The following is a 57671-nucleotide window of genomic DNA, read 5'->3' as shown; positions in this document are numbered from 1 at the left end:
GCTAGCTCTTTAATCAAAGATGCAAGTGGTAGCATAACTTTTTCTTTGTTTTGGAGTAAATGTATAACTAACCTGCGTGATGATGATGGCCCTAAACTTGGCAATTTAGAGAAAGCATGAACTAGATTTTTTATGTTAACGTTCATTCAATAAATTCAGAATAGGCAGTCAAATGGTAACATCAAACCCTTTGTAAAGAAAGTGGTAAGTTTCTCTTGATCCCACTTTGATCAGCTATAGAAAAAATTTTTTACTTTAACGAAAAAAATTACTTCCGCACATTTAAAGCCTGATTATAATAGACTTCTTGCATAACCCAAACTAAGTAGAAAAAAGGTATCATCCAAGTAGCTGACACTGGTTCCTTTATGACGGCAGTACCTTCTCCTGTCATCCGAGTAGCCGACTACTTGGATCCAGGAAATTTAACTCTACCAAGTAAATGTACAATAAGAACTAGATTCCAGACTGGAATGACAGCAGTCCTACGTCATACCGCGATTCATTCTCGGTATCTCTAGATCCCGCTAACAAGTAGCGGGATGACGGTTGTCAGGCTAGCTGTCATCCCAGTGCCCAGACACTGGGATCCAGAAATTTTAATTGTAAGTAAGCATACTGGGTTGATAAGTATAAAAGTAGCTAGAAAATAAACATTTTTGATGAGATTATATGGAAAACTGGATGCCAGTGTCAAGCACTGGCATGACACCCTTCACGGACTTTTAAATTACTTTAGCTATAAATATTAAGAAATTTACCAAATGAAAAAAAAGGCAAAAGAAGCCCTGGGGTTATTATCCGCTTTAAAATATTGGCGTTTTTTATGTTTTAAACGCTTGACAAGCAAGATTAAGCTGCTTTTAATTGCAACTAACTTACGCTGCAAATGTTTAAGAAATTTACTAAGCAGAAAAAAAGACAAAGAATCCCCGAGTTAGCTAGTCTTTTACTATCTCTGTCGAGTATTGGCATTTTTTGATGTCTTGTAACGCTTTATAAGCGCGTTCAGCTTATTTAGATAAAAATCTAGATGTAGATGAAGTTTTGTAAAGACATACAGTATCTATATACTGCAAAAAATTGAACATAAGACGCCGATACATTAAGTAATCCTTACCTTTTAATCTGCAGATTGGCGAAAGCAAATACAATAGCTTCACTATCATGATAAGGGCGCTGGCGGAGGGTGTCAAGCAAGTTTTTTCGTTTCTATGTTGTCAGCTACTTGGATGACGCCAATCTGAGTTAACTACACCAACTCACATTCAGCAAAAAAGAAAGCTATCTCCTTACGAGCATTTTCTAGACTATCCGAGCCGTGGACTCTATTTTCACTAATATCATCAGCAAAATCACCCCTGATTGTGCCTTTATCTGCCTGCTTTGGATTGGTAGCTCCCATGATTTGTCTGTATTTACTTACTGCATTTTCACCAACTAAAACTTGAACTACCACAGAACCAGAGGTCATAAACTCTACTAATTCCCCAAAAAAAGGCCTATCTTTATGAATTTCATAAAACAGCTCTGCTTGTTTTTTTGTTAGTAACATCATTTTTTGTGCTGTGATTTTCAGCCCAGATTGTTCGATGTAGGAATTTATATTGCCTGTAATATTATTTTTTACTGCATCAGGTTTTAATATTGAAAGTGTCTTCTCAATTGCCATATTATTCCCTCATATTAAGTAAAATAGTATATTTATAGATTTATCTTATTATAAATTTTAATTTCATAAAAGTGATTTTTTATTTATAGTTAAGAATAAACCATCAAGGAGGTATTGTATGGGTGAATGTTGTAAAAATAACACTACTAAACAAGCTGAGCCTACCACTAAAAAACAAGCTAAATCTACTACTAAAAAATTAGTAAGTAACTTTAAGTCATCACTTTTTTGTGGAACAAAAGGATTTTTAACTTTTAATTTGGCCTTTTTAAGCTTTTTGGAATATAGCTTACATCATAATACAGAATTAAAAAAAGGTGCTGCTTTTGCAATGAAAAGAAACACTATTCCATTTCTTGAAATGACAATCATAGCACCGCTTGTTTGTTTTGCACTGCCAGCTATGCTAGGCAGTATGAGCCTCATGCAATGCGCACTTTTATGTGCTTCCTTAATGATTGCCACATGTTTTATTGTCAGAACTTTTCATCTGCGTGAGAAGTTAATGGAAAAAATCACTAACCATAGTAGAAAAGAAATAGACGCGGAATTTAAGAAAGATACTATAAAATTTCCTATCTTTGATCAAAATAGAAAACACACCGAGTATAATTCGCCTAACTCAGGGCGACTACTGGATGAAACAAGTAGCACCTCTCTTTTCGTTAAAGTTTTACTTTTTCCCCTCAAGGTTCTTCTGAATGTCCTGCAAAGTTGTATAATGCTATCTTTAGCTGCTGTTGAACTTCTTGAAACGGTACCAAGTCTTTTTGTCGATACATTTTTCGATTGGAACTTCACATCCACCAAGAGTAACCTGAAGAGATCAGGCCACTTATTGTATGCCAGTGTAAGAAATTTAGTGCCTATAACTAAATTTGATGAGTGTGTAGCTAATTTTATAGGCACCCCAGAAGTAACTTGTTGTAGTAGTGCGTAGGTGAAAAAGGCAGTTATCTTATTTAATCTTGGCGGGCCTGATTCACTAAATGCGGTCCGTCCTTTTTTATTCAACCTTTTTTATGACAGGAGAATAATCAATCTACCGAATCCCTTTCGGTTTCTTTTAGCAAAGTTTATATCTGCGAAACGAGAAAATACTGCACGAAAAATATACGAGGAAATTGGAGGTAAATCGCCAATTCTAGAGAATACAAAAATGCAAGCTAATGCTTTAGAACTAAAATTAAACGAAAATAGAAACCATGTACACAAGGTATTCATCTGCATGCGCTATTGGCGTCCATTTGCTGACGAAGTTATTGAAAGTGTAAAACAGTTTGATCCTGACGAAGTAATTCTGCTGCCACTGTATCCACAATATTCAACTACCACAACTCTGTCATCCATCGAGAATTGGCAAAAAAATGCTAAACGGTATGGCCTAAAATGCAATACAAAAATGATTCACCGTTATTATGATAACCAAGATTTTATTGAAGCTCACACTAATCTGATAGCTAAGTACTATAAATTGGCTAGAAAAATCGGTAAACCAAGAGTCCTATTTTCAGCCCATAGCTTACCTCTTAGTATCATTAAAAAGGGCGACCCTTACGCTTCACAGGTAGAAAGAAGCGTAGAGTTAATAGTAGAAAAGTTAGCTATCAATAACTTAGATTGGTCAATATGTTATCAGAGTAAGATTGGTCCTGTAAAATGGCTAGAGCCAAGCACTGAAAGTGAGCTATTACGCGCAAAAGCTGATGGTGTACCTGTAGTTCTATCACCTATATCTTTTGTTTCTGAGCATTCAGAAACTCTAGTTGAACTTGATATAGAATATAAAGCAATTATCAAGGATGGATATTACTTTCGTGTGCCAACTCTCAGTACCGATCCCTTGTTTATAAAATGCTTGGCCGATTTGTGCATAAATCTCCCTTAAAGTCCTGATTCATAGGGCTTTTCTTTTAGGATTTTATGTGATAGAATAACAGGAAGTTATTAACTATTTCATGCCAAACAAGCTAAAAAAGAAATCTAACATACTCGCACAAAGGGTGCATGATATTTATGATCATGATTTCAGGAAGGTAATCTGCATCACAACAGGTTTAACAGCCCTATTGTGTAAGATTTCACTGCAATTTTGCTGCGAGTTCATTGACAGTAATAGATCCAATATCTTTCTTATACGGAATGTTGCTCGACTAGTAAAGTTTCCGACATCTATTCTATACATTGCCCATTCTGCATTTACTCTACAGGATCTAATTAAGGATTACAGAAACCCTGAGAGTAAAAAAGAGCTGGCAAAAATTGTGGGTAAATCGGCTAATCTTGCAAGCAGCACCATAGAAGCGCTAATGATGTTGAAAATCATCCATTTTTGCACTGGAAGCAATACAGACATAATAAGTTATATTAACTTAACCTCAACGATCCTATTTTTGTTCATTTCAGAACCTATAAGCTATTATTATACATGCAAGGAATATCTGGATAATAAGGATCCTGAAAAGTCTGCTGAGTGTAAGAAGGACCTTATTATTAGCACATTAACTTTGTCGTTAGGTTTATTAAACTTCATATTAAGAAGGATAGAGACTCCAACTATACCAATAAACTTAGGTAATGGTATAATCTATAATTTCAACTTAAGCGTAACAGTCAGCATAATATATAGTGCAGTATTTCTTGCAGTTCAGCTTGACAAATTGTTTCAACAACCTGTCAATGATGATCCTTCCACTGAACTTGATGATGTTCATAATATAAACGGTCATTCTAATGACAGCACTGTAGAGGTATAAGAATTAGGGATGAAAAGATTTTATTTCTACTGCCAACGCTAGTACTGCTAATTTGCTAACAATACTCCAAAGTGATAGAATTTTACCTTCTACAACCTGGCTAACATCATGAAACTCACAGTCAGTGGCATTCAAGCTAGAATATACATCTTTTCTGCTATTACATCGGTATAAGTAACATGTTGGAGTATCTCCTATATAGTATATTAGCGGTTCTGCAGAACTGCTTTTAAACATGTCAATGGTTGGTACACCTTCTTGTATAATAACGCTATTGATTGCTATTCCTTCTTTTATCTTTTTCATTTTATGACGCTTTTTTTTATTGAGGTTTAATATTTCCTCTCCACTTGTTGCTGTTATAATGCCCATCCCATATGTGCCATTGCTTGCTTTGATAAAAACGTAAGGTTGTGTTTTTATTTCATATTCCTCATATTTTTTTTGCACTAGAGATAATATTTGGTCAACTTTAGTTGCTACTGCTCCTAGTGACAAATCATCATCAAAATCAACTCCATCACAGCTCTCTGTAAGAACAGAAATTAGCCATGGGTCTATTTTAAATTTGCCACAAAACTCAGATGCTAATTCTTGATAGATTTCAAAATACTTAAATTTCTGCCTGCTATGCCAACCGTATAGTGGGCTTGGTACTATATCTTGCTTTACGTCTTTCAGCGTGTCTGGAATGTGGCTCGTCATATCACGGTTCAGTATAATAACATCAGGCACAAATCCTGAAGTTGTCTTTAGCAGAGAGTTTTCTTTCACAACAGTTTCATACTGTTCTATTAAATTGTATACTTCATTATATAAAAGGCCAATTCTAGTCTCAAAACCTGCGAGTTGTAGTATTTTCTCTATAACAAATACGTTTTCTATATACATTTTATTGCGTGTATAATTTTCCGGTATTATAAGAACCTTTTTGTATTGATGTCTTTTAAAATAGCTTTTTATCAATCTTGCTGCCATCGTTCTTGATTCTTCACTTAAGTTATTGAACCCCGCAGGAAATAAATTAGCGTCTACTGGAACGATTTTATAGCCAGAGTTTCTAAGATCTATAGAGCTATAAAATGGCGATGTAAGGCCATTAAATTTTGCTTCGAACCAATTATTTATACTTTTTTCCAAATCTGGGTGAATTATGTTTTGCATCTGCACTTTAAATGTTATAAGGAAGGTATTATATTATAAGCTATAGTTGAACATATTTAGTAAATTTGACTAAAGATTAAAGTATAATGAGATTCTTATTTAAAGTGATAGAAAAATGATTCAACACAATAACAATAAAATGTATGGCACTACTATATTATCAATTAGAAAAGATAAAAGTGTAGTAGTAATAGGTGACGGACAAGTTTCACTGGGCCACACTGTTATAAAATCTGGAGCAAAAAAAGTTAGGCGTCTTTCTGGTGATTCCGTAATTGCTGGATTTGCCGGGGCAACAGCCGACGCATTTACTCTTTTTGAAAGATTAGAATCTAAACTTGACAAGCACCCAGGGCAATTAATGAGAGCATGTGTTGAACTTGCAAAAGACTGGAGAATGGATAAATATCTGAGGAAATTAGAAGCTATGATGATCGTTGCAGATAAATCTATTTCATTAGTAATTACGGGAACAGGTGATGTTCTTGAACCTGAAGATGGAGTCGCAGCTATTGGCTCTGGGGGAAATTTTGCTCTATCTGCAGCAAGAGCTTTAATTGACATTAAAGGAATATCAATAGAGGAAATTGCGAAAAAGGCTATGAAGATAGCTGGCGATATATGTGTTTATACAAATCATAATGTAGTTATTGAAAAGATAGAGGAGTGATATGTCTTCCAAGCAAAAAACTTTATGCACCAATTTTTCCAATCAGCCCATAACCCTTTCAGAAGGGCGGTCTTGTAGTAGTGACACCTACGATGAAAAAGATAACCTCTATAAAGATACTAAGAGTGGTTTTGATTCAAATGACAGCGATGTTCAAGTTAATGACAGCACTCAAGTTTTGTTAGATGACCTGCCACCACAGAAGATAGTTAAAGAATTGGACAGATTCATAATCGGACAGGATGATGCAAAGCGTGCTGTTGCTATTGCGCTCAGAAATCGTTGGCGTCGCAATCAGGTTCCATTTCCATTGCGTGATGAAATCATACCTAAGAATATATTGATGATCGGTCATACAGGGGTTGGTAAAACTGAAATAGCTCGTCGCTTAGCAAAACTTGCCGGTGCACCGTTCATAAAAATTGAGGCAACGAAGTTTACTGAAATAGGGTACGTTGGACGTGACGTTGATTCGATAATACGGGATTTAGTTGATGCAGCAATAGTTTTAGTTAAAGAGAAAGCCCGTAAAGCCTTAGCTAAAAAGGCTTTAATTTTAGCTGAGAAAACAATAGTAAACTCTATGGTAGGCGAAAATGCAACCGAAGAGAGTAAAAAAATTTTTAGAGAAAGGTTGAGGAATAAAGAGTTTGAGGACGGAGAAGTTTCTATTAACGTCAGAGAGAGCAAGAGTATGTTACCTACTTTCGATATACCAGGCATGCCAGGTGGGCAAGTTGGTGTGATGAATGTAACAGAAATAATGGGCAAGATGTTTAACGGGAGCAAAAAAACAAAAACTATTACAGTGAAGGTAAAAGAAGCGCGTGAAATATTAATTAATGAAGAAAGTGAAAGGCTAATGGATGAAGATAAGATAATCAAAGAAGCCTTTGATCTTGTTAGTAATGACGGTATAGTATTTTTGGATGAAATAGACAAAATTGCAGCGCGTACAGAAGTAAAAGGTGAAGTAAACAGAGAAGGAGTGCAACGCGATCTGTTACCATTACTTGAAGGAACAACTGTTACAACTAAGTATGGCCATGTAAAAACAGACTATATATTATTTATTGCATCTGGTGCTTTTCATCAGTCTAAACCATCTGACCTCTTACCGGAATTGCAGGGCAGATTACCGATCAGGGTAGAACTTAAGGCACTTACTCAAGAGGATTTAATAAGAATATTAAAGGAACCAGAATCTAGTTTGTTAAAGCAGTACATAGCTTTAATGAAAACAGAAAATGTGACACTTGAGTTCACTGATGATGGTATAAAAACCATAGCTGAAATAGCGTTTACAGTTAATAGGCAAGTGGAAAATATAGGCGCAAGAAGGCTTCACACTGTCATGGAGAAGCTTTTAGATGAAATAAGTTTCATTGCTTCTGAGAAAAATAGCGAAAAATTCATTATAGACAGCAAGTATGTAAAAGATAAACTTGAGTCAATTTCGAAGCAGCTTGATTTATCTAAGTTTATACTTTAGGAAAAACGAAAAGCCTACTTTAAGTAGTATAGAGAGTGTTCAGAAGATTAGCCAGTAGACCTAAAATTTCAGCTATATTCTTTAGGCTGTTTTTCAACAGTAGAATGGTGTGCTGCGACCTCTTGCTTAACATCTAAGCTTAAGTCAATTATTGAGATATTTTCTTCATCATAATCTATGTCTTTTATTAACATATCGTCAGTAATAGTCAAAAGGTCAGGCGGAGAAAGAATAGTTCTTTTATTACCAGCTCTCATTCCCACAACTCCAAGCTCTATAGCAAGTGGTATTTTTTTATCGCCAACCCTAAATTGCACTGTTTGATCTTTGACTATATATTCCCCATTATGCTCCTTTACGCTATATTTAACCGATATCTCATCACCGCACCTTACTTGTTTTCCAGTCTTGTTAATTAAGTCATTAAAAACCATCAGATTATTTACTGAGTCGGGATATTTATCCTTTACTTCGATCAGTTTGACGTAATAAGAATTAAAATTCATTTTGTTCTCATTGGCAATAGTAACTACACGCTCTCCGCCTTCTTTCATACCTATTACCCCTAAACTCACTTCTTTTAGGTCATCTTGACCTATTTTCAAAGTAACATCAGAAACTTTGCTAGGGAGTGTTGCTGAGTTATTATTAGAAATTTTATATATTTGCAATAGGACTTCCAGGCCACAAAAAGCCTTGCTGCCACTGCCTTCAGTAATTTCATAAAAATTTATTGAATCTTCTTCCTTTTGCTGCGTTATTTCTTCTAAATATTCTGTCAGCCCATGCTTTTCAATATAGCGGTCAAGTGCTGATTCAAGTATTGGCTTCACTAGGTAATGTGCTATCGTCTGTATCAAACCACCATGCGTGGCATTTATCTCATAAAGCTTGTCCTTTTTTTCCGGTTTACCTTTGTTTATATAGACAATAGTAAACACAAAAGCAGAAGTTAAAGTGAGAATCATTACTACGGAAATAAGCATTTGTAATATAATTTTTCTAACCATCTTTCTTTACTTGATTCAATAAATCATATAAATAATTAGTATCCCCTGAAAGCGCACTCAAATTATCCAAGCCTTGTTTAAAGAGGCCGTCTATATAGTCCTCTACTTCACTTTTACCAAGCACAGACATAAGATTATTTGTTTTATCTTGTTCGTAGTCTTCAATATCATCCTTAGCTTGAAAGATAAGCCCTAGATTTATTCCATAGTTATATAACGCTTTACGTTGCTTGTCTGTAGCACCCCCTATTATAGCACCTATTTCACATGAAGCTGCAAATAGTTTTGCGGTTTTCATCAAATGAATTTCTTTTATTTTATCAGCTTGGCCCGACGTCATTCCAGCGTCATACATACAGCCGTACGAATGTTGTAGTTTTAAGGTAGAAAGGGTGTCATGCAAGTAGCTGACACTGGAATCCATTTCATGTTCAGCTCCACTATCGCATGGCTTTTTGCACGAAATGCTTGTAGGCAAAGCCTTCTGGATCCCAGTGTCCGCTACTTGAATGACAGAGGGTTGGGGGCTAAAATCTATATGCTCACTGTTAATATCTAAAGCCTGTCCTCCCACCATTCCCCTAATTCCTATTGCCTGAGAAAGAACTTTTATGATTTCACAGCGTTTCTCATTTAACGAAGATAATACCTCAAAAGCCAGAGTAAGTAGTGCATCTCCGGCAAGCACTGCTGTTGCTTCATCAAATTTTTTATGGCAGCTTAGCTGGCTTCTGCGAGTATCACTGTTGTCCATGCACGGTAAATCATCGTGAATTAGAGAGTAAGCATGAACAAATTCAATTGCTGCAGCAACTGATATTACTTTTTTAGCTTCCGCGTTAAACACTCGCGATGAAGCTACGACTAAAAAGGAGCGTATATGTTTTGCAGGAGCAAGGAGTATATAACGCATAGCTGATATAAGCTTATTCTCGCTATTTTCGGGTAAGAGTTTATTTACTTCTACAATAAGCAAATTTTTTGTTGTTTCGTCTAGCATTTTTGAATTGTTAATTGTTTAGCACGTAACGCTAGCCAGCTAGGGCAGTAGAAAACTTTACTGTAGTTTACCAGTTATAAAAGATATTGCAAACATAAAAATTTTTTATAACATCAAAGAATAGGTTATTTTTTTGGTAAGAAATGTGAATAGCGAACTAGCAAAGAGCACTAGAGAAGACATAGAAGAAAAAGTGAAAAAGATTATACTAGAGCATATTAGTAAGGATGTAGAGAAATTCAACAGCTCTTCAAAGCTTTCGGAGCATGGTACAGACAGCTTAGATGCAGTTGAAATCATCATGGCAGCAGAAGAAGAGTTTGGAATAGAAATTCCAGATGAAGACGCACAAAAAATGGAAACTATGGAGCAAATAGTTGAGTACATTAATAATAAAAAAGGCTAATAGTTAGTGTTAAATGAGCAGAAGAGTAGTAGTCACTGGTGTTGGTTTAATCACTCCACTAGCGGCAGATGTTGACAATACTTGGTCAAGGCTAATAAAAAGTGAGTCTGGCATAAAAGCAATCAATACGGATAGATTTGACTCTTCTGATCTTGCTTGCAAAATTGCAGGGCAGGTGCCGTTGCAATCAGACAACATTGAGCACCATTTCAATCCACTAGATTATATTTCTGAGAAAGACTCAAAAAGGACAGATCGTTTTATCCATTACGGTATTGCAGCAGCTATTCAGGCAGTAGATGATTCATTAATTTTGGAAAGCCAAAATATCAATCGGGAACGTGTTGGTGTGACTATTGGCTCTGGTATAGGTGGTCTTCCGTCAATTCAGGAAAATGTTATTACCATGCAGGAAAAAGGGCCCAGACGTGTCAGTCCATTTTTTGTCCCTGCAAGTCTAATAAATTTGATATCTGGCCATATTTCTATTAAATACGAATTTACAGGTCCAAACGATTCAGCAGTAACCGCATGTGCAACAGGTGCGCATGCAATCATAAACTCAGCAAGAACTATAAAACTTGGTGAAGCGGATGTTATGATTGCAGGTGGAGCAGAAAGTGCACTGTGTAGAGTTGGAATTGCAGGTTTTGCATCTATGAAGGCGTTATCAACTAAATTTAACGATAAACCGGAAGAAGCTTCAAGGCCATGGGATGAAGAACGCGATGGTTTTGTTATGGGTGAAGGAGCAGGTATATTGGTGCTGGAGGAATACGAACATGCGAAAAAAAGGGAGGCAAAAATACATGCTGAACTGGTTGGGTACGGACTCACAGGAGATGCGCACCACATTACAGCACCACATCCAGAAGGAAGAGGCGCATTTAAGGCAATGCAGCTTGCTTTAAAGAACGCACAAATTAATCCCAATCAAGTAGGGTATATCAATGCACATGGAACTTCAACGCCACTTGGAGATAAAATTGAAGTAATAGCAATGAAACAGTTATTCGGTGACTACGTTTATAAAATACCTGTTTCTTCAACTAAATCTTCTATAGGACATTTACTTGGTGCTGCAGGGAGCGTTGAAGCAATATTCAGTATTCTTGCGTTAAATAATGGAATTATTCCGCCAACCTTAAATTTACACAAGCCTTCAGAAGGATGTGATTTAAATTTTGTACCGTTTAAAGCTCAGGAGCATAAAATTCAATATGCACTTTCTAATTCGTTTGGTTTTGGTGGCACTAATGCATCGCTCATATTTGGAAAAGTTTAGTTGATGTCACCCCAGTGTCTTCCTCTTGTCATTCCAGTACCCTCCTCTTGTCATCCCAGCACGTGACACTGGGATGACAAACGGTTGTGAAAGGGAATACATATAAAAATTAAACTATCAATAGCAATTCAAAAAGAAAAAATATTCTATTCATCCCTGAAGAAGTATTTTATTGACAATTTATGAATAAAGATCAATAATGCAGAAAAGGAATTGATGGGCGTATGCATGAATTTAACCACTATTAATTGTACATTATTTGTTGTAATTACATATTTTTTGACGTGCATTATAGCTTGGTGCTTACCTTTCAAAGACATAACATTATTAACAACATTTGTTCCGGCTTCAGTTGCAATTTTGCTAACCATTTATAATAAACAGAAGGTAAGGGATCTTTTTAAACTTAGTTCGCCAAAAAACTGTCTATTAGGGTTTATACTTATTCTGGTAAGTATGCTAATTTCCAATGGTCTTTTGTCAATTTACTGCGGTTTTTCATTTTTCCGAGAGTCTTTTACGTTAGACCGTGTAAAGGATTTGAGTGCAGTTTTGAGTCCATTAGTGATGTTATTTGTTTTATTATCAACCTTTGTGATGTGGATCATTATGTCTCTTGGTGAAGAGATCGGTTGGCGTGGCTATCTTTTGAAAAATCTTAAAAGCAAAATATCAAATTTTTATATCAGAGCAATTATTGTCGGTATTATTTGGTCAGTATGGCACATACCAACTTATGTGGTTGCTGGCTCAGCTTTGTGGAAGGATGGCTTTACATTCCCGACTATTTGTGCTTATACCCTTTATATTTGTGCAATGTCTATAATGTTTACCTGGTTGTTTGAAAAAGACAACTCGATTTGGCCAGTAACTATTGCTCATGCAACAAATAATCTTGTGTATAGTGTTTTGAGCATTCTAATGCCGTCTCCTCCTCTGTCAACTTTCGATGCAGTAATTCGCCTTACATTAGGAGCAGCTGGTTATTTCATTGTTGCAATTGGTGTTATTTGGTTTGATAAAGCTCGAGAGCGTCATTTGAGTAATTCATAGTATAAAATTTCGGGGGCAATTCGCATCAGGTGTCATGCAGGTAGCATTACACTGGGATGATGAGGAAGAAAAAGCAAATTTTGCCTTTTACGGTCAATCTATTATACTTAGTAAGACTTCAATAAACTAATGAATTATACTTTATATCTAATTAAATGCACAAGATATTAATAAGAAATAACTACAAACCTTTGGTCGGAAAAATCAAGATTAATGGCTCAAAAAATGCTGTTTTACCAATAATGGCAGCAAGTCTATTAAGTAGCTCCCCGGTAATTTTGCATAATGTACCTGATTTAATTGATGTGCATCTAATGTCTAAGTTGCTTGAAAGTCTTGGAGCAGAAGTGAACTTTATGCACAATAAAAATTATAAAGCGAACCATACTTTGAAAATTGACTGCAGCAATATCAACAATCACGTGATGCCATATAAAACCGCAAGTAAGCTAAGAACTTCTTTTCTAATATTGGGTCCAATGCTTAGCAGATTTTGCAAAGCGAGAACAGCATTTCCTGGTGGATGCAACATTGGAAAGCGTCCCGTTGATATGCATATTAAAGCATTAGAAGAAATGGGAGCTAAAATTGAAATTGACGGCTATAATATAATTGCAACAGTGAAAGGAAAGCTACAAGGAAAAGAAATCACATTTGAGAAAATAAGTGTTGGCGCAACAGAAAATGTAATAATGGCAGCAACATTTGCAGAAGGAGTGACAACAATAAACAATGCTGCAACTGAGCCGGAAGTTCTTGATTTAATAGATTTTCTGAAGAAAATGGGTGCTGATATTGAAATTGATAATACAAAGGTCATAATAACAGGAGTTGAAGCACTAAATGGATGTGTTCATAAAATAATACCAGATCGCATAGAAGCAGGCACCTATGCACTAGCTGCTATAATAACCGGTGGTAAGTTGGAGTTGGAAGGAATAAATCTATCTGATATAAGGTGTATTACAAATGAGTTGGAGACTATAGGAGCTATGGTTGAACTGTATGATGGAGGCATTGTTATTTCCAGAAAAAATGGCTCTATTAAGTCTGCTAACGTTGCGACAGATCCATATCCCAATTTTCCCAGTGATATGCAACCACAACTGATGTCTGCAATGTGCATTGCTGATGGGATATCAGTAATTGAAGAGAACATTTTTGAAAACAGATTTACACATGCAGATGAATTGAGAAAGTTAGGTGCTAATATCAGCATCGAGAAAAGCAAAGCTACTATAAGTGGAATAAAAAGCTTATCTGGAGCTAATCTATATGCTACTGACTTAAGATCAACAGCAGCTTTGGTGCTTGCTTCTTTGGTAGCCGGTGGAGAAACTATAATAAACAATTCACATCATTTATGGAGAGGATATGAAGCAATGCATGAAAAACTCAATTCATGTGGAGCTGATATCTCCATTTCGTCTTGAGGATATTTTATGAATGAAGCAACCAAACGAACTATAGTAAAAGAAATAGATGCAATCTTATATGAAGAACATAAGGTATTAGACCATGGATTTATTCGAGTAGTGGATTATATGGGCTCTGATAGCGCTATAGTTCAAGCTGCTCGTGTTTCTTATGGCAAGGGAACAAAACAGATAAGTCAGGATGAAGCACTTATAAAGTATTTAATGAGACATCATCATACAACTCCATTTGAAATGTGTGAAATTAAGTTTCACGTGAAACTTCCAATTTTTGTTGCAAGGCAATGGATAAGGCATAGAACTGCAAATGTGAATGAATATTCAGCAAGGTATTCAATACTTGATAATGAATTTTATACACCTAAACCAGAACAAGTTGCAAAACAATCTGACAATAATAAACAAGGTAGCGGGGAAGCTTTTGATCCAGATACCTCAAAGGAAATAATAGATTCTCTAACAAATGACTCTAATTTAGTATATTCTCATTATGAAAAATTTATTGAGCAGGGGCTTGCAAGAGAAATTGCCAGAACTAACCTAATGCTTAATTACTACACGCAATTTTATTGGAAAATAGATCTGCATAATCTCCTTCATTTTTTGAAGCTTAGAGCTGATAAGCATGCCCAATATGAAATCAGAGTTTATGCAGAAGTTATGCTGGATATAATAAAAAAATGGGTTCCACTGGCCTACAATGCCTTTGTTGAATATTGCCTAGAATCAGCCTGTATTTCAAGAACTGGTCTAGAAATAATTCGCAAATTAATTAAAGGGGAAAACGTTACTAGAGAAGAAAGTAATATTGGTAAAAGAGAATGGGGCGAGCTGATGTCTATACTTGATAAACAATCTTAAAGATAAAGGCATACGTGTCAATCTCCTCTGTCAGTTAACTCTCGTTCACCAGATTGAATCTTGCTTTTTACATCACATTAACTCATCACTTTTATAGAACATCTCATTAAAATCATTTAGAGTTCCAAAATCCTGACCCTTGATAAACAGGTGATCATTAGCAACATGTGCTTCATCAAGAGTAAACAGCTCGTAATGATGATTGTGAGCGGGCCTAACAATTTCATTATATAAAACCATTACTTGTTCGTAGTTATATCCATCGCCAGCATGATATTTACCACGTACGGTATCATAAAAATTCTTTACATCATCATATGTCACTTGCAGCTCCACCTTATACTTTCCCACTTCAAGAGGACTTCCTGTCTTTATTTTTAAGGGATGTTGTGAATTTGCAACACTGTTAGAAGTTTCTGCTTCAATATCAGAATTTTTATCCATATTTTCTATCACACTTGCCATAACAGTTTCTTGTTCATCTTCTGTTGGTTTTGTTTGTTTTTCAGTCTTATTACTGCTACTGTCAGTTTCCACAGTTACTTTTTTTACTTCTATATCTTTTTGAGCTTTCTCATTACTTTGCTTGTGTATTTCATCTCCATGCAATTTTTCCTGCAGAGCTTTTTTCGTATCAGCATAATCATCACGATTGCTTTGCAAAGCTGGTTTATAACTGCTGCTATCATCCGCTTGCATTTGATCTATATAGTTAGATTCTTCTTCCTGTATAGTATTTTTTGCGTTATCCTCACCAACCGTTCCTTTCTCCCCAGACTTGGCTTCACTCTCTACCACAACTTCTTCGTCTACTTGCTCATCATCAATTGTAAATTCAGTACCTATCTGATTGCTATCTTCCTCCAATTCATTAGATAATTTTTCAGATAGCTGGTCACCACTCAAATATGGTTCCTTTGAATATTTAGCATAATTATGGGGATCGGTTCTGTTTTCTGAATAAAACCCACTTTCAAAGTCTGAGTAGGAGCTTTGATTGAGCACAAAAAATAAGTTTTCATAATTAACCAGCATATCACTATCAGGGCTAACAAAATTTAAATATTCATCGCCTTCCCATTCTGGGTGGTGTCTATACTCTGCTATGTAGTATTTACTAGAGTCGAGAGGTATCTTGTCACCTTCTTCCCCATCAAGTTGTAAAACTACTGCTGAATGCCCATTACCTAAATCATTACCTTTTACCACTTTGAATATTTTAATCTCATCCTTTTCTACAAGTTCTTTTAACTCCTCGTTCTTTTCATTTAACTCTTCCTCCCTTTGTCTTTCTGCTTCTCTCTCTCTTGCCAATCTTTCTGCTTCTTCATCAGCTTTCTTCTGCAGTTGTGAGAATACATTTTGTAATATATCTTGTGTGGTTAAGCTATTTGTGTTGCTTAAAAAATTATCTAACACATTTGATGCAATTGGTGACAATTCACCGTGATCATCAAATACTTTTTCCTTTGCTTTATCATAGTGATTTGGGTTATAGATTGCATACAGAGGATAAAAACCATAATCTGCAATTGACGCTCCGTCAGGTGATAGTTCCATTGAGAATCCATAGTAATTAAGTGGAAGATTGGAGGTTAAATATTTACCGTTATCATCCCTAACGTGTAGCTCACTTCTACCATTGTGCTCACTATATTTGTTGTAGTAGATATAAAAATTCTCATGGTTAAGATTGAAGTGATCATCTAGATTATCGAATTGAATTGTACTGCCAAGCTTCTCGCGCAAAAGATTTTTGCTTTCATCTGTAAGCTTTATATGTGCAGAAAAGTAGTATCGATCTATAGGTTCGCCTTTTTCTATTTCAAAGTTCAAAGTAATCTTGTCGTTGACCATTGGTAGCCTCCACAAATTCTATAAATCATTTTATTTATCAATCATACGGTCTGTACTATGAAAAATGTGTTAAACGTTAAGATTTTCTCTGTACCGATTCATCTATATTGCCAAGCTTAATAAAGTTACAAGCTCTTTAAAACAATGTTAAACTCAATCACTATGGCAAAAACAGTTGACGTATTACTACCACTTCCAATTGATCAGTTATTTTCATATGCAATTGAGGAAAATACTGAGATTTTACTTGGAGATTACGTAGTGGTGCCATTTGGCAAAAAACGCTTAATCGGAATAGTTTGGAAATACAGTGATAAAAGTAACCGAGAATTAAAATTTATTGAGCAAAAAATCGATTTACCAAATATTAGACCAAAATTGATTGCATTTGCAGAGTGGGTTGCACAATACAATTTAATACCTATTGGTATGCTTGCCAAAGTGATAATGGGAGGAGTGTTAAAAGTAAATCACATAGATAAATTGGTTTGTGTTGAACAAAAGCAGGAAACAAGTGAAATAAGTTGCCAATTAAGCCCTGAACAGCAGATAGCTAGTGATAAAATAATCAGCAATTTGAACGAGTATTCAGTGACTTTGCTTGACGGTGAGACAGGATCTGGAAAAACGGAAGTTTATCTCTCTGTGATTGCACAATTGATTAAGAATTACACTGCCGTTCCAAATGCTGCTCAGACTTTACCATCCCAGTGCCCAGAGACACAACTGTACGAACATTGTGATTTGGGTCTACCAAGAGGGTGTCATCCGAGTAGCCTGACACTGGGATCCAGTTTTTCATATAACCTCATTACAAATGTTTATTTTAACTTAAAACCAATACCTAATTTACAATCAAAATTCCTGGATTCCAGTGTCAAGCACTGGAATGACACCTTTATACTCAAGGCAAAACCCACTGTAACATTTAGCATACCGTCTTTGCCACGTACTAGTATGACACCAGAATATGTTGAAATGACATCAGGAGAAGGTAATACACAAATTTTAATCCTCCTACCTGAAATTGTTTTAACTTCACAATTGGTAAATCGTGTTCGCGGTCAGATATCAAAAAACTTAGTTGAATGGCACTCAGGGCTCACTCCAAAAACTCGCCGGAATAATTGGCTCAATATAGCAAATGGAAATGCGCAGATAATTATTGGTGCACGGTCAGCGCTTTTTTTGCCTTATAAAAACCTAAAATTGATTATCGTTGATGAAGAGCACGACTCATCTTTTAAACAAGAACAGGGAATTATATATAATGCTCGAGATATGGCGATAATCTTAGCCAAATTTGAAAATATTCCGATTATTTTATCATCAGCTACTCCACTGCTTGAAACGATTCATCATGTTAAAAACGGGAATTACAATCATGTAAAGCTAACTAAACGATTTGGTGGTGCAGAATTGCCACTCATTAAAGTAGTAGATATGAGGAACAACAAGCAATGGATCTCCTCTGAGCTTTTTGAAAGCATCAAACAAACCATAGAGAAAAAACAGCAGGTTATGCTTTTTCTAAACCGCAGAGGGTATGCACAACTGGCAGTTTGTAAAAAGTGTGGATATAAAATTTCCTGCTTAAATTGTGCTGTTTGGCTTACATATCACAAGAAAAAAAATGCTCTTTTGTGCCACCACTGCTCTTATCAATTGAAACTTCCAGAAAAATGCTCTAATTGCCAAAGTGAACAGCCGTTGTCCCTCTACGGCATAGGAATTGAAAAGTTACTTGAAGAAATGGTGAAATTAATACCAAACGCAAAAACTGCGATGATAAGCAGCGATCAAAAGTCGGTTAGTAACGTAATTGACTTAGTGTTGAAAGAAGAGGTGAATATTATAATCGGCACACAAATAATTGCTAAAGGGCACAATTTTCCCAAATTAACTTTGGTTGGAGTAATGAATGCAGATTTGAGCCTCGAAAATTCTGATTTGAGAGCAGCGGAAAAGACGTATCAATTATTGCACCAAGTTGCAGGCAGGTCAGGAAGGTTTAATGAAAAAGGAATGGTAATAGTGCAAACCAATAACCCTGAAAGTTCAATAATAAAAGCATTACTGCATCAAAAAAGGGACTCATTTTATGAAATTGAACTTAAGTCAAGACGTGAAGCCAAAATGCCACCATTTAGCAGATTAATAGCGCTTATCATTTGTGGTAAGAATCAGATTGCAACACAAAAAGCAGCGAATGAAATAGTAAAATCTCTTCTTTGTCATCCAAGTAGCTTAACTACTTGTATCCAGGAAAAAAATGTAGGTGTAGACAAAAAGGAATTTGAAATTCTTGGCCCATCACCAGCAGCGATAAATTTTTTAAATAATAAGTATCGGTATAGGGTATTATTAAAAATACACAATAAACACAGTTTATCTATACAAAAAAAGCTGAAATATTGGATTAAAAATTGTAACTTGAATTCGAGTATTGCAGTGATAATAGATGTTGATCCTGTGAGTTTTTTTTAACGAGTTCCGTTAAGCCTTCTTGCCAATTACCACAACATTCTCACTGGGAAAAAAATAATCAGGTACAACCATATTTTTTGGTGCAGGACCCCCAATCACTCGGCCTGATGTATCATAATATGAACCGTGGCAAGGACAGAACCAACCATTACCATCTCTTGTAGCGTGGTCAACCGGTACACACCCAAGATGTGTACATATTCCGATCATGATTAACCATTCGTCTTTTCCTTCGTATACTCTCTGCTCATCTAATTGAGGATCCCTCAAGCTCTTCACATTCACAGCTCTTGCAGCCTCAATTTCTTGCTTTGTGCGTCTACGAATGAATACTGGTTTACCTTGCCACTTTACTTTTACTCCATGTCCTTCCTGAATTCCAGACAAATTCACTTCCACTGTGGAAGTTGCTAGAACTTCAGCAGAAGGATTCATAGATTTAACCAGTGGCCAAAGTCCACTTGCAGCTCCTATACCTGCCATAGCGCATGTAGTTAATGTTATAAAATCTCTCCTACTCTTATTTTTAGTAAGATCTTTAACAGGAGGTGTTTTTTTATCCTCTTTGTCTGCCAGTGGTTTTTTATTTTTAGTTAAATTTTTGTCCATTGATCTTTACTTAGCCATAAGTATATATTTTAATTTAAATACTGCGTATTAATCAACAAAAACTTGCGCTTTTTGTTTAACCTGTACTACAGTTGAGAAGAGATAGAGTTTTCAACTTCAGAAATACTATCTTCAGTGGAATCAGGATCTTCAATTTTCGCTACTGACACCACCTTTTCTCTACTTTCTGTTTTAAATAGAGTTACTCCCTGAGTGCTACGTCCTGCAATCCTGATATCATTTACTGAAATACGAATTAACTTTCCTTTATCTGTAATAAGCATTATATTATCACCCTGCTCAACTGGAAAACTAGCAATAACATTACCATTTCTGCTAGTAGTAAGAATATTGGTGATACCAACACCACCCCTGTTAGTTATTCTATACTCATACGCAGAAGTTCTTTTACCAAAGCCATTTTCAGTAATAGTTAATATAAACTCCTCATTCACTGCAAGTTTTAAGAATAATTCGTTATCTATTCCTAAATCATTTAAAGTCTTTTCCAATTTAGAATCAATGGAGTTATTAATTGCAGTTCCCAGTCTTTTTGCAAGTGGAACTTTTAAGTAAAGTTCTTTTGTTTCTGTTGCTACACCTATCCCATTTAATATGGTCATGGATATCACGCTGTCATTCTTTGCAAGTTTGATACCTCTTACGCCATCTGAATTGCGACTTTTAAATTGACGCACATCACTTACAACAAATCTGATACTTTTGCCGAATCTTGTTGAAAGAAAAACATGATCAATTGCATTGCATACTTTAACCGATATTAATTTGTCTCCTTCATCGAGCTTTATTGCTATTTTTCCATTGCTTGGAATATAGTGAAAGTCCGCTAAAGAGTTACGCCTTATGTTTCCATGAGCAGTAGCAAAAACTATGTTTTGATTTTCGTCATTTTCACTTGGCAATGGCATGATATTAGTTATAGTTTCACCATCGCTAAGCGGAAATATGTTAACAAGTGCTCTTCCACGTGCAGTTGGTTCTGCAAGAGGCAACTTATAAACTTTTAATCTATAAACTCGACCAATATTAGAAAAGAATAAGAGGCTAGTGTGGGTATTCCCAACAAATAATTTTGTGATTACATCCTCTTCTTTTAATCCTTGTCCTAGCTTTCCTTTTCCACCACGACGCTGAGTTCTGTAGTGAGAAAGCTTCACACGCTTGATATAACCATTCATAGTTACGGTTATCACCATATCCTCTTGTGGAATTAGATCTTCAGCTTCAATGTCCGTATCTGATTCCTCTATTGAAGTTTTTCGCGGCACAGCAAATCTGTTCTTTATTTCTTGTAGATTGTTTTTTATTTCCTTCATCAACTTCTCTTCTGAGCCAAGAAAAGCGATATATTCTTTTATCAGGTTGATCATTGAACTTAGCTCAGCTTCTAATTTGTCTTTTTCAAAGCCTGTTAAACGCTGCAGTTTCATATCAAGGATAGCTTTAATTTGTAGCTCAGTTAATCTATACACTCCATCTTTCAAAAAGCTTGCGCTATCTGAAATCAACTCGATGATAGTGTTGATTTCATTCGAAGTTTTCCATTCTTTATTTAAAAGTTCTCTACTTGCTTCCGCAGGATCTTTTGCACCGCGGATGATTTTTATCACTTCATCTATGCTGAGGACCGCAATGTAGAGCCCTATATATATATGAGCTTTTTCTCTCGTTTTTCTTAGACGAAATTCTGTTCTCCTGATTAACACTTCTTTTCTAAAGTCAACAAAAGCAGCTATGATTTCTTTTAACGACATCAAAGCAGGTCTGTTGTTATTGAGTACTAAAGTGTTAACACTAAAACTACTTCTTAGTGGAGTTAGTCCCAATATTTGATTAAGTATAAAACTTGCTTCAGCATTTCTTCTGAGGTCAATTACTACTCTAATACCAGACTTATCGGACTCATCCCTAATTTCTGTTATGCCATCAATTCTTTTTTCTTTTACAAGCTCACCTATCTTCTCAATTAATTTTACTTTATTTACCTGGTAAGGTATTTCATCAATCACTATTGCTTGCCTATCTTGTGGCAGGTCTTCTATGTGAGTCTTGCCTTGCACAACAATTGATCCACGACCAGTTGCAAATGCTGATTTTATTCCAGACCTTCCAAGAATCGTTCCCCCAGTTGGGAAATCCGGCCCTGGCATCACTTCAAGTAACTCATCCAAAGTAACTTCAGAATTATCTACATATAATATACAAGCATCTATTATTTCTCCAAGATTATGAGAAGGAATATTGGTTGCCATACCAACTGCAACACCACTTGCACCGTTTACCAATAGATTCGGAAACTCTGCAGGCAGCACAACTGGTTCTGTTTCATTTCCATCGTAGTTTGGCCTAAAATTAACTGTATCTTCATCAATATCATTCAGTAAAAAGTGTGACACTTTTTGAAGTCTTGCTTCTGTGTATCGCATTGAAGCTGGTGGATCTCCATCTATCGAACCAAAGTTACCTTGCCCATCAATAAGCGGTAAAAGAAGAGAGAAATCTTGAGCCATCCTAACCAAGGAATCGTAAATAGCTGCATCACCATGTGGGTGATATTTCCCCATTACGTCCCCAACTATACGAGCCGCTTTTTTATATGGCTTACCGGCATCGAATCCAGCTCTCGACATTGCATATAATATACGCCTATGAACAGGTTTAAATCCATCCCGCACGTCAGGTATAGCCCTGCTTATGATAACGCTCATTGCGTAGGAAAGATAAGAATCTTCCAGCTCTTTTACTATTGAGATTGGTACTATATTATCCTGCATTTTCTATACTTTAATTGAAGTAATTAATAATACTAACATTCAGTTAAGCAAATGGGCAATGACAGACTTGAACTGCCGACCTCCTCGGTGTAAACGAGATGCTCTACCAGCTGAGCTAATTGCCCCTTTAGATCTAATTCTATAGCTCAATATTATTATTGTAAACAAAAATAGCGATAAATTAGCTTTAGGTAAGCTATAAGCTTTTATGAAATCTTTGGGTGCGTGCTGTGAAGTTTTATAAATTTTAGTCTTGCTGTCACTTTGTATAAAGGTATTTTTTCACTCACATCTTTCGAAGTTGTAGCCATGTTTAACAACTTTAAGTAGAATATTGTAGCATTTTGAAAATCTGAAAGTTTATCTAGAATAACAGCTAAATTATAAGTATAAAAAATATTGTTTTCATCGAGGGAAATAGCAGTTATCATATACTCTTTACCTTTTACATAATCCTCCTTTTTCATATAGATCAGACCTAAATTTGCTAATAAAGGAGCATAATTTTTATGTATATCATACAATTTTAACATTTCACTCAACGCCAGATCAGGATCATATTGTGAGATTATCGTCAGAAAATTTTTTAATATGTAAGGGTTACTAGGGTGTTCTTTTAACAGTCTTGTGTAAATCTCTACAGCTTTTTTGTATTCTTTATTAGCGTAATAAATATTTCCCAATCCAATTAAAGCATTTTTATGATAAGGAAACTTTGCAATGATCTGATTAAGGAGAGAAATAGCTGTTTCATTATCTCCTGATTCAAAGGAATCTTTTGCTTTTTTTAAAGTAGAGTATATGTCAAAACTCTTGCCAGAATTCTGCGCAATTTTGATGTTAAATTTATCACTTTTTCTCTCAATAACATCAAGATCTTTATATTTTTTATCAGCTTTTATATGCTTGACAACACTATCAAAGGCCTTCTGTATCTCCAAATTTTCACTAGCATAGGTAACAGAAGACCTCCATAAAATCACAACGCAAATTAACATGCAGATAAACATAGGTCCTAGTGTTGTGGCATTGGCTGCAGCGTGTAACCAGTAAACCTTATTTCTTTGAGCTATATGCAACACATTACAAATTCATAAATGCTAAATTACCTATCTCATACAATAATAAAGATATTATTAATTAGCGGGACGAACATGCTGTGTAGCCTTTCAGAATGCATTTATCTTTTGTCTTCCATATTTCGCTTTATTTCCACAAAAATGCTTCAATTTATCTTAACATTTTGTCAACTACCTTTGTAGATTTAAAAGGGCATTTTTACATATTCCATATGGCTGCCAGTTGCACCCCTCACATGCGTACTCGAATTTCTCTAAAGACATTTTCTCCCTAATCTTTTCTACCGCTTCACTCCAGGTCAAAGTCTCGCCAATTTTAATTCCTAAAATTTCCATATGCCTTCTATCTAGCTCTAAAACTTTAGCTTGTGTGGTGCATTTACCTTGTTTAGTCTGATTTGGACAAGCACTACAGATACTATCAAGGTTACCAACTACTTCGATTTGAGTACTAATTACTTTGCTTGCTATCTTTTTATAATTTTCTACAAAACCCTGAGAATACCCATATCCCCGAAACGCGAGGGTGCACATGAAATGATGAGGGCGGAATTTTATCATTTTTTCAAATATTGCAAAGCTGCTACAAGTAGAAAAATTTTTATCAAACCAGGAAGGATAAATGGTAAAACACCCACCATTATTGCTTGTTCCAGACCCAAGTAAACAGCAAGCCAACTAATACCACAAATAAAGATTACAACTGTACCAGCCAGACAACTTAAAGAATTACATACAAATGATTTATACTTAGAGTTCAGTAATTCATTTACTTTGCTCATTACCATAACAGCAGCTAAACAGCCAATTAAATATCCACCTGTTGGTCCAAGGAGAGCGTGATAACCACCAGAAAAATTTGCAAGAACAGGCAATCCTGCTGCACCAAGTGATAGATATGTAAGCACAGAATAGAATGCTGTTCTGCGGTTAAATTTAAGCCCAATAAGCATTACTCCTAAAGTTTGCAATGTGATAGGCACAGGCTGCAATGGTATGCTTATTTGAGCCATCAAGAATAAAAGTAAAACGCAAGACAATATTTCAGCCAGTGTTGATCTGCTGCTAGATTGTGTTATAAACATACCTTCCCAATAAAAATAACTTATTAAATGTAATATATGTGTATGAGAGGTTTTGCAATTTAAATTTTGCTTATATTGTGCTACAATGAATTATTTATGCACTATTAAATTAAAAATGATGAGTAAACAAGATCTATTATCGTTGATGAAAGCAAGACACAGCGGACGTTCATACGATCCTACAAGAGCAATATCTCAGGAAGACATGGATATTTTAATGGAAGCTGTAAGGCTGACTCCCTCATGTTTTGGTGATGAACCTTGGAGATATGTGATATGCAATAAACAGAGCAATCAAAACGCATGGGAAAAATTGCTAAATTGTCTTGATGAATCTAATCAAAAGTGGGCAAAAGATGCACAAGTGTTAATCATATCTTTAAGCGCTAAGAATTTCCGCAAATCTGATAAAGGTGAAAATTTTTGGGCTAATCACGATACTGGTGCAGCGAATTATGGACTTATGTTACAAGCTGCAGTTATGAACTTAATGGCCCATCAAATGGGTGGATTTGATAGAGATAAAATAGTGAAAGAGTTCAATATACCCAATGACTTTAACGTAATGTCAGTGATAGCGGTTGGTTACGAAGAAGAGGGCGCTGAAACAAGTAAGAAAAAAAGGAGACCAATAGAAGAAATGTTTTTTTATGATGAGTGGCCAAGGTCCTGAAAATTTTATCAAAATGCACGGCACTGGTAACAACTTCGTTATCATAGACTCACGTTCAACAAACAATTTAGACTGGAACCATAGACAAATTGCTGATCAAAGCAGTTGTGATCAAGTGATAATTATAACAATGTCTAATGCTGCAGACTGTTTTATGCATATCTATAATGCTGATGGCAGTCGAGCTGAAATGTGCGGAAACGCAGCACGCTGTGTTGGATATTTGATAATGTCAGAAAAAGGTACTGAGTATATCACTATTGAGCTGGTAAACAAACGCATTTTAGAGTGTTTTAAAGTGGGTGATAAATCCATAAAGGTTAACATGGGCAAACCTTTGCTAAAATGGCATGAAATTCCCTTGTCTACTGAGTGTGACACTCTTCACTTACCTATAGAGCTTGAAATGCTAAAAGATCCTGTTGCAGTAAATATTGGTAATCCTCACATAGTTTTTTTTGTTGATAACGTAAATGAAATACCATTGCAAAGTTTAGGATCAAAGTTGGAAAGTCACGTATTATTTCCTCAGAAAATTAATATTAGTATTGCACAAGTTGAAAAGTCTGGAGAAATAGCTTTAAGAGTTTGGGAAAGAGGTACAGGCATTACTGCATCATGCGGTAGTGCAGCCTGTGCAGCACTTGTTGCATCCACACTACGTGGATATCTGGTTGCCCAACAGACTTCAGTAAATTTACCAGGAGGCAAGTTATTAATCGAATGGGCAAATAACGTATTCATGACCGGTGATATAGGGTTTTTGTGACCCTAATTCTAGTGATGCATTACTTCCAATACCTTCTTACCAATTACTGCAGGGGTTTCAGCAATTGCAATTCCGGCACTCCGCATAACTTCTAGTTTTGCACCAGCACTTCCACCGCTGGAGGAGATGATTGCTCCAGCGTGTCCCATACGTCTTCCTGGAGGTGCCGTTTGGCCTGCTACAAAACCAACGATTGGCTTTTTAGTTTTTTCTGTTTTCACAAAATGTGATACATCTTCTTCTTCGTTTCCACCTATTTCACCAATAACTACAATACCATGAGTATCGTCATCTTTTAAAAAGAGCTCCATACAGTCGACAAATGTCATACCATGAATTGGATCCCCCCCAATTCCGATACACGTGGATTGACCAAGACCAACAGCGGTTGTTTGTGCTACTGCCTCGTAAGTTAAAGTTCCGGAGCGAGACATAATTCCTATGTGTCCACGCTTATGGATATGGCCAGGCATAATTCCTATTTTGCATTCTTCAGGTGTAATAATTCCCGGACAGTTGGGACCAATCAATCGACTTTTTGAGCCGATAAGCGCACGCTTAACTTTCACCACATCAAGTATAGGAATGCCCTCTGTAATACAAATTATCAATTCTATTTTTGCATCTATTGCTTCAAGTATTGCAGCAGCAGCAAATTTAGCAGGTACATATATAACTGTAGCATTTGCACCGGTTTTTTCTTTGGCTTCTGCTACAGTATTAAAAACCGGTAAATTAAGGTGAGTGCTACCACCCTTTCCAGGAGTTACACCTCCCACCATTTTCGTTCCGTAATCAATTGCTTGCTCTGAATGAAATGTGCCTTGTGCACCAGTAAAACCCTGGCATATTAATCTTGTATCTTTGTTTACTAAAACGGACATGCTTTATTTTACCTCTTTTACTATCTTTTGTGCAGCATCACCCAGTTCATCTGCAGCAATAATATTTAATCCTGACTCTTCTAAGATTTTTTTTCCTTCTTCAAAATTAGTACCTGATAATCTAACCACTAGAGGAACTTTAATGCTCATTTCTTTTGCAGCCGCAACAATTCCACTTGCGATAATATCGCAACGCATTATACCACCAAATATATTAACCAAAATTCCTCTTACGTTGCTATCAGACAATATGATTTTAAATGCTTCAGTTACAGTTTCTTTACTCGCTCCACCACCAACATCCAAAAAGTTAGCAGGCTCTGCTCCGTAGTATTTTATTATATCCATTGTTGCCATAGCAAGACCTGCACCATTTACCATGCAACCAATACTGCCATCCATTTTGATGTAACTGAGCCCATACTTTGAAGCCTCTATCTCTTCTTTCACTTCCTCATCATAATCACGAAGTTCCATAATTTCTGGGTGACGATATAAAGCATTATCATCGAAATTAATTTTCGCATCGAGCGCAATAAAATCTCCAGAATTTGTTTCAACCAGTGGATTAATTTCAATTTGGCTCGCATCAGTTGCAATAAACGCATCATATATTTTTTTTGCAATGTTCGATATCTTTTCTATTTGTTCTGGACTCAAATGAAAACTGCTGCTTAACTTGCTGCTATCAAAACTTGTAGCAGAATCAATATCAAATTTCACAATTTTTGCAGGAGAATTTTTTGCCACTTCTTCGATGTCCATTCCACCTTCTGAGGAAAATATGAATATTGGCCTACTGAGCTTCGGGTCGATTACCAGGCTTAAATAATACTCTTTCTTAATGCTTGAGCCTTCTTCAACGTACACTTTTCTTACTTGCTGCCCGCTTGGCCCTGTTTGATGAGTAACTAAAGTCATACCAATCATGTCCTTTACAAACTGTTGAGCTTCTTCAACCGACTTTGCTAGCTTTACGCCACCGGCTTTACCCCTACCACCTGCATGAATTTGAGCTTTAACTAAAAACACGTCAGATTTTAATTGACTTACTTGAGTCTTTACTTCTTCCGCAGATGTAGCAACAAAACCTTTTGGCACTGGGACATTAAATTTATGCAAAACTTCTTTCGCTTGATATTCGTGAATATTCATAAAATAACCAATGATAAACTATTAACCTGAGTACAAACTACCAACCATAACGCTGCCTTCTGCACTCTTGTTGGTACCTCTTTTTTTTAGCTTCAGCTTTCTTTTTAGCTCTTTTTTCTGATTTTTTTTCATGATATTGTTTTTTCATTTTCAACCCTCTTCCTTCCTTTTGAATTGTTTTTTTCAATACTGGAAGAGCTCTGTCTACATCACCATAATGGACTGATACTTCTATCAAACTCTATACCTCCTTCGGTAATCATTTCAAAATCTATTTATAAATTAGAAAATTAACATTGTCAATTATTTTATAAACTTGAGCGTTAAAATGTAATATGCCATAATTTACATGGTGAATAATGTCATTCCAGTCTCAGCTACTTGCTTACTGATGGAGATTGCTCTTATGTTACAGCGTTCTTACAATTATACTAACATCGGGGCGGAGAGATTTGAACTCCCGACCCTTTGGTCCCAAACCAAATGCGCTACCAGGCTGCGCTACGCCCCGACTTCTTTACTCAGAGTATCAATAACTCAGGCAAAATGCAAGATTCATTTGTTTACTTTAGAAAAAATATAATACGAGATTTAATATTATCTTAGAATATGTTTTTTATTAGCTACTCTTTAACAACAGACTGCTTCGTAGAGAGTCTACAGAGTTTTTGTGCGCGCAACACTGAACCAGATTTCTTTATCTTAGCCATATTTAAAAATCTAGCTACACCAATTGGTGAAAGTGAGTGCAGCAACTACAGCAGTATCGACCCTTAAAATTCTTTTTCCTAGACTCAATTTTTGACAAAACTTATCGGCAAGATCAAGTTCATAAGATGAAAAACCACCTTCAGGGCCAACAATAATAGCAACATTTTTTTTGCCTTTCAGCACTTTGTCAGCTTTACCTGTTTCATCACACAAAACAAAATTTTTACTCTGGGAATCAGGTAACTCACAAAAGTTAATAGGAGGCAAAATCTCTGGTATACTTATCCTACCTGATTGTTCCGCTGCTTCGATTGCTTGTAATTTTGCTCTACTTAGGTTAATATTTTTTACCACTGTACGTTCCGTTGAAATAAATTGAATGCAGATTACTCCCATTTCAGTTGCCTGTCTTACTATGTTGTTCAAAGCAGCACTTTTTACCATGGCACAATACAGGTATAAATTTTCCTCATATTGCTGTTGTTTAGTGCATTCTTTGGGTGTAACTTCTGTCAATTTACGCGATATATTAACTACTTCTCCTAACCATTCTCCATCTTTTCCATTAAAAAGAGAGAGATTATCATACTTCTTAAGCCGCATTACATTGCAAATATAGTGACTTTGTTGTGGATTAAGTGCTAAACTCACGCCTTGTGATAAAGCTTCTTCAACATAGAGCCTAATTTTTCCCATTCAAAACTTTAATTATATTCTACTTGAGTGACTCTTACGGGATTTGAACCCGTGTTACCACCGTGAAAGGGTGGTGTCCTAACCACTAGACGAAAGAGTCAACTTGAATCTAACTAGGTTATATCGATTACATATATAAAGTCAATTCAATTATTTTGAATCACATAGTTAGAGGGATATATCAGTAATCTTATATCGACAGCCTCCTATTACTCCATGCTCAATACTCACTGAACCTATCTCAGATTTAGGAGCTAATTCTAATTGTTGTTCAACTTTTGTATCGGAATCATAGCCAGAATCGTAGCCAGAATCTCTACGCTCATATTTCTGCCTTATTTCTTCTACACTAAAGCCAGCCTTGGTCTTAATTTTTTGATCATTAGTCTGTTGCTGACTTATCGACTTATTAGCACTTAGCTCATTTAGCTTCACTTGCCAATCATTCACTTTATCTTGCACTAACCCATGGCAAGTTCCAGAATTAGCTTTTATGTCTTTTGCTTTTCTTTCTGCTCTTTTCTTGGACAAATCTACCCTAGCATAAATAGGTTCTGACGACTGTTCTGGCTCTTTCTGTTTTAGGCTAGTAGGCTTTTTTTGTTCTGAAAGATCATCTATAGTGCAATAAATAGGTTCTTCTGATATACTCAAATAACCACTATCTTCCAATGATAAATTTTCAGTGGATTTTTTATGTGAATCATATATTTCAGCATAAATAGATTCTTCTGATACACTCAAATAACCATTCTCCCCTAATGAGTTACTAACCTTAGCATCATACACCTCAGCGTAAATTGGCTCTTTTGAAGGCAAAGCATCATAATTAGTGCTCTTTGGCTTATACTCAAAAGTTCTAGAAGGTTTTTGAGGTGGTATTACATTGTTGTTCACCTCAGCGTACATAGTCATTGGCTCATATTCAGAGGTTCTAGGAGGTTTTTGTTGTATAGCTTCAACATTCAAATCATCTGTAGAATAATACTCTGCGCCTTTTCCTAGTAAAAAGGAAACTGTGGGGTGAAGAATTATCTCTGCTGGTAAGTTTTTCTCACTATCCAATTTTAGATTTTTTGATTCTGCTAAACTCTCAATAACACGAATTATAACATTCTTTCCATTCTCATCTATTGAGTGGATATCAGCTCCACGATTAATCAGCAATTCCATTATTTTGTGATCTGTAGCATGTCCTAAAGCCTGATTTAAAGCTTGATTATTATTTATATCAAATGATCCTGTATTCTTGAGAGACATAGTCTTTGAAAAGAATTTTCTAAAACTATTTAATGCATCATAGAGAATTAGAGTCAGTTTAACACCTTTTATGTCATTGTTTTTGACAGATTTAATTAAAAAATTATCTATTATGCCCATGATTATACCCCCTATATAAAAGCTCACTACCATGGTACAATTTTAAACTATGATGATTTATTTTCTACTAATAGCAGCTCTCTATAACCACTTAACAAGTGGTGGCATTGACATCATAATTGCATCTGGATTGCCGTCAGTCATTAAACCAAACCTTGTGCCACGATCGTATAACAGATTGAATTCTACATATCTGCCACGTTTTATTAATTGATTTTCTCGTTGTTCTTTTGTCCAAGATTTTTGCATATGTTTACGTATGACGTGCGAATAAATTTCCAAAAAGGCTTCACCTACTGCTTTTGTGAACTCAAAATCATTTTCCCAATTACCAGAACTCAGATTATCATAGAAAATACCACCAATACCACGTGGCTCTTTTCTGTGTTGTAAGAAAAAATAATTGTCACATTGCTCTTTAAATTTTGGATAATATCCGGTGTCAAATCTATCACATGTCATTTTGATTGATTCATGAATATACTTGCAATCTTCTTCATTTCTATATATTGGCGTAAAATCCATTCCTCCACCAAACCATTGTTTTGAAGTATATATCAGCCTTGTGTTCATATGCGCTGCAGGGATAAGGGGCGATTGCATATGAGACACTAAAGATATACCGCTTGCCCAGAACTCTCCGTTACTTTCACTTGCACCAGGAATTTCATTAATGGCTGAATCTGCAAATTTTCCGTGTACTTTTGAAACGTTTACTCCAACTTTTTCAAAAACATTACCAAAAATAATTGTAGATTCACCACCTCCACCACCTGGGCGATCCCACTTTCTCTTTTCGATCTTTGGCTCTGCGGATGATTGTTTTTCAATTAATAAGAAAGATTCTATGATCTTATCTCTTAGTGCACAGAACCATTTAAATGCTTGTGTTTTTTGTTTTTCCATAATATCCTCTTGCTAGCTTATTAACATTGTTATATCTGATATTTAAGGAACTTAATTAGATTTGGATGATAATTATCTATCAAAGACGTTAATAAATCTATAATAATTAAATCAATATAATAGAACATTTTCGTATGTACAACAATGCCAAGTAACAATAATGAATAAAAGATACATAGATAACAAAAAAGAGAACAGGGTTGACTTCATACTAAGAAATTATGGAATGTCAATTGTTGTGATGGCAGTTATTATGCTCTTACCTCCAGTAGCAATATCGATACTCTACTTTTTTGATATATATAGTCAGCATATTAATATAGAGATTAATTTATTAGTTAGCATTCTAACAACTCTCTTTATGATATATAATGTAAAACGCTACAGATACCTACTTAACACTATAGAATTTCAAAATGCAATATTTGCAAATGCACTAAATCATAATACAGAATTTTGCCTTATTTTACATAAAGATGAAGGTATTATTTATGCTGATGCAAGGTTCTACGAAAGGTTTAAAGATCATATAGATGATGACATTACGTTAGGCAAGATTCTTGAAATAGGAGATGTTTCAGAAGCAGACAAAAAAGTACTCTATCATGCACTAAAAAATAACTCTTCTGTACAGGTATGCATTTCCTTAAACAAGAAGAATAGAGTATCTAACTTTCTTTTGCTCTTTGAGCCGATACCAGATAATCCCCAAATTGCTATAAATAGTAATAAGATTTTAAATTTATCATTAGTGCCAATAGCAAGGCCAGATGGGTATTTTGTATTAAAAGCAACACAGATAAACAAGGAGCAGATATATGAAGAGTTAATAGAAAAACACAGCATAGGAACTTACATTGCAAATGCCAAAGGGGTGATTTTATCTGTAAATAAAAGATTTTTAGACATATTTGAACTGAAAAAACTGGAAAAAGGTAGCTCAATCAGTGATTTTATATCTCAATCTAAATATAACAATACAACAACCGATAATGAAATTTTGTTTTTTACTATAAGTGGTATTCCATTCAAGGCTTATATGAGCACTGCTATATTTTGTGATAAATACAACCATAGCTATATATATGGCTTTATAACACCAACCGAATCAAATATTGTTGATTATCAATTACACCCTTGTTTTGCAAATTCATCAATTGCTATTGCACAATGTGACATAAACGGCAACTTTGTAAAGAAAAATACGGCACTAATAAAGCTTGCAGGGTCAGATAATAATTCAATCTTTACGTTGATATTGGATAGTTATCATGTGAAAATACGTGAATATTTTTCGAGTAATAGAATAAATAATGCGTCTTTTGATGTACAGCTCAACGGCGGTAATAACATAAAAATATATTTCAATAAGTTTCTTCATAATAAAATGATCTTCATACTTTGTTATTTTATTGACAATACTGAACACAAAAACCTAGAGATAAAGCTTGAGCATTATCAAAAGATGCAAGCTATAGGGCAGTTAGCAGGTGGTATTGCGCATGATTTCAACAATATATTGACTGGGATAATAGGATTTTGCGATTTGCTTTTACTCCAACACTCAGCTGGTGACCCATCTTTTGGAGATATAATACAGATACAGCAAAATGCAAAGCGTGGATCAAATTTAGTAAGACAATTGCTTGCTTTCTCAAGAAGACAGACCTTGCAGCCAAAAATTATTGATGTAAATAATACTATAGCTAATCTTTATGAAATGATAAAAAGATTAATAGGTGAAAATATAAAATTTAATATTTATTATGGTAGAGACTTGGGTGCTGTTAGGGCTGATCAAGGGCAATTAGAGCAAGTTATACTTAACTTAGCAGTCAATGCTAGTGCTGCTATGGAAAAGGGCGGAGAATTAACTATACGAACCTTTAATCAAAAGATTGACTCATTAAATTCTACACCTCAGGATATGTTTTCTCCAGACAAGGAAGCGATTGAACATGGAAATTATGTTGTGATTGAAGTAATTGATACTGGATGTGGAATGACGAGTGATACAACTGAAAAGATCTTTGATCCATTTTTTTCTACCAAAGATATTACCTCTGGTACAGGTCTTGGCCTCTCTACTGTATATGGCATTATTAAACAAACTGAAGGATACATCTATGTTGCTAGCAAAGTAAATCATGGAACTAAATTTAGCATATTTTTGCCCATGGTTTACATATCAGATGAAAATGATAGAGAGGAAGATAGTGAAGAAACAGAAAAACCGGTAGTAAGTGAAATTAAAGGTAATGGTATAATTTTATTAATCGAAGATGAAGATTCAGTAAGGGAATTCATCTCTAAAGCACTCAAAAGAAAAGGATTTGATGTAATAGAAGCAAGCATAGGCAGCGAGGCGCTAGAAATAATCAGTAAAAAAAGTCAACACATAGATCTTATAATCACTGATGTAATCATGCCAGAGGTGAGCGGCCCAGAAATAGTTAAAGAAGCATTGATCCATAGGCCAAATATCAACGTTATTTTTATTTCTGGGTATGCAGAAGATGCTTTTTTAAAGAGTGATGACATCAATATAGAAGATTTTCACTTTTTGCCAAAACCATTCACTCTGAATGAATTAGGAAACAAGGTTCAAAGTGTGTTACACAAAGCAAAAAAGACAGTCTAATTTTAGTGTGGTTAACAACAAAAAAATTTTCTAATGCAAAAGTTTCTTGCATATATACAATAGAATTATTTTATACATAAGATAAAAGGCGTGAGCAAGATTATTGCAATAGTAAATCAAAAGGGTGGAGTTGGCAAAACCACAACTAGTATAAATTTATCGACAGCCTTTGCTGCTGTGGGAAAAAGCACTTTATTGGTAGATCTTGATCCTCAAGGAAATGCTAGCACCGGGCTCGGGATTTCTTATCGTAGTAGGGAAGAAAAAAATATATACAAAATACTACTAAGCAGCGAAAATAAATTGATAGAATCGGCAATTTTCAATATAAAGGAAATTCCAAATTTATCACTAATTTCGTCAGTAGTTGATTTATCAGCTGCAGAAATTGAATTATCGCAACTTGAGCGAGGAAAATTTGTGCTAAAAAGCGCATTAGAGAAGATACGCGATAATTATGAGTATATAATCATCGATTGCCCTCCATCACTTGGGCTTCTAACCATAAATGCTTTGACTGCTGCTAATTCTATTATTGTCCCTCTTCAGTGTGAATTTTTTGCTTTGGAGGGATTAAGCCATTTAGTTAAAACTGTAGAGCTGATAAAAAGAAATAACCTAAACCCTTTTTTGGCAATAGAAGGGATAGTGTTAACAATGTATGACAGGCGCAACAAACTCAGTGAACAGATTAAAAACGATATTTGCCAGTATTTAAATGATAAAGTATACAAAACTATCATCCCATTGTATGAGACTGTTATTCCACGTAACGTACGGTTATCAGAAGCGCCTTCTCATGGAAAACCCGCTATTGTGTATGATCTTAAGTGTCCTGGTGCACAAGCATATATAAGTTTGGCAAGGGAAATTTTAAAAAAGCACGCGAGCAGTTGTAAGGAGAAGAAACTAGTAAGCGAGGGCGTAGTATGAAGGATGATAGACGCCTCGGCAGAGGTCTTGCCGGCCTCATAGGCGATAATTATGATAATAAAGAAGATCGACAAGAGCATTTGCCTATTTCATTACTGCACCTAAGCAAATTTCAACCGAGGAAACATTTTGACGAGGAGTCATTAAGAGAACTTGCAAATTCGATAAAGAAAAGTGGCATTATACAGCCTATCGTGGTACGCAAAGATTCAAATGATGATGGTTATGAAATAATAGCTGGAGAACGTCGTTGGCGAGCAAGCAAGATTGCAAATCTTGATAGTGCACCGGTTATCATAAAAGATCTGAGCGACAAGGAATGCTTGGAAACCCCAGTTATGGATTAGAAAACAGATAAAAGTAGAATTAATAAAGAGGGAAATAGGGTAAACTCAAGTATTTTAACAATAATTTAAGAGGTTACCCATGAAGAAAGATATTACAGAACTTTACTGCTGCGTCGAGGATTTTTGTCGTGTAGTAGATGAAAATTTTGCAAATAAGTTCTTATCAAATGGCAAAAAACCAACCAGAGTACCAGAAATAGCGCACTCAGAAATGCTAACCATAATCCTGTTATACCACCAATCGCCATGTAAAAACTTCAAGGCTTTTTATCTTTGTTACCTTAAGTTACTCTATAGATCAGAATTTTCAAAGATGCCTTCATATCACAGATTTATTGCCTTAAAGCCGAGAGTTTTACGGTATTTAGCATTACTTCTTCAATGGTTCTGCGAACAAGCGAAAATGACAGGTACTTCCTACATTGACACTTCTACGATTGCCATTTGCCACAAGAAAAGGATCTCTAGGAACAAAGTTTTTGATGGTTTAGCAGAAATTGGTAAGAGCACGTATGGTTGGTTTTTTGGCTTTAAATTGCACTTGGTGATTAACGAAATTGGAGAAATTCAATCACTTACTCTAACCAAAGGTAACGTTGATACCTGTGCCAACTATAACTAAAAGACTGACAGGACTTTTGTTCGGAGATAAAGGCTATATCAAGAAGGAGCTCTTTGAGGAACTCTTCGATAGAGGTTTAAAGCTTGTCACTAAAGTGAAAAAAGGCATGAAAAACGCACTAATCTCACTAAAAGAGAAGGCTTTATTGAGAAAAAGGTCGATTATTGAGACAGTCTTTGGTTGTTTAAAAAATAAATTTGAGCTTGAACATACACGGCACAGATCGCCAATAAATTTTCTGGTACATATTTTTTCTACATTAATTTCATATTCCATGCAGTCAAAAAAGCCTTCTATTTCTAAGCCTTACTGTGTTGGTTAATCCATAACTGGGGTTTAAAACAGTTCCTGGAATAGGTAAAAAGTTATCACAAGATTTTTTGTGTTTAATGCCAGAGCTTGGTTACTTAAACAGAAAAGAAGTAGCAAGTCTTGCCGGAGTTGCACCGCATCCAAAAGAAAGTGGTAAAGCTGTTGGTTACCGAAGGATTACAGGTGGTAGAAGTAACGTTCGTTCAAAGCTCTTTACAGCCGCTATGGCTGCTACAAGGTCAAAATCTATACTTGGCGCCTTTTATTCTAAGCTTGTTGAAAGTGGTAAGAAGAAGATGGTGGCTATAACAGCCCTAATGCATAAAATTATAGTATAGCTCTTTTTACAATAATCCGAACAGACCGTAATATGCTACTGGCCTGCTATAGCCATAAACACATATCTTATCGCATTCGGACTATTATAAGAAAGGCTATAATTGCTAATACAAGACTTAAAGAAGCAATTAATTTGCATACTTAAAAATCTTCACAACGGTAACTGAAATTGGCTAATGAATATGTGCGTCCACACAGACTTAAAGCACATATTCATTAGCTTAAGCAGAAATTGCTGTGGTAGCTGTTTGATATAAAATTCTATTTCTATGACAAACGGGTTTTTATTGCCCATATATAGCCTTTCTTATAATAGTCCGAATGCGATAAGATATGTGTTTATGGCTATAGCAGGCCAGTAGCATATTACGGTCTGTTCGGATTATTGTAAAAAGAGCTATAATTTGCAAAATTACACAAATAAAAAAATTTTTAAAAAACATAGTTGATAGCACTGACAGAAAATATCGTGGCTATGAGCAAACGAGAAAATTGCACGTAATGTTGAATATAAACAACAAAAAAGCCATAGCTGTAAAATACAGTAACGGTGTCTACTCTGATCACTAATTTTATGCATTAGGGCTGTTATAGCCACCATCTTCTTCTTACCACTTTCAACAAGCTTAGAATAAAAGGCGCCAAGTATAGATTTTGACCTTGTAGCAGCCATAGCGGCTGTAAAGAGCTTTGAACGAACGTTACTTCTACCACCTGTAATCCTTCGGTAACCAACAGCTTTACCACTTTCTTTTGGATGCGGTGCAACTCCGGCAAGACTTGCTACTTCTTTTCTGTTTAAGTAACCAAGCTCTGGCATTAAACACAAAAAATCTTGTGATAACTTTTTACCTATTCCAGGAACTGTTTTAAGAATTTTTTGGCGTTGTTGTAATTCGCGGCTTTCATCAATAATCTTTTGTATAGTATCATTGAGTTCGTTTATTTGACTATCGAAAAACTCAATGGTCTTTTGACAGCTTTCTTTTATATGATCATTTTCCGGTGCTTCAAGTCTGCATTTTTCTTGAGTTCTCATTTGCGTAATATCATCACGACGTTGACAAAGTGCAGCCAAAGTTGATTGTTCTGTAGAGGTAGGTACAAATAGAGAGATAGTTCTATGGCGTTCAAATCCATATTGAGCAAGAGCTCTTGCATCTAGACTTTGCTAAAGTTCCGTGAGATAAAATAAAGCTTTTTACTTTACGAGTATTAGCTCGATGCACGGCAATATTTTTGTCGGTAAGAAAATGTGATAAGCCAAGCTCATATTTCCCTGTATTTTCTAAAGTCACTAAAGCATTAGGTAGAATATCTGAAAACTCTTGAAATAATTGTTGCCAACCAGAAGCATTATTATCAAATTCGACAGCATTCTTCTGTTTGTGAATTGCAACGACATTTTTAAATTTTCCGATGTCAATGCCAATAAAATTTTGATAAGATGTAACCATAATAAACCTCGATAGTTTTAGTTAATTTAAGATTGTAAACGGGTGCATATATATGTCCCAAGCAACTATTCAAACGTATCGAGAGATAGGGCTAGCGTACCTTGATACCAACGGTTGTAATACCAATTTCCTTTCGGTCGCGCACGCCCGCTATTCCTAGTGAGCAGGGTTATCTTTCTCTCTTATCTCTTTTATATCACGTTTTTAACTTACAATTGCCTTAGATGGAAAATAGAGATATTACATAAAATTTTAAATTCGGTCTCAAAGTTGAAGAATGTAGGCTTGGAATAGCAGAAAGACTAATGAGATATCTAACAGTTGTGAGTATTATTGCTTGGAGGATCTTCTTTATTACATCAATTGCAAGAGCTAACCCAACATTACCATGTACTACCTTATTAGCTGAAGAGGAATGGAAAGTTTTATACGTTAAAATACACAGAAAACCATGTCCAAGTGTAGTTCCCAACATAAAAGAAGCTGTTTCATGAACTTGGAGGCCATTTAGCAGGAAAAAATGACCCAGAACCAGGACCTTATGTTCTTTGGAAAGGATATAAACGTCTCTTTGATTTAGCAGAAGGATGGCGACTTGCTCACGAACCTCATATTTGTGGGTAATAGTAAGTTGTTAGCGGGATCTGGAGATACCGCGGCGGTATGACGTAGGGAATCTTACTTATTATAGCTATAGTTCTACATGAATTACAAAAGTAATATTTACTAGATCTTAATATTTTAGATCTATATTTTAATAAATAATGAGCTGTAATTAGTATGAATAATCCATTTAAAAGTGAGAACTATAAAAAAAAATCTCGATTCTCTGATCAAAGCTGTAAAGCTAGGAAATGCAGAGAAACAATATAACAAAACGTTAAGGGATTTATCTCATGCATTAGAAGGTTTTACAGGTGAGGCAAAAGGTATAGCTGAGTTTGTTATATATACTGACTTGAACAATTATGTAGAACAGCCATTAGGTCTTTTTAAAACATTAATGAATAGAATTTTGGGAAAAAATTTTCCAACCAAGAACAGTAGTATAAGTAATTTTGTAAATGATGAGTTGTCAAGTTTCACTTTAGAAACAGCAGCTAAGTATACAAGAATTTTAAAAAAAATTGATCTCTTGGAACAATTAGAAAAAGATTTCAGAAAAAATAATATTTTAAAAGATTCTTTAAATTTAGAACAAAGTGAAAAGAGTCAAGGAAAAGATAGATCACACGAAGTGAGTTTGGAAGGTAGAAAGCAAAAGGAAGGTACTTTTGAGCTGCGAAAAGAAGAACAGCCGAAAGAAAAATTAGGTGGTAATCGCATGAGGCAAATAAAGCGACCAACAACAGCACCTCCGGCTGCTCCAGATTCGAGGAAGGTACGCTTTAAATCAGAAATATCTTCAGATGGAGAAAGCAAGGCAAAGTCTACATCTTCTTTACTAAAAGGAGCTAATAGTTTTAGTATGCCTGATGCTAAGGAAAATCCTTCTGAGGATTCAGGCTATGAAAGTTCATTAGATCAGGGGTCTGAATATGAAGACATATCAAATTATCAAGAGAAAAAGCAAAAGGAAAATCCTTTATATGAGCAGAGAGAAGATTCAGGCTATGGAAGTTCATTAAATGAAGAGTCTGTATACAAAGAGATATCAAATTATCAAGAGAAGAAGAGTAAAATTTTAATAGAAAATTCGCAGAGTTCAAAATCGCCCAAAGAAGAGCCAATTTATGCAACAGTTCCTAAAGAACATATAGAAGCAAAAAGAGAACGTAAGCAGAAACAACAACCTCAATCCCTCGTACCACCAAAACCACCGCAAGTGCCAAAAAAAATGTTTACTACTGGTCAAGAAGTTAGACAAGAATCGAAAGTGGTAATCAAAGATAAACCTGCAGTACCGCCAAAGCCTAAAAATCTAAGCCGTGCTAATCAAAAAGTAAGCACAGAGCCAAAAGTAGTAGGAGTAATTCTTAAAAAATCAGCTGAAAGAGTACCACTAAAATCTGAAAATCAAGACAATAGGAAATCAGCACAAAAAGCTGCTGGTAAGGCGATACCAAAAGTAGCAGCAGCTACTATGAAAGGAGGAGCTAATCGCGAGATGGGCAGTAAAGTAAAGGCATTAAAAGAAAAATTTGAGCAAAATCAAGCAAAAGGAAATGCTAATGTACAGCTTGCTGAAAGCAAAACCACTCCAGCAGCACAAGCGGATATCGGTGTGAAGAAAAAACAATCTCATTCATTTCTAACAGAGAATAAAAGATCTGCAACGAAACACGTAACAGCAAAATCTGATCCAAAATCTCATGTCAGCAAAAATTCCCTTCTCACGCATGCAAATGTAAAGGAAATGGTTGCACAAATTGAGAAAGGAAAAGGAGGAAGATAGTAACATTTGGGAAAAAAAACATATGTGTCAAGTCAAGAGATTGTGAGCAAATTTAGGAAATTATAGCTAAACTGACTTAGATCTACCGACAATTTGAAAAACCGTCATTCCGCTAACTATAGTATTTTCAAAAGCGAATGATAAAGGTATAATATGTTTTTTTAAAGTAGGGAAAGCGATGGTATATAGTGTAGATTTAAGGGAAAAAGCAGTGTCTTTGGTAGAAAAAGGAAAGTCAAAGGTTGAAGTTGCAGAGGTTTTTGAGATAGGGATAGCAACACTATATAGATGGCTAAAAAAGAAAGCTACTGGCCAAGGTCTCAAAGCGGTAAAAAGTACTGGTTTTATTCGAAAAATAGATCCAGAAATACTCGAAGAATATGTCAAAAAACACCCAGATCACACACTAGCAGAAATGAAACAAAACCTTGGCTTTGGGATAAGTGCAATTTGGTATAGATTAAGACAGCTAAAAATAACCTTTAAAAAAAGTCACATTCTATCAAGAGCGCAATCAAGAAGATAGGCAGCAATTTATCGATAAAGTCTCAAAAATAGACCACTGTAGCATTTTATATATAGATGAAGCAGGAGTTGATAATAGACTATACCGAGAATATGCACGAGCTCCAAGAGGAGAAAAAATATATGCTGATGTTCCAGGAAAAAAGCGGGAAAGAGTGAGTATAATAGGTGGATGAGAAGTTTATTGCACCAATGACCTTCACAGGAGGGTTTAATAAAGATATATTTAATGTATGGTTAGAGCGAAGATTACTTCCACAATTACAGCGTGATACAACCATAGTTATGGGTAATGCTACATTCCATAAAACTCCCAAAACAAAGTCATTAATAGAGTCTTTTGGCTGTCATTTGCTTTATCTTCCAACATATTCACCTGATCTAAATCCGATAGAGCATTGTTGGCACACCATCAAAAGTTGCCTCAGACCTCTAATGCATCAATGTACAGACTTACACCTTTTAGTTGGTAATACCATTTTAGACGTTTATCATTCGTTTTAGAAAATACTATAGTTGAAATAGCGCAGTTACTCACCCCATAAATTTGGTGCTCTCTTTCAATCAAAGGTGTCTTGCTGCTTGAAACCCCAGTTATGGATTAACCAACACAGTAAGGCTTAGAAATAGAAGGCTTTTTTGACTGCATGGAATATGAAATTAATGTAGAAAAAATATGTACCAGAAAATTTATTGGCGATCTGTGCCGTGTATGTTCAAGCTCAAATTTATTTTTTAAACAACCAAAGACTGTCTCAATAATCGACCTTTTTCTCAATAAAGCCTTCTCTTTTAGTGAGATTAGTGCGTTTTTCATGCCTTTTTTCACTTTAGTGACAAGCTTTAAACCTCTATCGAAGAGTTCCTCAAAGAGCTCCTTCTTGATATAGCCTTTATCTCCGAACAAAAGTCCTGTCAGTCTTTTAGTTATAGTTGGCACAGGTATCAACGTTACCTTTGGTTAGAGTAAGTGATTGAATTTCTCCAATTTCGTTAATCACCAAGTGCAATTTAAAGCCAAAAAACCAACCATACGTGCTCTTACCAATTTCTGCTAAACCATCAAAAACTTTGTTCCTAGAGATCCTTTTCTTGTGGCAAATGGCAATCGTAGAAGTGTCAATGTAGGAAGTACCTGTCATTTTCGCTTGTTCGCAGAACCATTGAAGAAGTAATGCTAAATACCGTAAAACTCTCGGCTTTAAGGCAATAAATCTGTGATATGAAGGCATCTTTGAAAATTCTGATCTATAGAGTAACTTAAGGTAACAAAGATAAAAAGCCTTGAAGTTTTTACATGGCGATTGGTGGTATAACAGGATTATGGTTAGCATTTCTGAGTGCGCTATTTCTGGTACTCTGGTTGGTTTTTTGCCATTTGATAAGAACTTATTTGCAAAATTTTCATCTACTACACGACAAAAATCCTCGACGCAGCAGTAAAGTTCTGTAATATCTTTCTTCATGGGTAACCTCTTAAATTATTGTTAAAATACTTGAGTTTACCCTATTTCCCTCTTTATTAATTCTACTTTTATCTGTTTTCTAATCCATAACTGGGGTTTGAAATGTTTTCTTTGTAAAAATTTGGCTTATCTTTATATCATCTCATTCAAACAGCATTAACATAACTTATGCCTTTTTTGGATGTAGAAATTTTCTAGGAATTGTCTTTTTGAATTCTATGGTATTTTGTTTAACATTGAAACAAGAGGCCAGTGTCACGCACTGGCATGACACCCATTTGTTCCTATAGTTGTCTTTTCTCGTCTACCTTATTTTGCCACTCTGCTGAACAGATATAGCTCTTTTTACAATAATCCGAACAGACCGTAATATGCTACTGGCCTGCTATAGCCATAAACACATATCTTATCGCATTCGGACTATTATAAGAAAGGCTATACATAAAGAAAGTGGAAAATTGGACATTCTCAACTCGGCTCCTGCAGATTAAAAATTAAGTTGAATAAAAATTGGATTTGACGCAGTTTTTTCCCATAGTTTAAGAAATTAAAAGTTTAACGATTAGAATTATAATTACAAACCACAATAAAAAATAGACTTTTCCATTTGATTTATTTTTAATTTGGATGTTTTCTAATTTTTTATCAGCTATTAGGTTCAATTTTTCTATAAGGCTAAATATTCCTTGGATTGTTTTTATGGGATAAGAACTTCTAATTTTTTCCCTATACCCTATTTTATTTTCATGTTGACTGCTTATCCACGCTTCAACTACTTTCCACATATTGATTTCTGAGTAGATCTTTCTACATGTCCCTTCCAGTAAAATCATAGTTTTCTGCAGCAATAACAATTGTGTTTGAACTTTCATATCAAAATCACCAGTTATTTTTAATAGCTGAGCAAGTAAACTAGCAAATGAAATCTTCTGTATAGGCTGCCCAATAATGGGTTCACCTATTGCCCTGCAAGCTGTGACAAAATTTCTATGCTGTGATGAAACATAACCAGCTCTAAAGTGCATTTTTGCAACGTGATCATAATCCCGATTTAAAAAGCCTTTGAGTATCTCTATAACGTAATAGCATGTCTCACGATCTATTCTACCCATGATTCCACAATCCAGGGCAATAATATTGTTATTACTATCAACCATTAGATTTCCAGGATGCATATCAGCATGAAAAAAACAATCCCTGTATACTTGATTGCAAAACGATTCTATAAGATTGATAGCTATTTGCTTACGATTATTCAGTTTTTCAACTTCGTATATTGGCGTTGCTTCTATCCATTCTAATGTTAAAACCTTTTTCGAAGTTCTATTCCAATCTATTTCAGGTACGTAAAAACCTCTGTCATTTTTTGTGTTTTCCTTTAGTTCCGAAGAGTGAGCAGCTTCAAAACGTAGATCTAACTCTAATCGGCAAATTTCAGCAAAAGTTTTGACTAATTCAATTGGCCTCAGCCTTTTTGATTGTTCGCTAAATTTTTCTGCAATTTCTGCAAGCCAAGAAAGCATTTTTATATCCCTTGAGAATGTTTTCTCAATATTTGGCCTTAAAACCTTCACAGCAACTTCTTTACCCTCAGTTGTAACCGCTCTATGCACCTGAGAAATCGATGCTGCTGCAATTGGCTTTTCAGAAAAGCTTGAAAAAATGTCGCTCAATTTACAATTAAACTCACTTTCTATAGTTTTAACTGCTATTTTATGTGAAAACGATGGCAATCTATCACATATCAATAACAAGTTATTTGTTATATCCTCATTTAAAACATCAGTACGTGATGAGATAGACTGCCCAAACTTAATGAACACCGGACCTAATTTTTCAAGAGCACGCTTTAGTTTATGGCCTTGTATCTTATTTATTGATTTCTTTGATGGTGGAAGTAAATAAGGTAATATATTGTAACGCGTCAGCACTGTAGTTATGTGCAGAAGACGCAAAATATTTTGAATCATTTCGCTGCGTAACTGCTAAATATTTCATTTAGGGTTTTATCCTTCATAATCTCACCAGGCTTACCTTGGCAGTAGACAGTATTATTTATACAAATTATGTAATCTGAGCATGGTAGAGCAGAGTTAAGATCATGAGAAGTCATAAGAATCGACACTAATCGGTTTTTTGCTATTTTGCTTATAATATCATAGAACTTAGCCCGTGCGTTAATATCCATTGCACTAACTGGCTCATCTAGAATGATCAAGTCAGGCTCTGCAATTAAACAACGTGCAAGCAGTAATAATTGTGTTTGCCCTGCAGAAATTTCTAATACTTGATTTTTCAAAATGTTACCGATACCAGCCAACTCTATCGTTTCTGTAATAATGGATTGATTTTTCTTTAGTCTTTTCAAGGAGCTATTTAAAAGAAAATATTCAACTGTTATTGGCATCAAATTACTAATACTAAAATTTTGCGGCATGTAGCTAATTTTTGTGTTCTCAGCTAACACAATATTTCCAGTATAATTTTTATTTATACCAGCAATTGCTTTCACTAAAGAGGTTTTACCTCCACCATTTGGACCAAGTATTGTAATTATGTCTCCTCTTTCCATGAACATATTGATATTGTCAAGGATTCTTTTACCATCATATGCGAGAGCAAGATTTTCTATTTTTAGAAGACGATTATTGACATTATTCAATTTATTGACAAAATTTAACTTCTTCTCAACGTTTATATGAGACATTTACTGGCTTTTTTTCTATTACTTTCACTTACACTATACTATAATATTGCCTTTTCATCCAATTTAAAAGTTGTAGCTACAATCAAACCTATCCACTCACTTGTAGCTTCTGTTACAGAAGGGATTTTAGAACCGGAATTGCTTGGCTATGCAACATCTGCACATAATTATATATTAAAGCCATCTGATGCGAGTAATTTAGAATCAAGTGACGTTATATTTTATGTTGACGATAACTTAGAGACGTTTGTTCAAACTTTCGCCAAAAATAATAAAGAACTAGTGCAATTGTCAAAGGCAATCAACCTACTTCCTACTCGGCCACATTCATTTTCTAGAAAAATCACTCACATTCAAGATGAAAAAGATTTACACATGTGGCTGAGTCCCAAAAATGCAAAGAGCATGATACTTTCTATAAGTGCAACATTGTCTGACATAGATAAAGGAAATTCCCATCGATACAGTTCTAATGCAACAAAAGCTATAAAAAAAATAGACCAAGAAGTAAAAGAAATCATGAAAGAACTGAATGATTTTAAAAATCAAAAATACATCGTTACTCATGATGCTTATCAATATTTTGAAAAATATTTTGGTCTAAATCATCCAAGCGCTATTCTTTCCATAGAAGAGGATTCTTACATAGGTATGAAGAGTTTAATGAAGCTAAAAAAGATAATGAAGGAAGAAAACGTTAAATGTATATTTGCTCATTCACAGGAAGATAGCATAAAGCCTAACGCCCTTTCTAATGACGCAAAAATGGTAGTTCTTGATCCTATTGGATCAGACATAGAGCCTGGAAAAGATGCATATCTAGCTATAATCAATAGCATTGCACAAAATTTTAAGTCTTGTTTTGTTGAGTAATAAGTTCCCTTTTAGCTTACTGTTTTATTGTTCTACAAATCAAGAAGAAGTGAGTTTACAACAAATGGTGTCATTCCAGTCTGGAATCCAGCTTTTTCATAATCATCAAAACGTTGTATTTTAACATAAAACGGCTACTTTTATGCTTACTAACTTAATAAAATTCCTGGATCCCAGACTGGGATGACATCGTAGGGGTGCTGGCCTGATAACCGTCATCCCGCTACTTGTTAGCGGGATCTAGAGATACCGCGAATGAATCGCGGTATGACGGTTCGCGGCGGCATGACGATAAGGTTTATACCTTGTCATCCCAGTGCTTGACACCGGGATTGATTTATCTTGTCTACCTTATTTTGCCACTCCGCTGAACGGATACCATATTATGCAGGTTTAGAATTATGCTTTATTCTTACGTTTATGTCTTGATTCAATGCAACCAATAAATTAAGCAAGTATTCTAAGGAGAACCCTTCGACTTTTGATCTATTGATTTGAGATACTTTAGGTTGATCAATCTTTAGAGCGTTTGCTGCTTTTTTCTGTGTTTTGTACTTCTTACCTATTAATTGTGCAATGACCTTTATTAATTTCAGTTTTGTATCTTTCACATCCCCCAACTCTACTATTATAGGATAACTTAATTGTAAATTTTGCATAATAATAAAATTCCTTATAAAAAAATTACTTTAGTTTTTCTTCTTTAAATAACACATGCCTTCTGACTACTGGGTCATACTTCCTAAACTCCAGTTTTCTGGTGAGCTTTTTTGGATTACGCTTTTTTACATAAAAATAGCCAGTTGATTTTTCTTCACCAGTTTTTGTTATCTTGATTGCAGTGCTGACTAACTTAACGAGCAAAGAAGCATTTTTTTTCGCCATACTTATAATGATATAATAAATTCTATGCGAGTTTATTACGCAAAATACTAAAAGTCAATCGAATAATGCAGATTGCAAAATCCTTGACAATCAACAGTGCATTAAGTAGCATAAAGTTAACTTCAGAATAAAAAGCAAACGGTAAATAAGTGACAAATAGTGGTAAAAGGGTATTATTGATAGAAAATTCTATCTGTTCTAATGAGGTAAGAGTTGCCTTGTCAATTAATAACAAGGTTGTAGAATTTGAACAAGAATTCAAGGAAAAAAAACAATTAAGAGGTAATATATACGTTGCTTATATAAAGCGTATAGAGCCTTCTTTGCAAGCCGTATTTATTGAATATGGGAAAAATAAGCAAGGTTTTTTGTCTTTTTCCGAGATATCTCTAGATTACTTCAACATTCCAGAAAAAGAAAAGGAAACTATCTTTGAGGGCTACTCAAATGACGATTGTATAGAAGAAGCCTCAGCAAATGTTTCTTCAGATTCTGCAGCTAGTAAGAATGTCAACGAATCAGGTAGTGGTTTTGTAAGAGAGGTACCTTTATATAAAAAATACAAATTACAAGATGTTATTTCAGTAAATCAAAAAGTATTGGTCCAGCTAACTAAAGAGGAACGAGGCAATAAAGGAGCTTCATTTACAACATACATAACTTTAGTGGGTAGATACTGTGTTTTCATGCCAAATTCCATGAGCAAAGGTGGAGTGTCCCGCAGAATTGAAGATGCTAATGTCAGAAAGCAGTTAAAGGAGATACTGAGTTCAATAAACTTGCCAAAAAGATCAGGTTTAATAGTAAGAACTGTTGGTTCAGGAAAAAATAAGAAAGAAATTGAGCAGGATTACAATTACTTATCCTCATTATGGCAGAGCATTCAAAAAAATGCCTTCTCTGTAAACGTTCCATCATTAATTTACAATGAAGCAGATGTAATTATGAGATCTGTTCGTGATTTTTGTAGCGATGGTATAGAAGTTATAGTGTCTGGAAAGGAAGCTTTTGAGGCAGTTAGGCAATATGCTAACAATGCACTAAAAGGTAGTAAGTTGCGCTATAGATTGTATAGAGGTTATGCTCCGATCTTTACTTACTACGGAATCGAAGATCAAATTTCTGAGTTATATAGCAATAGAGTAGAATTGCCATCTGGTGGGTCTTTGATAATAACTTTAACTGAGGCGTTTGTTTCAATAGACGTAAATTCAGGAAAGATGACAGGAGAAGATAGCATAGAAGAAACAGCTTATAGAACCAACATGGAAGCAGTACCTGAAATATCAAGACAGGTGAATCTTAGGGGCCTATCAGGATTAATAGTAGTCGATTTTATTGATATGTTGAAATATCAGTATTGCAGAGCTGTTGAGTCTGCTATAAAGCAAGCGTTTAAAGATGATAAAGCTAAAGTTCAATTTAGCTACATAAATGACTTTGGTTTAATGGTATTTTCAAGACAAAGAATTAAACCAAACATACAAGAAATTAATACTACAGAGTGTTTACACTGCAAAGGTACTGGAAGAGTAAAATCAAACGAAGTAATTGTTTCATCAATACTAAGGGATTTACAACATATTGCTAACAAGAATCGAAATAAGTCTTTTGATTTAGTAGCACACAGTGCAGTTATAGCGCACATTTTTAATAACAAACGCAATACAGTTTCTACAATCGAAAAAGAGTTTAATATTACATTGAACGTTAGTATTGATAACAGTTTAGATGTAAATACATTTGTTTTAAAACAAGGAGATGATGTTAATTTAAACGGTTATAAGCCATTACAGAACTCTGGATACCAAATTGGGGATAGCAGCAATGAAGAAGCTGATAATTCAAATAAACTACGAGGCAATTTTTGGCTGACTAAGTGGCTTTCGCGCCTTTTAAGTTCTAATAACTAATTAGAAACCTAAATTGGGCTTGTAATTAATGAGCCCTATACTTATATATTCTTATATCAGATAATATTTACAATGGGGTACTCATTATGGAAAGAGCAATAGGCATAGATCTCGGAACAACAAATTCTTGTGTTGCAATAATGCAGGGCAAGGATACAAAGGTAATAGAAAATAAAGAAGGGGCAAGAACTACTCCATCTATAGTTGCATTGACTTCTTCAGGAGAAAGGTTGATTGGTGCTCCAGCAAAAAGGCAAGCAATCACCAATGCAAGTAATACCTTTTTTGCTACTAAGAGATTAATAGGCCGTCAATATAGTGATCCTGAGATGAAAAATCTAAGTGTACCATACAAAGTATTTGCAGCAAAAAGTGGTGATGCATGGGTTAAAACAACTGATAATAAAGAATATTCTCCTAGTCAAATTGGTGCATTTATACTACAAAACATGAAAGAGGCAGCAGAAGCTTATCTTGGAGAGGAAGTAAAAGATGCTGTGATAACAGTGCCAGCATACTTCAACGACTCTCAACGTCAAGCAACAAAAGATGCAGGAAAAATTGCCGGATTAAATGTACTCAGAATAGTAAATGAACCGACTGCTGCAGCACTTGCTTATGGTCTTGATAAGAAACATGGGCACACAATAGTAGTATATGACCTTGGTGGTGGTACATTTGACGTTTCAATACTTGAAATAGGTGATGGAGTTTTCGAAGTGAAAGCAACAAACGGTGATACCCATCTTGGAGGTGAAGACTTTGATAATGGAGTAGTGAGTTATTTACTAGATGAATTCAAGAAAAGTAATGGCATTGATTTGAAAAATGATCCAATGGCTATGCAAAGAATCAAAGAAGCTGCTGAAAAAGCGAAAATTGAATTATCAAGTGCAATGGAAACGGAAATAAATCTACCGTTTATTACAGCTGATGCAAGTGGTCCAAAACACTTAAATATGAAATTAACGAGAGCAAAACTTGAAAGCTTAGTGAATGATTTAATCGAAAGAACTATGGCTCCTTGTAAAAAAGCTCTTGAGGATGCTGGTTTATCTGCTAGTCAAATTGGCGAAGTGGTTCTTGTTGGTGGCATGACTCGTATGCCAAAAGTCATAGAGAAAGTTAAAGAATTCTTTGGCAAAGATCCACATAGAGGAGTTAACCCTGATGAAGTTGTAGCAATTGGAGCTGCAATACAGGCGGGGATCATTCAAGGTGATGTAAGAGATGTGTTACTACTTGATGTGACCCCACTTTCTCTTGGTATTGAAACTCTAGGAGGAGTATTCACTCCACTTATTGAGCGTAATACTACAATTCCTACTAAAAAATCTCAGGTGTTTTCAACTGCAGAAGATAACCAAACAGCTGTTACAATTAAGGTGCATCAGGGTGAAAGAAAACTGGCAGTTGATAATAAGCTACTTGGTCAGTTTAGTTTGGAAGGGATACCTCCTGCTCCGCGCGGAAGGCCACAAATTGAAGTGACATTTGATATAGATGCAAATGGAATAGCACACGTTTCTGCAAAAGATAAAGCTACTGGAAAAGAGCAAAAAATACGCATTCAATCTTCAGGTGGTTTATCTGATGATGAAATAAATCGCATGGTAAAAGAAGCTGAAGAAAAAGCGCAAGAAGATGAAAAGCGCAAAAAGTTTATTGAAGTGAAGAATCAAGCGGATAGCTTAGTCCATTCTACAGAAAAGTCTCTGACAGAGTATGGTGATAAAGTTTCACCAGAAGATAGATCTGCTATTGAAAATGCAGTTAACGAATTAAAAGAAGTTAGTAAATCTGATAACATTGATGACGCTGATTCAATACAGCAGAAAGTCACTAATCTTTCTCAATTATCTATGAAACTTGGAGAAGCTATGTATCAAGCATCTCAACAAAATAGTGCTGAAAATGGCTTTTCATCAGAAGGAAATCCAAATGATAAAGAGGAAAAAGTAGTAGATTCTGATTATCAAGACATAGATAATAAAGAAGAGAATAAGTAATTGCGATTGTCATCCAAGTAGCTGATACTGGGATGACAAGAGGAGCATATTGTTGCTTAAAGAAACCATTATGGATATTATTAAAACAATAGAAGAAAAGATACGCGATTCGATAGATGTAATTGATATCAACATTATCGATGAATCAGCAAAGCATGCTGATCATTATTTTGCTTCATCTTCAACATTACCTTCGCACATTAAATTAATATTAATATCTGACGGCTTTATTGGAATGAGCGTTCTAAAAAGACACAAGTTGATTTATGAGTTATTGAAGGGTGAGATAGAGCTAATACATGCAATTTCTCTTCACTTGTATACGCAAGATGAGTACAATTTAAAAAATAAATAATAAAAATGTGAAGGAAGAGTCTATATTAGTTAAAGCAGGAAGAAAATTTAATGACTATAAAGGTTCCATGAACCCGCCAGTTTATCATTCTTCTACCATATTATTCCCTACTTACAAGGACTACTTAAATGCAGCAAATGGAGAAAGTATATACGATGTAATCAATGATGGTGTTGCAAGGGATTATAGCTACAGTAATGTTGGTACTCCTACTGTTCATTATCTTTCAAATGCACTGGCTGAAATTGAAGGGAGTGGACAAGCGCTTATTTATCCTTCCGGACTATTTGCACTTACTTTTGCTATTCTAACTTTCGCTAAAGCAGGCTCGCACGTTTTAATTCAAGATAATAGTTATTATAGGCTTAGGAGGTTTGCAGAAAATGAGCTACCAAAAAGAGGAACAGAAGTAACTTTTTATGATCCAACACAGGATATAACTGATTTAATTCAGAGTAATACTTCATTGATAATGATCGAGACTCCTGGTTCTGTAACGTTTGAGATTTCGAATATAGAGCATATAGTAAAAGTTGCTAAGGAACATAAAATTGTGACCGTTTGTGACAATTCATGGGCCACTCCTTTGTTATTTAAGCCGCTTGATTATGGAGTTGATGTTGCACTATATGCGGTGACAAAGTATCTAGCCGGTCACTCAGATTTATTGATGGGGACTATGATTGCTGAAGGTGAAATTTTTAAATTGCTTTATGAGAGCTATAAAAATTATGGAGTAACCATTCAATCGCACGACTGTTATCTTGCACATAGGGGACTAAGAACACTGCACACACGTATGAAAAAGTACCAAAATACAGCAATGGAAGTGGCAAAGTGGCTAGAAGCACAGCAAAAAGTTAGAAAGGTTTTATATCCAGCACTTCCCTCCCATCCTCAACACGAATTATGGAAAAGTTACTTTAAAGGAGCAAGCGGCGTATTCAGTATAGTATTGGGTAGAGAATATTCATGTGAAGAACTAAGCTGCATGGTTGATCACATGAAAATTTTTAGTATTGGTGCTTCTTGGGGAGGGTGCGACAGTTTGATATTACCAATAGATCGTAGATCTATGTCAAGATCTGTAATGAATTCAGATTATGGTGGAAGTTTCATGCGGATATTTTGTGGACTAGAAGATTCTGAGGATTTGATCTCTGATTTAAATGCTGCACTAGCAAGACTGCCATGTTTGAATATCAAAGCTGGCAGATGAAACTGAGAGAATTACTGCATAACATTATTGATGTTAACTTTGATATTGAAATCAAGGGCGTTACATGTAATCCCAAGAGAGTCAAGGAAGGTTATCTTTTTGTTTGTGTGTCAGAAAGGAGTAAAGAATACGCAACATGCGATACTGGAATCCATATCCTTCCTACTGAATCACAGTGTTACGTACACAACTGTGTAGACGTTATGATACAAGGGGCCAAGAAAGATGTCATCCCAGTGCTTGACTACTTGGATCCAGAAAATTTAATTGCAAATGAGCACACTAGGCAATTGTATAATAAAAACTGGATTCCAGTGTCACGCACTGGAATGACAGATACTTCGAGCTTTGCAGTGCTTGAACACCCAAACCCTCAAGAAATATACAGCGAAATAGTCAGCAGGTTTTATCAATTCAAACAGCCCAAATATGTTGCTGCTGTAACTGGTACAAATGGTAAAACTTCAGTAGTAGAATTTTGCCGCCAGATCTGGCAAAACTCTGGCTATAATGCTGCGTCTATTGGAACACTTGGAACATGCATCAATAATGGCAGAAAAGGTAATAGCAACAGCCTTACCACTCCAGGTGCAGAAGACCTTTACGCAACATTGCGTGGTATAAGTGTAGAACACTTAGTGTTGGAATCATCAAGTCATGGGATTGATCAATACAGAATCCATGGATTAAAGTTGAGTGCTGCAGCTTTTACTAATTTCTCGCAAGATCATTTAGATTACCATAAAAGTCTTGGTGGATATTTAGAAACTAAAAAAAGGTTATTTTACGAAGTATTACCAGAAGGAAAAACAGCGATTTTAAATGCGGATATAGATGAATACGGCGCATTGCTTAAAATAGCTGAAAAACGCAGTAATAAAGTTGTGACTTATGGAAAAAAAGGCTCTGATATTACTTTATTAGAGCAAACATCAACCCCTAATGGTCAACATCTTACAGTAAAAATTGATAACCAAATTTACAATACATTTTTCCCAGTTTTAGGAAAATTTCAAGCATATAATCTGCTATGTGCAATTGGTATATCTGGATTAAATTACAGAGAAATATGCGTAGAAAAACTCGTTTCTCCACCAGGAAGAATGGAAAAAGTGAAACCTTTTGCATTCGTGGATTACGCTCATACTCCAAGTGCGCTTAAACAAGCCCTATTGTCTTTAAAATGGCATATCAACAAAAAAATAATTCTAGTTTTTGGATGCGGTGGAAATCGCGATCAGACGAAACGTTCAGAAATGGGCAAAATAGCACAAATGTATGCAGATAAAGTAATAATTACAGATGATAATTCGCGTGATGAAGATCCGGCAAAAATTCGCCACGATATTTTGCTACATTGCCCTGATGCACTGGAGATAGGAGGTAGGAGAGAAGCTATAGAGAAAGGCGTAGATATTGCCTATAACGAGGGTATGATTCTGCTAGTTGCAGGAAAGGGAAATGAGAAATTTCAAATTATAGGCAACCAAACTTTTGAATTTAGCGATGTTGAGGTTATTAAAAATCATGCCTTAACATACTGATTTTCGCAATGGGCTTACCTCCGCTAATGTGCGAATATTGAAGCAAAAGTGATGTCATCCCAGTGCTTGACACTGGGATGGCTTTGTTGCATAGCAACTGAAAAAATCTGGTGGCTACTGACAAAATTCATTATAAAATAGCCATTTAACCTTGAAAGAAAAAATATGCCACAAAAAATGAGGGTCAGTAACCATAGCGAATATAACAAATTTCTAGAAAAAAGAGGAAATATTTTTCATTATATCAACGAAGCCATAGAAAAGTGGTACGAGAATGGTCCAAAAATACCAGGTGGCAACAATATTTATAGCGATAAAGTTGTAATTTTGGTGCACATAATAACTTGTTTATTTAGAATAGGCCTGAGGCAAACAGTTGGGTTTATAGCAGGATACCTTGAGCAAATTGGGAAAAATTTGCAAGTTATCAGCTATTCACAATCATCAAGAAGGTTTAAGAAACTCAATATTAAGATCAATGATTGCAGAAAATAATATGGAAGATATCGAAATTGCTATAGACAGTACAGGAATTAGTATATACAACAACACTCCTGGTCATAGCAAAGAAAATAGCGAAGATAGAAAGTATCGCAGCTATGAACAGACAAGAAAATTGCATGTAATGTTGAATACAAACAGCAAAAAAGCCATAGCTGTAAAATACAGTAACGGCTGATCACTATGGAGCTTGTGATTTGCTAAAAGAAGTCGATTTTCAGTATGTCATAAAAGTACTATATGCAGATAGGGCATATGACAGAGAAAAGCTCTATAAGCTGTGTAATCAATATGGTATAAAAACGAAAATTCCTCCGAAAAACAACGCAGCAGAGCATCCAAAGTTAGACTATATGGCTGAGAGAAATTCTGCAGTCAAGCTCATAAAGTCATATGATGAAGATGGTATAAAGAAGTGGAAAAAAGAGATGAGTTATGGAAAAAGATCTTATATAGAAAGTTTTTTCTCGCGACTGAAACAAACATTCGGGTTTAGTTTTAGGAATAAATCTGAGACAAATAGAGAGAAGGAACTACTTGTTAAATGCTATTTGCTCAATAAGTTCACTGATATTGGTATGGCTAAATTTGAGATAGCTTCATAAATTTATTGTGCGTTACCTACTATCCGAAGAGCGATGCAACAAAGCCATCCCCAGTGTCAGCTACTTGGATGACAGAGGGGGTGGGATGACAGAAGATGATGGAGTGACAGGGAGTAATACAAAAAGTTTCGTCATCCCCATTGAATCGGCTTTAAAATCGATGTTCAAAGTTGAAATTTCCCTAGAAGATGCGGGGAAAATCAGAAAAGGTCAGGAAGTTGTATTAAATAACTTGCGTAATTTAAAGAATCATGATATTTGTTGTACGGTGGTGGGTAGTGTACCTATTGCAATCTGCAGTTTTATTTATGGTTGTGTGAAACCTATTCGTGTTTTTAATATTTAAAATGAGGTTTAGATGTCGATAACATCCGAAAAGAAAAAGAGTTTGATAAATATATATGCAATTAAAGAAGATGATACAGGCTCATCTTTTGTACAATGTGCAATTTTGACCGAGAGGATCAGTAACTTAACTGAGCATTTTAAAGTGCACAAGCATGACCATCACTCTAAGCGTGGTTTACTTATATTGATAGGTAGAAGACGCAAGCACTTAAATTATATAAAGCGTAAATTTGGTAATGAAGCCTATCAGGAATTAATAGAGAAGTTAGGCATTAGAAAATAATCGAGGAATTTAATATGTTTAAAATTATAAAAAAATCTATAGAGTGGGGTGGTCGTGCCTTATCTTTAGAAACAGGAAAAATAGCACGCCAAGCTCATGGTTCAGTAGTTGTAAATTACGGTGATACTTCTGTTTTAGTAACTGTTGTACGTAAAAAGAAGGAAGAAAGCGTTGATTTCCTACCTTTAAATGTGCAGTTTATCGCAAAAAGCTATGCCATGGGTAAGATCCCTGGCGGGTTTTTTAAAAGAGAAGGCAAGCCATCTGATAGAGAAACTTTAATCTCAAGAGTAATAGATAGAAGTATAAGACCACTATTCCCAGAAGGATTTCATGATGAAATTAGTGTGGTGTGCAATCTATTAACTTATGATACAGTCAATCCTCCTGAAGTGCCAGCATTGATTGGTGCTGTTGCAGCTCTTGCAATTTCTGGTGTTCCCTTTCACTTTACTATAGCTGGAGTGATGGTTGGTTGTGATGAAAATAATAACTATATACTCAACCCTTCTGTTCAAGAGATGAAAGCAAGCAGCTTGGATCTGTTTTTGTCTGGTGATGAAAATTCAATTTTAATGGTTGAATCAGAAGTGAAAGAGCTCTCTGAAGAAAATGTTTTTAATGCAATAAAATTTGGCCATGAACACCTTAAGCCTGTCATTAAGCTCATAAAAGAGTTTGCTGATACAATTGGCAATAAACCTGAGAGCTTTGCCCCTATTGATGCATCAGATATAACACAAGAGCTCGAAAAATACGGTAAAGATTTTGAAAAAGCATATTCGCAAACAGTAAAACAAGAGCGAGTTCAAGCTCTAGAAGCGATCAGAGAGAATATATTGAATACTCTTAAAGAAACTGGAAAAGACGAAAAGTTAATTACGTATGCAGTAAAAAACTTTGAAAGATCTTTAGTACGTGAAATAATTAGGAAGAAAAGTGTAAGGATAGACGGTCGTAAGCATGATGAGATACGTCAGATAGAAGTTGAAGTTGATATTCTGTCCAAAACTCACGGTTCTGCACTATTTACAAGAGGCAATACTCAGGCACTGGTTGTTACTGCTCTTGGCACCACTCAAGATGAGCAAATTGTGGATGATATTGAAGGGGATAGACGTGAGCATTTCATGTTGCATTATAACTTTCCCTCATTTGCTGTTGGAGAAACTTCTGCTGCGCGTGCACCAGGAAGAAGAGAAATCGGTCATGGCAAACTTGCTTGGAAAGCAATTCATCCTGTTTTACCCGGTAAGTCTGAATTTCCTTATACAATAAGAGTAGTGTCCGAAATTTTGGAGTCTGATGGTTCTTCTTCTATGGCAACAGTTTGTGGGACTTCTCTTGCTTTAATGGATACGGGTGTGCCAATAAAGGCCCCTGTTGCTGGAATTGCTATGGGTCTCATCAAAGATAAAGACGAGTATGTAATACTTTCCGATATACTTGGTGATGAAGATTATCTTGGTGATATGGACTTTAAAGTAGCAGGAACTAGTGA

The 57671-nt window shown here is 35.3% G+C and carries 51 protein-coding genes, 3 tRNA genes and 7 pseudogenes (2 of these 61 only partly in view); 35 read left to right on the top strand and 26 right to left on the bottom strand.

The annotated features are described in order from the left end of the window. Positions 1-146, bottom strand: the 5' portion of a protein-coding gene (gene recR, locus AAGD79_RS05695; RefSeq protein WP_010963080.1) for a recombination mediator RecR. Its footprint begins 460 nt before the window's first position; the window shows 146 of its 606 coding nt (coding positions 1-146); the start codon lies at positions 144-146; the stop codon falls past the left edge of the window. Between the two features lie 396 nt (positions 147-542). Between recR and AAGD79_RS05690 the strand changes: the two genes are divergently transcribed. Next, positions 543-653 (top strand): WPE palindromic element domain-containing protein, encoded by a 111-nt coding sequence (locus AAGD79_RS05690; protein WP_080717651.1) that lies wholly within the window; start codon positions 543-545, stop codon positions 651-653. Between the two features lie 599 nt (positions 654-1252). On the opposite strand, the gene ndk is transcribed toward AAGD79_RS05690, so the two are convergent. Beyond that, on the bottom strand, positions 1253-1672 hold the full coding sequence (gene ndk, locus AAGD79_RS05685; protein WP_182309846.1) for a nucleoside-diphosphate kinase: 420 nt from the start codon (positions 1670-1672) through the stop codon (positions 1253-1255). Between the two features lie 118 nt (positions 1673-1790). Between ndk and AAGD79_RS05680 the strand changes: the two genes are divergently transcribed. The 3 genes from AAGD79_RS05680 (at position 1791) to AAGD79_RS05670 (ending at position 4428) form a co-directional block, all read left to right on the top strand. After that, entirely contained in the window at positions 1791-2612 is an 822-nt protein-coding gene (locus AAGD79_RS05680) for a hypothetical protein (RefSeq protein WP_155969217.1), read from the top strand. Further along, positions 2613-3560 (top strand): ferrochelatase, encoded by a 948-nt coding sequence (hemH, locus tag AAGD79_RS05675; RefSeq protein ID WP_007548918.1) that lies wholly within the window; start codon positions 2613-2615, stop codon positions 3558-3560. Positions 3561-3630: 70 nt separating this feature from the next. Beyond that, positions 3631-4428 (top strand): hypothetical protein, encoded by a 798-nt coding sequence (locus tag AAGD79_RS05670; protein ID WP_341811274.1) that lies wholly within the window; start codon positions 3631-3633, stop codon positions 4426-4428. Positions 4429-4431: 3 nt separating this feature from the next. Here AAGD79_RS05670 and gshA read toward each other — a convergent pair whose 3' ends face one another. Then, complete coding sequence (gshA, locus tag AAGD79_RS05665; protein ID WP_151807649.1) at positions 4432-5592, bottom strand: glutamate--cysteine ligase; 1161 nt, start codon at positions 5590-5592, stop codon at positions 4432-4434. 115 nt (positions 5593-5707) lie between these two features. Here gshA and hslV point away from each other — a divergent pair, with 115 nt between their 5' ends. Together hslV and hslU are read left to right on the top strand one after the other, a co-directional pair. Continuing rightward, on the top strand, positions 5708-6262 hold the full coding sequence (gene hslV / locus AAGD79_RS05660) for an ATP-dependent protease subunit HslV (protein ID WP_341811273.1): 555 nt from the start codon (positions 5708-5710) through the stop codon (positions 6260-6262). Position 6263: 1 nt separating this feature from the next. Further along, on the top strand, positions 6264-7754 hold the full coding sequence (hslU, locus tag AAGD79_RS05655) for an ATP-dependent protease ATPase subunit HslU (protein ID WP_341811271.1): 1491 nt from the start codon (positions 6264-6266) through the stop codon (positions 7752-7754). 68 nt (positions 7755-7822) lie between these two features. Here the strand turns inward: hslU and AAGD79_RS05650 are convergent, their stop codons facing one another. Continuing rightward, entirely contained in the window at positions 7823-8764 is a 942-nt protein-coding gene (locus AAGD79_RS05650) for an FKBP-type peptidyl-prolyl cis-trans isomerase (protein ID WP_010963087.1), read from the bottom strand. After that, on the bottom strand, positions 8757-9764 hold the full coding sequence (locus AAGD79_RS05645) for a polyprenyl synthetase family protein (protein ID WP_010082029.1): 1008 nt from the start codon (positions 9762-9764) through the stop codon (positions 8757-8759). The genes AAGD79_RS05650 and AAGD79_RS05645 overlap by 8 nt, the downstream gene beginning before the upstream one ends. 145 nt (positions 9765-9909) lie before the next feature. Between AAGD79_RS05645 and acpP the strand changes: the two genes are divergently transcribed. From acpP to thyX, 5 genes are all read left to right on the top strand, one after another. Then, positions 9910-10170, top strand: coding sequence for an acyl carrier protein (acpP, locus tag AAGD79_RS05640; RefSeq protein ID WP_006279836.1), 261 nt, complete (start codon positions 9910-9912; stop codon positions 10168-10170). A 13-nt stretch (positions 10171-10183) separates the two neighbouring features. Continuing rightward, entirely contained in the window at positions 10184-11455 is a 1272-nt protein-coding gene (gene fabF / locus AAGD79_RS05635) for a beta-ketoacyl-ACP synthase II (protein WP_341811270.1), read from the top strand. A gap of 540 nt (positions 11456-11995) precedes the next feature. Continuing rightward, positions 11996-12508 (top strand): CPBP family intramembrane glutamic endopeptidase, encoded by a 513-nt coding sequence (locus AAGD79_RS05630; RefSeq protein ID WP_238513984.1) that lies wholly within the window; start codon positions 11996-11998, stop codon positions 12506-12508. A gap of 155 nt (positions 12509-12663) precedes the next feature. Further along, the gene (gene murA, locus AAGD79_RS05625; protein WP_341811269.1) at positions 12664-13941 is read left to right on the top strand and encodes a UDP-N-acetylglucosamine 1-carboxyvinyltransferase; all 1278 of its coding nucleotides are present in this window, start codon (positions 12664-12666) and stop codon (positions 13939-13941) included. A 9-nt stretch (positions 13942-13950) separates the two neighbouring features. After that, positions 13951-14805: an FAD-dependent thymidylate synthase gene (gene thyX / locus AAGD79_RS05620; RefSeq protein WP_015589436.1), complete on the top strand. Its 855-nt coding sequence runs from the start codon at positions 13951-13953 to the stop codon at positions 14803-14805. A 72-nt stretch (positions 14806-14877) separates the two neighbouring features. On the opposite strand, the gene AAGD79_RS05615 is transcribed toward thyX, so the two are convergent. Beyond that, complete coding sequence (locus AAGD79_RS05615) at positions 14878-16662, bottom strand: hypothetical protein (RefSeq protein ID WP_010963093.1); 1785 nt, start codon at positions 16660-16662, stop codon at positions 14878-14880. A 162-nt stretch (positions 16663-16824) separates the two neighbouring features. Between AAGD79_RS05615 and priA the strand changes: the two genes are divergently transcribed. After that, positions 16825-19149, top strand: a complete 2325-nt coding sequence (gene priA / locus AAGD79_RS05610) for a primosomal protein N' (RefSeq protein ID WP_406831914.1) — start codon at positions 16825-16827, stop codon at positions 19147-19149. Between the two features lie 9 nt (positions 19150-19158). Here the strand turns inward: priA and petA are convergent, their stop codons facing one another. The 6 genes from petA to AAGD79_RS05580 all read right to left on the bottom strand — a co-directional run bounded on the left by petA (position 19159) and on the right by AAGD79_RS05580 (position 24717). After that, positions 19159-19758 carry a ubiquinol-cytochrome c reductase iron-sulfur subunit gene (petA, locus tag AAGD79_RS05605; RefSeq protein ID WP_182309809.1) on the bottom strand — a complete coding sequence of 200 codons (600 nt, stop codon included), beginning with the start codon at positions 19756-19758 and terminating at the stop codon, positions 19159-19161. 86 nt (positions 19759-19844) lie between these two features. After that, positions 19845-22553, bottom strand: coding sequence for a DNA topoisomerase (ATP-hydrolyzing) subunit A (gene gyrA, locus AAGD79_RS05600; protein WP_341811268.1), 2709 nt, complete (start codon positions 22551-22553; stop codon positions 19845-19847). A 52-nt stretch (positions 22554-22605) separates the two neighbouring features. Further along, a tRNA-Val gene (locus AAGD79_RS05595) sits at positions 22606-22678 on the bottom strand. An 81-nt stretch (positions 22679-22759) separates the two neighbouring features. Further along, positions 22760-23635 carry a tetratricopeptide repeat protein gene (locus AAGD79_RS05590; protein ID WP_007548480.1) on the bottom strand — a complete coding sequence of 292 codons (876 nt, stop codon included), beginning with the start codon at positions 23633-23635 and terminating at the stop codon, positions 22760-22762. 168 nt (positions 23636-23803) lie between these two features. Next, positions 23804-24193 carry a DUF1284 domain-containing protein gene (locus AAGD79_RS05585; RefSeq protein ID WP_320109356.1) on the bottom strand — a complete coding sequence of 130 codons (390 nt, stop codon included), beginning with the start codon at positions 24191-24193 and terminating at the stop codon, positions 23804-23806. After that, complete coding sequence (locus AAGD79_RS05580) at positions 24190-24717, bottom strand: biotin transporter BioY (RefSeq protein WP_341811267.1); 528 nt, start codon at positions 24715-24717, stop codon at positions 24190-24192. The genes AAGD79_RS05585 and AAGD79_RS05580 overlap by 4 nt, the downstream gene beginning before the upstream one ends. Positions 24718-24802: 85 nt before the next feature. On the opposite strand from AAGD79_RS05580, the gene AAGD79_RS05575 reads away from it, so the two are divergent. Next, positions 24803-25390, top strand: a complete 588-nt coding sequence (locus tag AAGD79_RS05575) for a nitroreductase family protein (RefSeq protein ID WP_155969200.1) — start codon at positions 24803-24805, stop codon at positions 25388-25390. Then, positions 25371-26159, top strand: a complete 789-nt coding sequence (gene dapF / locus AAGD79_RS05570; RefSeq protein WP_265044046.1) for a diaminopimelate epimerase — start codon at positions 25371-25373, stop codon at positions 26157-26159. The genes AAGD79_RS05575 and dapF overlap by 20 nt, the downstream gene beginning before the upstream one ends. A gap of 8 nt (positions 26160-26167) precedes the next feature. Here the strand turns inward: dapF and sucD are convergent, their stop codons facing one another. The 8 genes from sucD to hemF all read right to left on the bottom strand — a co-directional run bounded on the left by sucD (position 26168) and on the right by hemF (position 31891). Further along, positions 26168-27043 (bottom strand): succinate--CoA ligase subunit alpha, encoded by an 876-nt coding sequence (sucD, locus tag AAGD79_RS05565; RefSeq protein WP_341811266.1) that lies wholly within the window; start codon positions 27041-27043, stop codon positions 26168-26170. A 3-nt stretch (positions 27044-27046) separates the two neighbouring features. Beyond that, the gene (gene sucC, locus AAGD79_RS05560) at positions 27047-28198 is read right to left on the bottom strand and encodes an ADP-forming succinate--CoA ligase subunit beta (RefSeq protein WP_341811265.1); all 1152 of its coding nucleotides are present in this window, start codon (positions 28196-28198) and stop codon (positions 27047-27049) included. Between the two features lie 37 nt (positions 28199-28235). Next, the gene (gene rpsU, locus AAGD79_RS05555) at positions 28236-28436 is read right to left on the bottom strand and encodes a 30S ribosomal protein S21 (protein ID WP_006279819.1); all 201 of its coding nucleotides are present in this window, start codon (positions 28434-28436) and stop codon (positions 28236-28238) included. Positions 28437-28635: 199 nt separating this feature from the next. Continuing rightward, a tRNA-Pro gene (locus AAGD79_RS05550) sits at positions 28636-28709 on the bottom strand. Between the two features lie 209 nt (positions 28710-28918). Then, a complete protein-coding gene (locus tag AAGD79_RS05545) occupies positions 28919-29605 on the bottom strand; it encodes a 16S rRNA (uracil(1498)-N(3))-methyltransferase (RefSeq protein ID WP_006279818.1) in 687 nt (228 codons plus the stop codon). 28 nt (positions 29606-29633) lie between these two features. Beyond that, positions 29634-29705 (bottom strand) — tRNA-Glu (locus AAGD79_RS05540). A 68-nt stretch (positions 29706-29773) separates the two neighbouring features. Continuing rightward, positions 29774-30985, bottom strand: a complete 1212-nt coding sequence (locus AAGD79_RS05535; protein WP_341811264.1) for a hypothetical protein — start codon at positions 30983-30985, stop codon at positions 29774-29776. Between the two features lie 81 nt (positions 30986-31066). Further along, positions 31067-31891, bottom strand: coding sequence for an oxygen-dependent coproporphyrinogen oxidase (gene hemF / locus AAGD79_RS05530; protein WP_155969192.1), 825 nt, complete (start codon positions 31889-31891; stop codon positions 31067-31069). 160 nt (positions 31892-32051) lie between these two features. On the opposite strand from hemF, the gene AAGD79_RS05525 reads away from it, so the two are divergent. The 5 genes and pseudogenes from AAGD79_RS05525 to AAGD79_RS05505 all read left to right on the top strand — a co-directional run. Continuing rightward, complete coding sequence (locus tag AAGD79_RS05525) at positions 32052-34532, top strand: response regulator (RefSeq protein WP_341811263.1); 2481 nt, start codon at positions 32052-32054, stop codon at positions 34530-34532. A gap of 90 nt (positions 34533-34622) precedes the next feature. Beyond that, positions 34623-35465 (top strand): ParA family protein, encoded by an 843-nt coding sequence (locus AAGD79_RS05520; protein ID WP_006280226.1) that lies wholly within the window; start codon positions 34623-34625, stop codon positions 35463-35465. Continuing rightward, positions 35462-35809, top strand: a pseudogene (locus tag AAGD79_RS05515) (ParB/RepB/Spo0J family partition protein); the annotation flags it as partial. The gene AAGD79_RS05520 and the pseudogene AAGD79_RS05515, both read left to right, overlap by 4 nt. Before the next feature lie 82 nt (positions 35810-35891). Continuing rightward, positions 35892-36756, top strand: a pseudogene (locus AAGD79_RS05510) (IS982 family transposase). A gap of 16 nt (positions 36757-36772) precedes the next feature. Next, a pseudogene (locus AAGD79_RS05505) lies at positions 36773-37084 on the top strand (transposase); the annotation flags it as partial. A gap of 569 nt (positions 37085-37653) precedes the next feature. Here AAGD79_RS05505 and AAGD79_RS05500 read toward each other — a convergent pair. Further along, positions 37654-38542, bottom strand: a pseudogene (locus AAGD79_RS05500) (IS110 family transposase); the annotation flags it as partial. Positions 38543-38758: 216 nt separating this feature from the next. Here AAGD79_RS05500 and AAGD79_RS05495 point away from each other — a divergent pair. The 4 genes and pseudogenes from AAGD79_RS05495 to AAGD79_RS05480 all read left to right on the top strand — a co-directional run. Next, positions 38759-39166: pseudogene (locus tag AAGD79_RS05495) on the top strand (IS4 family transposase); the annotation flags it as partial. A 175-nt stretch (positions 39167-39341) separates the two neighbouring features. Next, entirely contained in the window at positions 39342-40937 is a 1596-nt protein-coding gene (locus tag AAGD79_RS05490) for a hypothetical protein (RefSeq protein WP_341811262.1), read from the top strand. A 178-nt stretch (positions 40938-41115) separates the two neighbouring features. Continuing rightward, positions 41116-41463 (top strand): IS630 transposase-related protein, encoded by a 348-nt coding sequence (locus AAGD79_RS05485; protein WP_151808004.1) that lies wholly within the window; start codon positions 41116-41118, stop codon positions 41461-41463. A 167-nt stretch (positions 41464-41630) separates the two neighbouring features. Next, positions 41631-41966 (top strand): transposase, encoded by a 336-nt coding sequence (locus tag AAGD79_RS05480; protein ID WP_341811261.1) that lies wholly within the window; start codon positions 41631-41633, stop codon positions 41964-41966. 97 nt (positions 41967-42063) lie between these two features. Here the strand turns inward: AAGD79_RS05480 and AAGD79_RS05475 are convergent. The 3 genes and pseudogenes from AAGD79_RS05475 to AAGD79_RS05465 form a co-directional block, all read right to left on the bottom strand. Then, positions 42064-42928 (bottom strand): annotated as a pseudogene (locus tag AAGD79_RS05475) (IS982 family transposase). A gap of 539 nt (positions 42929-43467) precedes the next feature. Beyond that, on the bottom strand, positions 43468-44898 hold the full coding sequence (ubiB, locus tag AAGD79_RS05470) for a 2-polyprenylphenol 6-hydroxylase (RefSeq protein ID WP_341811260.1): 1431 nt from the start codon (positions 44896-44898) through the stop codon (positions 43468-43470). Beyond that, positions 44895-45635, bottom strand: coding sequence for a metal ABC transporter ATP-binding protein (locus AAGD79_RS05465; RefSeq protein WP_341811259.1), 741 nt, complete (start codon positions 45633-45635; stop codon positions 44895-44897). Before AAGD79_RS05465 ends, ubiB begins: the two co-directional genes overlap by 4 nt. On the opposite strand from AAGD79_RS05465, the gene AAGD79_RS05460 reads away from it, so the two are divergent. After that, positions 45627-46508 carry a zinc ABC transporter substrate-binding protein gene (locus tag AAGD79_RS05460; protein ID WP_341811258.1) on the top strand — a complete coding sequence of 294 codons (882 nt, stop codon included), beginning with the start codon at positions 45627-45629 and terminating at the stop codon, positions 46506-46508. The genes AAGD79_RS05465 and AAGD79_RS05460 overlap by 9 nt on opposite strands. 383 nt (positions 46509-46891) lie before the next feature. On the opposite strand, the gene AAGD79_RS05455 is transcribed toward AAGD79_RS05460, so the two are convergent. Further along, entirely contained in the window at positions 46892-47167 is a 276-nt protein-coding gene (locus AAGD79_RS05455; protein ID WP_096616492.1) for a helix-turn-helix domain-containing protein, read from the bottom strand. 25 nt (positions 47168-47192) lie between these two features. Then, on the bottom strand, positions 47193-47393 hold the full coding sequence (gene rpmG, locus AAGD79_RS05450; protein ID WP_064124823.1) for a 50S ribosomal protein L33: 201 nt from the start codon (positions 47391-47393) through the stop codon (positions 47193-47195). A 149-nt stretch (positions 47394-47542) separates the two neighbouring features. Here rpmG and AAGD79_RS05445 point away from each other — a divergent pair, with 149 nt between their 5' ends. The 11 genes and pseudogenes from AAGD79_RS05445 to pnp all read left to right on the top strand — a co-directional run. After that, a complete protein-coding gene (locus tag AAGD79_RS05445) occupies positions 47543-49306 on the top strand; it encodes a ribonuclease E/G (protein ID WP_264329440.1) in 1764 nt (587 codons plus the stop codon). A gap of 86 nt (positions 49307-49392) precedes the next feature. Then, positions 49393-51315, top strand: coding sequence for a molecular chaperone DnaK (dnaK, locus tag AAGD79_RS05440; RefSeq protein ID WP_341811257.1), 1923 nt, complete (start codon positions 49393-49395; stop codon positions 51313-51315). Between the two features lie 70 nt (positions 51316-51385). After that, positions 51386-51670, top strand: a complete 285-nt coding sequence (locus tag AAGD79_RS05435) for a BolA family protein (RefSeq protein ID WP_077188332.1) — start codon at positions 51386-51388, stop codon at positions 51668-51670. A gap of 7 nt (positions 51671-51677) precedes the next feature. Beyond that, positions 51678-52911 (top strand): annotated as a pseudogene (gene metC / locus AAGD79_RS05430) (cystathionine beta-lyase). Then, positions 52886-54433, top strand: a complete 1548-nt coding sequence (locus tag AAGD79_RS05425; RefSeq protein WP_341811256.1) for a UDP-N-acetylmuramoyl-L-alanyl-D-glutamate--2,6-diaminopimelate ligase — start codon at positions 52886-52888, stop codon at positions 54431-54433. The pseudogene metC and the gene AAGD79_RS05425 overlap by 26 nt, the downstream one beginning before the upstream one ends. A 165-nt stretch (positions 54434-54598) precedes the next feature. Then, complete coding sequence (locus tag AAGD79_RS05420) at positions 54599-54928, top strand: transposase (protein WP_007548762.1); 330 nt, start codon at positions 54599-54601, stop codon at positions 54926-54928. Beyond that, positions 54912-55112: a hypothetical protein gene (locus AAGD79_RS05415; protein ID WP_010082383.1), complete on the top strand. Its 201-nt coding sequence runs from the start codon at positions 54912-54914 to the stop codon at positions 55110-55112. The genes AAGD79_RS05420 and AAGD79_RS05415 overlap by 17 nt, the downstream gene beginning before the upstream one ends. A gap of 19 nt (positions 55113-55131) precedes the next feature. Then, positions 55132-55539, top strand: coding sequence for a transposase (locus AAGD79_RS05410; RefSeq protein ID WP_007548764.1), 408 nt, complete (start codon positions 55132-55134; stop codon positions 55537-55539). Between the two features lie 7 nt (positions 55540-55546). Continuing rightward, on the top strand, positions 55547-55885 hold the full coding sequence (locus AAGD79_RS05405) for a hypothetical protein (RefSeq protein WP_341811255.1): 339 nt from the start codon (positions 55547-55549) through the stop codon (positions 55883-55885). 12 nt (positions 55886-55897) lie between these two features. Continuing rightward, on the top strand, positions 55898-56170 hold the full coding sequence (rpsO, locus tag AAGD79_RS05400; protein WP_006279944.1) for a 30S ribosomal protein S15: 273 nt from the start codon (positions 55898-55900) through the stop codon (positions 56168-56170). 14 nt (positions 56171-56184) lie between these two features. Next, a protein-coding gene (gene pnp / locus AAGD79_RS05395; RefSeq protein WP_341811254.1) for a polyribonucleotide nucleotidyltransferase crosses the window boundary here: on the top strand, positions 56185-57671 show its 5' portion. 787 nt of this gene lie beyond the right edge of the window; the window shows 1487 of its 2274 coding nt (coding positions 1-1487); the start codon lies at positions 56185-56187; the stop codon falls past the right edge of the window.

Origin of the sequence: Wolbachia endosymbiont (group A) of Oxytorus armatus (assembly GCF_964027005.1) — a bacterium.
GTDB classification, from domain to species: Bacteria; Pseudomonadota; Alphaproteobacteria; order Rickettsiales; family Anaplasmataceae; genus Wolbachia; species Wolbachia pipientis.
This window is presented reverse-complemented; position numbering and strand designations above follow the sequence as displayed.

Excerpts from the sequence above, each read along its gene's own strand:
- AAGD79_RS05690 (WP_080717651.1), top strand. The coding sequence starts at position 543 with ATGACGGTTGTCAGGCTAGCTGTCATCCCAGTGCCCAGACACTGGGAT.
- ndk (WP_182309846.1), bottom strand. The coding sequence starts at position 1,672 with ATGGCAATTGAGAAGACACTTTCAATATTAAAACCTGATGCAGTAAAA.
- AAGD79_RS05680 (WP_155969217.1), top strand. The coding sequence starts at position 1,791 with ATGGGTGAATGTTGTAAAAATAACACTACTAAACAAGCTGAGCCTACC.
- AAGD79_RS05670 (WP_341811274.1), top strand. The coding sequence starts at position 3,631 with ATGCCAAACAAGCTAAAAAAGAAATCTAACATACTCGCACAAAGGGTG.
- gshA (WP_151807649.1), bottom strand. The coding sequence starts at position 5,592 with ATGCAAAACATAATTCACCCAGATTTGGAAAAAAGTATAAATAATTGG.
- hslV (WP_341811273.1), top strand. The coding sequence starts at position 5,708 with ATGATTCAACACAATAACAATAAAATGTATGGCACTACTATATTATCA.
- hslU (WP_341811271.1), top strand. The coding sequence starts at position 6,264 with ATGTCTTCCAAGCAAAAAACTTTATGCACCAATTTTTCCAATCAGCCC.
- AAGD79_RS05650 (WP_010963087.1), bottom strand. The coding sequence starts at position 8,764 with ATGGTTAGAAAAATTATATTACAAATGCTTATTTCCGTAGTAATGATT.
- AAGD79_RS05645 (WP_010082029.1), bottom strand. The coding sequence starts at position 9,764 with ATGCTAGACGAAACAACAAAAAATTTGCTTATTGTAGAAGTAAATAAA.
- fabF (WP_341811270.1), top strand. The coding sequence starts at position 10,184 with ATGAGCAGAAGAGTAGTAGTCACTGGTGTTGGTTTAATCACTCCACTA.
- murA (WP_341811269.1), top strand. The coding sequence starts at position 12,664 with ATGCACAAGATATTAATAAGAAATAACTACAAACCTTTGGTCGGAAAA.
- thyX (WP_015589436.1), top strand. The coding sequence starts at position 13,951 with ATGAATGAAGCAACCAAACGAACTATAGTAAAAGAAATAGATGCAATC.
- AAGD79_RS05615 (WP_010963093.1), bottom strand. The coding sequence starts at position 16,662 with ATGGTCAACGACAAGATTACTTTGAACTTTGAAATAGAAAAAGGCGAA.
- priA (WP_406831914.1), top strand. The coding sequence starts at position 16,825 with ATGGCAAAAACAGTTGACGTATTACTACCACTTCCAATTGATCAGTTA.
- petA (WP_182309809.1), bottom strand. The coding sequence starts at position 19,758 with ATGGACAAAAATTTAACTAAAAATAAAAAACCACTGGCAGACAAAGAG.
- gyrA (WP_341811268.1), bottom strand. The coding sequence starts at position 22,553 with ATGCAGGATAATATAGTACCAATCTCAATAGTAAAAGAGCTGGAAGAT.
- AAGD79_RS05585 (WP_320109356.1), bottom strand. The coding sequence starts at position 24,193 with ATGATAAAATTCCGCCCTCATCATTTCATGTGCACCCTCGCGTTTCGG.
- AAGD79_RS05580 (WP_341811267.1), bottom strand. The coding sequence starts at position 24,717 with ATGTTTATAACACAATCTAGCAGCAGATCAACACTGGCTGAAATATTG.
- AAGD79_RS05575 (WP_155969200.1), top strand. The coding sequence starts at position 24,803 with ATGAATTATTTATGCACTATTAAATTAAAAATGATGAGTAAACAAGAT.
- dapF (WP_265044046.1), top strand. The coding sequence starts at position 25,371 with ATGAGTGGCCAAGGTCCTGAAAATTTTATCAAAATGCACGGCACTGGT.
- sucD (WP_341811266.1), bottom strand. The coding sequence starts at position 27,043 with ATGTCCGTTTTAGTAAACAAAGATACAAGATTAATATGCCAGGGTTTT.
- sucC (WP_341811265.1), bottom strand. The coding sequence starts at position 28,198 with ATGAATATTCACGAATATCAAGCGAAAGAAGTTTTGCATAAATTTAAT.
- AAGD79_RS05545 (WP_006279818.1), bottom strand. The coding sequence starts at position 29,605 with ATGGGAAAAATTAGGCTCTATGTTGAAGAAGCTTTATCACAAGGCGTG.
- AAGD79_RS05535 (WP_341811264.1), bottom strand. The coding sequence starts at position 30,985 with ATGGGCATAATAGATAATTTTTTAATTAAATCTGTCAAAAACAATGAC.
- hemF (WP_155969192.1), bottom strand. The coding sequence starts at position 31,891 with ATGGAAAAACAAAAAACACAAGCATTTAAATGGTTCTGTGCACTAAGA.
- AAGD79_RS05525 (WP_341811263.1), top strand. The coding sequence starts at position 32,052 with ATGAATAAAAGATACATAGATAACAAAAAAGAGAACAGGGTTGACTTC.
- AAGD79_RS05485 (WP_151808004.1), top strand. The coding sequence starts at position 41,116 with ATGGTATATAGTGTAGATTTAAGGGAAAAAGCAGTGTCTTTGGTAGAA.
- ubiB (WP_341811260.1), bottom strand. The coding sequence starts at position 44,898 with ATGATTCAAAATATTTTGCGTCTTCTGCACATAACTACAGTGCTGACG.
- AAGD79_RS05460 (WP_341811258.1), top strand. The coding sequence starts at position 45,627 with ATGAGACATTTACTGGCTTTTTTTCTATTACTTTCACTTACACTATAC.
- AAGD79_RS05465 (WP_341811259.1), bottom strand. The coding sequence starts at position 45,635 with ATGTCTCATATAAACGTTGAGAAGAAGTTAAATTTTGTCAATAAATTG.
- AAGD79_RS05455 (WP_096616492.1), bottom strand. The coding sequence starts at position 47,167 with ATGCAAAATTTACAATTAAGTTATCCTATAATAGTAGAGTTGGGGGAT.
- rpmG (WP_064124823.1), bottom strand. The coding sequence starts at position 47,393 with ATGGCGAAAAAAAATGCTTCTTTGCTCGTTAAGTTAGTCAGCACTGCA.
- dnaK (WP_341811257.1), top strand. The coding sequence starts at position 49,393 with ATGGAAAGAGCAATAGGCATAGATCTCGGAACAACAAATTCTTGTGTT.
- AAGD79_RS05435 (WP_077188332.1), top strand. The coding sequence starts at position 51,386 with ATGGATATTATTAAAACAATAGAAGAAAAGATACGCGATTCGATAGAT.
- AAGD79_RS05425 (WP_341811256.1), top strand. The coding sequence starts at position 52,886 with ATGAAACTGAGAGAATTACTGCATAACATTATTGATGTTAACTTTGAT.
- AAGD79_RS05420 (WP_007548762.1), top strand. The coding sequence starts at position 54,599 with ATGCCACAAAAAATGAGGGTCAGTAACCATAGCGAATATAACAAATTT.
- AAGD79_RS05415 (WP_010082383.1), top strand. The coding sequence starts at position 54,912 with ATGATTGCAGAAAATAATATGGAAGATATCGAAATTGCTATAGACAGT.
- rpsO (WP_006279944.1), top strand. The coding sequence starts at position 55,898 with ATGTCGATAACATCCGAAAAGAAAAAGAGTTTGATAAATATATATGCA.